At 70.3% G+C, this 56,068-nt stretch carries 52 protein-coding genes and 5 pseudogenes (2 of these 57 cut by a window edge); 30 read left to right on the top strand and 27 right to left on the bottom strand.

What is annotated here, in order from left to right; genetic code table 11:
• Positions 1-32, bottom strand: partial view of a collagenase gene (locus ACZ5PB_RS09170; RefSeq protein ID WP_468689228.1) — the start only. The gene continues 1,981 nt to the left of window position 1, outside the view; 32 of the gene's 2,013 nt are visible here — the first part of the coding sequence; it begins with the start codon at positions 30-32; its stop codon lies beyond the left edge, outside the window.
• A 260-nt stretch (positions 33-292) separates the two neighbouring features.
• A pseudogene (locus ACZ5PB_RS09175) lies at positions 293-580 on the bottom strand (SPFH domain-containing protein); the annotation flags it as partial.
• Between ACZ5PB_RS09175 and ACZ5PB_RS09180 the strand changes: the two are divergent.
• Positions 580-918: a hypothetical protein gene (locus ACZ5PB_RS09180; protein WP_468689230.1), complete on the top strand. Its 339-nt coding sequence runs from the start codon at positions 580-582 to the stop codon at positions 916-918. The pseudogene ACZ5PB_RS09175 and the gene ACZ5PB_RS09180 overlap by 1 nt on opposite strands.
• A gap of 203 nt (positions 919-1,121) precedes the next feature.
• On the opposite strand, the gene ACZ5PB_RS09185 is transcribed toward ACZ5PB_RS09180, so the two are convergent.
• The gene (locus tag ACZ5PB_RS09185; protein WP_468689231.1) at positions 1,122-1,604 is read right to left on the bottom strand and encodes a hypothetical protein; all 483 of its coding nucleotides are present in this window, start codon (positions 1,602-1,604) and stop codon (positions 1,122-1,124) included.
• Positions 1,605-1,739: 135 nt separating this feature from the next.
• Here ACZ5PB_RS09185 and ACZ5PB_RS09190 point away from each other — a divergent pair.
• Positions 1,740-2,249 (top strand): annotated as a pseudogene (locus ACZ5PB_RS09190) (transposase family protein); the annotation flags it as partial.
• 1,034 nt (positions 2,250-3,283) lie between these two features.
• Entirely contained in the window at positions 3,284-3,457 is a 174-nt protein-coding gene (locus ACZ5PB_RS09195; protein ID WP_468689233.1) for a hypothetical protein, read from the top strand.
• Positions 3,458-3,572: 115 nt separating this feature from the next.
• Here ACZ5PB_RS09195 and ACZ5PB_RS09200 read toward each other — a convergent pair whose 3' ends face one another.
• The gene (locus ACZ5PB_RS09200; protein ID WP_468689235.1) at positions 3,573-5,912 is read right to left on the bottom strand and encodes a M9 family metallopeptidase; all 2,340 of its coding nucleotides are present in this window, start codon (positions 5,910-5,912) and stop codon (positions 3,573-3,575) included.
• Positions 5,913-5,987: 75 nt separating this feature from the next.
• On the opposite strand from ACZ5PB_RS09200, the gene ACZ5PB_RS09205 reads away from it, so the two are divergent.
• From ACZ5PB_RS09205 to ACZ5PB_RS09220, 4 genes are all read left to right on the top strand, one after another.
• The gene (locus tag ACZ5PB_RS09205; RefSeq protein WP_468689237.1) at positions 5,988-6,341 is read left to right on the top strand and encodes a hypothetical protein; all 354 of its coding nucleotides are present in this window, start codon (positions 5,988-5,990) and stop codon (positions 6,339-6,341) included.
• A 203-nt stretch (positions 6,342-6,544) separates the two neighbouring features.
• The gene (locus ACZ5PB_RS09210; protein ID WP_468689239.1) at positions 6,545-8,236 is read left to right on the top strand and encodes a PHP domain-containing protein; all 1,692 of its coding nucleotides are present in this window, start codon (positions 6,545-6,547) and stop codon (positions 8,234-8,236) included.
• A gap of 310 nt (positions 8,237-8,546) precedes the next feature.
• Positions 8,547-8,795 carry a transposase gene (locus tag ACZ5PB_RS09215; protein ID WP_468689563.1) on the top strand — a complete coding sequence of 83 codons (249 nt, stop codon included), beginning with the start codon at positions 8,547-8,549 and terminating at the stop codon, positions 8,793-8,795.
• 452 nt (positions 8,796-9,247) lie between these two features.
• Positions 9,248-9,844 carry a DUF2165 domain-containing protein gene (locus ACZ5PB_RS09220; protein WP_468689241.1) on the top strand — a complete coding sequence of 199 codons (597 nt, stop codon included), beginning with the start codon at positions 9,248-9,250 and terminating at the stop codon, positions 9,842-9,844.
• A 176-nt stretch (positions 9,845-10,020) separates the two neighbouring features.
• Here ACZ5PB_RS09220 and ACZ5PB_RS09225 read toward each other — a convergent pair whose 3' ends face one another.
• Complete coding sequence (locus ACZ5PB_RS09225) at positions 10,021-10,545, bottom strand: CbrC family protein (RefSeq protein ID WP_468689564.1); 525 nt, start codon at positions 10,543-10,545, stop codon at positions 10,021-10,023.
• 109 nt (positions 10,546-10,654) lie between these two features.
• Between ACZ5PB_RS09225 and kstD the strand changes: the two genes are divergently transcribed.
• The 3 genes from kstD (at position 10,655) to ACZ5PB_RS09240 (ending at position 14,675) form a co-directional block, all read left to right on the top strand.
• Positions 10,655-12,421 carry a 3-oxosteroid 1-dehydrogenase gene (kstD, locus tag ACZ5PB_RS09230; RefSeq protein ID WP_468689243.1) on the top strand — a complete coding sequence of 589 codons (1,767 nt, stop codon included), beginning with the start codon at positions 10,655-10,657 and terminating at the stop codon, positions 12,419-12,421.
• Positions 12,422-12,726: 305 nt separating this feature from the next.
• Entirely contained in the window at positions 12,727-13,551 is an 825-nt protein-coding gene (locus ACZ5PB_RS09235) for a PP2C family protein-serine/threonine phosphatase (protein ID WP_468689244.1), read from the top strand.
• 44 nt (positions 13,552-13,595) lie between these two features.
• Entirely contained in the window at positions 13,596-14,675 is a 1,080-nt protein-coding gene (locus ACZ5PB_RS09240) for an MASE1 domain-containing protein (protein ID WP_468689246.1), read from the top strand.
• A gap of 173 nt (positions 14,676-14,848) precedes the next feature.
• Here ACZ5PB_RS09240 and ACZ5PB_RS09245 read toward each other — a convergent pair whose 3' ends face one another.
• A complete protein-coding gene (locus tag ACZ5PB_RS09245; RefSeq protein WP_468689248.1) occupies positions 14,849-16,441 on the bottom strand; it encodes a S8 family peptidase in 1,593 nt (530 codons plus the stop codon).
• Positions 16,442-16,768: 327 nt separating this feature from the next.
• On the opposite strand from ACZ5PB_RS09245, the gene ACZ5PB_RS09250 reads away from it, so the two are divergent.
• The 3 genes from ACZ5PB_RS09250 (at position 16,769) to ACZ5PB_RS09260 (ending at position 17,660) form a co-directional block, all read left to right on the top strand.
• Positions 16,769-17,026, top strand: a complete 258-nt coding sequence (locus ACZ5PB_RS09250; protein WP_468689250.1) for a DUF6411 family protein — start codon at positions 16,769-16,771, stop codon at positions 17,024-17,026.
• 159 nt (positions 17,027-17,185) lie between these two features.
• A complete protein-coding gene (locus tag ACZ5PB_RS09255) occupies positions 17,186-17,446 on the top strand; it encodes a hypothetical protein (protein WP_468689253.1) in 261 nt (86 codons plus the stop codon).
• Positions 17,436-17,660 (top strand): hypothetical protein, encoded by a 225-nt coding sequence (locus tag ACZ5PB_RS09260; protein ID WP_468689254.1) that lies wholly within the window; start codon positions 17,436-17,438, stop codon positions 17,658-17,660. Before ACZ5PB_RS09255 ends, ACZ5PB_RS09260 begins: the two co-directional genes overlap by 11 nt.
• 276 nt (positions 17,661-17,936) lie before the next feature.
• On the opposite strand, the gene ACZ5PB_RS09265 is transcribed toward ACZ5PB_RS09260, so the two are convergent.
• Together ACZ5PB_RS09265 and ACZ5PB_RS09270 are read right to left on the bottom strand one after the other, a co-directional pair.
• Positions 17,937-19,565, bottom strand: a complete 1,629-nt coding sequence (locus ACZ5PB_RS09265) for a class I adenylate-forming enzyme family protein (protein ID WP_468689256.1) — start codon at positions 19,563-19,565, stop codon at positions 17,937-17,939.
• A gap of 454 nt (positions 19,566-20,019) precedes the next feature.
• Positions 20,020-20,232: pseudogene (locus tag ACZ5PB_RS09270) on the bottom strand (amino acid ABC transporter ATP-binding protein); the annotation flags it as partial.
• A 273-nt stretch (positions 20,233-20,505) separates the two neighbouring features.
• Between ACZ5PB_RS09270 and ACZ5PB_RS09275 the strand changes: the two are divergent.
• Positions 20,506-20,739, top strand: a pseudogene (locus ACZ5PB_RS09275) (IS3 family transposase); the annotation flags it as partial.
• 514 nt (positions 20,740-21,253) lie between these two features.
• Here ACZ5PB_RS09275 and ACZ5PB_RS09280 read toward each other — a convergent pair.
• Positions 21,254-21,574 (bottom strand): transposase family protein, encoded by a 321-nt coding sequence (locus ACZ5PB_RS09280; protein ID WP_468689257.1) that lies wholly within the window; start codon positions 21,572-21,574, stop codon positions 21,254-21,256.
• A 385-nt stretch (positions 21,575-21,959) separates the two neighbouring features.
• Positions 21,960-22,160: a hypothetical protein gene (locus ACZ5PB_RS09285; protein ID WP_468689259.1), complete on the bottom strand. Its 201-nt coding sequence runs from the start codon at positions 22,158-22,160 to the stop codon at positions 21,960-21,962.
• A 127-nt stretch (positions 22,161-22,287) separates the two neighbouring features.
• On the opposite strand from ACZ5PB_RS09285, the gene ACZ5PB_RS09290 reads away from it, so the two are divergent.
• The 5 genes from ACZ5PB_RS09290 to ACZ5PB_RS09310 all read left to right on the top strand — a co-directional run bounded on the left by ACZ5PB_RS09290 (position 22,288) and on the right by ACZ5PB_RS09310 (position 30,660).
• Positions 22,288-23,034 carry a DUF6338 family protein gene (locus tag ACZ5PB_RS09290; protein WP_468689260.1) on the top strand — a complete coding sequence of 249 codons (747 nt, stop codon included), beginning with the start codon at positions 22,288-22,290 and terminating at the stop codon, positions 23,032-23,034.
• A complete protein-coding gene (locus tag ACZ5PB_RS09295) occupies positions 23,031-28,076 on the top strand; it encodes a CHAT domain-containing protein (protein WP_468689261.1) in 5,046 nt (1,681 codons plus the stop codon). Before ACZ5PB_RS09290 ends, ACZ5PB_RS09295 begins: the two co-directional genes overlap by 4 nt.
• Positions 28,077-28,250: 174 nt before the next feature.
• Positions 28,251-29,165, top strand: a complete 915-nt coding sequence (locus tag ACZ5PB_RS09300; protein ID WP_468689264.1) for a helix-turn-helix domain-containing protein — start codon at positions 28,251-28,253, stop codon at positions 29,163-29,165.
• A 127-nt stretch (positions 29,166-29,292) separates the two neighbouring features.
• Positions 29,293-29,880: a peptidase inhibitor family I36 protein gene (locus ACZ5PB_RS09305; protein WP_468689265.1), complete on the top strand. Its 588-nt coding sequence runs from the start codon at positions 29,293-29,295 to the stop codon at positions 29,878-29,880.
• Positions 29,881-30,195: 315 nt separating this feature from the next.
• Complete coding sequence (locus ACZ5PB_RS09310) at positions 30,196-30,660, top strand: transposase (RefSeq protein WP_468689267.1); 465 nt, start codon at positions 30,196-30,198, stop codon at positions 30,658-30,660.
• Between the two features lie 487 nt (positions 30,661-31,147).
• Here the strand turns inward: ACZ5PB_RS09310 and ACZ5PB_RS09315 are convergent, their stop codons facing one another.
• A complete protein-coding gene (locus ACZ5PB_RS09315) occupies positions 31,148-31,642 on the bottom strand; it encodes a DinB family protein (RefSeq protein WP_468689268.1) in 495 nt (164 codons plus the stop codon).
• Between the two features lie 32 nt (positions 31,643-31,674).
• Here ACZ5PB_RS09315 and ACZ5PB_RS09320 point away from each other — a divergent pair, with 32 nt between their 5' ends.
• The gene (locus ACZ5PB_RS09320; RefSeq protein ID WP_468689269.1) at positions 31,675-32,355 is read left to right on the top strand and encodes a hypothetical protein; all 681 of its coding nucleotides are present in this window, start codon (positions 31,675-31,677) and stop codon (positions 32,353-32,355) included.
• Here ACZ5PB_RS09320 and ACZ5PB_RS09325 read toward each other — a convergent pair.
• A complete protein-coding gene (locus ACZ5PB_RS09325) occupies positions 32,307-32,648 on the bottom strand; it encodes a DUF1330 domain-containing protein (protein WP_468689271.1) in 342 nt (113 codons plus the stop codon). The genes ACZ5PB_RS09320 and ACZ5PB_RS09325 overlap by 49 nt on opposite strands.
• A 214-nt stretch (positions 32,649-32,862) precedes the next feature.
• On the opposite strand from ACZ5PB_RS09325, the gene ACZ5PB_RS09330 reads away from it, so the two are divergent.
• Positions 32,863-33,411 carry a DUF5959 family protein gene (locus ACZ5PB_RS09330; protein WP_468689272.1) on the top strand — a complete coding sequence of 183 codons (549 nt, stop codon included), beginning with the start codon at positions 32,863-32,865 and terminating at the stop codon, positions 33,409-33,411.
• 300 nt (positions 33,412-33,711) lie between these two features.
• Here the strand turns inward: ACZ5PB_RS09330 and ACZ5PB_RS09335 are convergent, their stop codons facing one another.
• Both ACZ5PB_RS09335 and ACZ5PB_RS09340 read right to left on the bottom strand, forming a co-directional pair.
• Entirely contained in the window at positions 33,712-33,867 is a 156-nt protein-coding gene (locus ACZ5PB_RS09335; RefSeq protein ID WP_468689274.1) for a hypothetical protein, read from the bottom strand.
• Positions 33,868-34,345: 478 nt separating this feature from the next.
• Positions 34,346-35,626: a low temperature requirement protein A gene (locus ACZ5PB_RS09340; RefSeq protein ID WP_468689275.1), complete on the bottom strand. Its 1,281-nt coding sequence runs from the start codon at positions 35,624-35,626 to the stop codon at positions 34,346-34,348.
• 268 nt (positions 35,627-35,894) lie between these two features.
• On the opposite strand from ACZ5PB_RS09340, the gene ACZ5PB_RS09345 reads away from it, so the two are divergent.
• Positions 35,895-36,797 (top strand): polyprenyl synthetase family protein, encoded by a 903-nt coding sequence (locus ACZ5PB_RS09345; RefSeq protein ID WP_468689277.1) that lies wholly within the window; start codon positions 35,895-35,897, stop codon positions 36,795-36,797.
• On the opposite strand, the gene ACZ5PB_RS09350 is transcribed toward ACZ5PB_RS09345, so the two are convergent.
• From ACZ5PB_RS09350 to ACZ5PB_RS09375, 6 genes are all read right to left on the bottom strand, one after another.
• The gene (locus tag ACZ5PB_RS09350) at positions 36,781-38,454 is read right to left on the bottom strand and encodes a hydroxysqualene dehydroxylase (protein WP_468689280.1); all 1,674 of its coding nucleotides are present in this window, start codon (positions 38,452-38,454) and stop codon (positions 36,781-36,783) included. The genes ACZ5PB_RS09345 and ACZ5PB_RS09350 overlap by 17 nt on opposite strands.
• Positions 38,455-38,705: 251 nt before the next feature.
• Entirely contained in the window at positions 38,706-39,257 is a 552-nt protein-coding gene (locus tag ACZ5PB_RS09355; RefSeq protein WP_468689282.1) for an EF-hand domain-containing protein, read from the bottom strand.
• A 136-nt stretch (positions 39,258-39,393) separates the two neighbouring features.
• Positions 39,394-41,691, bottom strand: a complete 2,298-nt coding sequence (locus ACZ5PB_RS09360; RefSeq protein ID WP_468689284.1) for a molybdopterin-dependent oxidoreductase — start codon at positions 41,689-41,691, stop codon at positions 39,394-39,396.
• Positions 41,692-42,007: 316 nt separating this feature from the next.
• Positions 42,008-42,220, bottom strand: a complete 213-nt coding sequence (locus tag ACZ5PB_RS09365; RefSeq protein WP_468689285.1) for a hypothetical protein — start codon at positions 42,218-42,220, stop codon at positions 42,008-42,010.
• A gap of 587 nt (positions 42,221-42,807) precedes the next feature.
• The gene (locus ACZ5PB_RS09370) at positions 42,808-43,275 is read right to left on the bottom strand and encodes a tyrosine-type recombinase/integrase (protein WP_468689287.1); all 468 of its coding nucleotides are present in this window, start codon (positions 43,273-43,275) and stop codon (positions 42,808-42,810) included.
• Between the two features lie 211 nt (positions 43,276-43,486).
• Positions 43,487-43,693, bottom strand: a complete 207-nt coding sequence (locus ACZ5PB_RS09375) for a hypothetical protein (protein WP_468689290.1) — start codon at positions 43,691-43,693, stop codon at positions 43,487-43,489.
• 600 nt (positions 43,694-44,293) lie between these two features.
• Here ACZ5PB_RS09375 and ACZ5PB_RS09380 point away from each other — a divergent pair.
• The 3 genes from ACZ5PB_RS09380 (at position 44,294) to ACZ5PB_RS09390 (ending at position 46,047) form a co-directional block, all read left to right on the top strand.
• Positions 44,294-44,692 carry a DUF6415 family natural product biosynthesis protein gene (locus tag ACZ5PB_RS09380; protein ID WP_468689294.1) on the top strand — a complete coding sequence of 133 codons (399 nt, stop codon included), beginning with the start codon at positions 44,294-44,296 and terminating at the stop codon, positions 44,690-44,692.
• Between the two features lie 147 nt (positions 44,693-44,839).
• Positions 44,840-45,250 carry a hypothetical protein gene (locus tag ACZ5PB_RS09385; protein ID WP_468689566.1) on the top strand — a complete coding sequence of 137 codons (411 nt, stop codon included), beginning with the start codon at positions 44,840-44,842 and terminating at the stop codon, positions 45,248-45,250.
• 452 nt (positions 45,251-45,702) lie between these two features.
• Positions 45,703-46,047, top strand: coding sequence for an ANTAR domain-containing protein (locus ACZ5PB_RS09390; RefSeq protein ID WP_468689296.1), 345 nt, complete (start codon positions 45,703-45,705; stop codon positions 46,045-46,047).
• Between the two features lie 313 nt (positions 46,048-46,360).
• On the opposite strand, the gene ACZ5PB_RS09395 is transcribed toward ACZ5PB_RS09390, so the two are convergent.
• Together ACZ5PB_RS09395 and ACZ5PB_RS09400 are read right to left on the bottom strand one after the other, a co-directional pair.
• A complete protein-coding gene (locus ACZ5PB_RS09395) occupies positions 46,361-46,792 on the bottom strand; it encodes a hypothetical protein (protein ID WP_468689298.1) in 432 nt (143 codons plus the stop codon).
• Positions 46,793-46,991: 199 nt separating this feature from the next.
• On the bottom strand, positions 46,992-47,186 hold the full coding sequence (locus ACZ5PB_RS09400; protein WP_468689300.1) for a hypothetical protein: 195 nt from the start codon (positions 47,184-47,186) through the stop codon (positions 46,992-46,994).
• A gap of 602 nt (positions 47,187-47,788) precedes the next feature.
• Here ACZ5PB_RS09400 and ACZ5PB_RS09405 point away from each other — a divergent pair.
• Both ACZ5PB_RS09405 and ACZ5PB_RS09410 read left to right on the top strand, forming a co-directional pair.
• The gene (locus tag ACZ5PB_RS09405) at positions 47,789-48,139 is read left to right on the top strand and encodes a WhiB family transcriptional regulator (protein ID WP_468689302.1); all 351 of its coding nucleotides are present in this window, start codon (positions 47,789-47,791) and stop codon (positions 48,137-48,139) included.
• Positions 48,140-48,356: 217 nt separating this feature from the next.
• Positions 48,357-48,449, top strand: a pseudogene (locus tag ACZ5PB_RS09410) (cupin domain-containing protein); the annotation flags it as partial.
• Positions 48,450-48,558: 109 nt separating this feature from the next.
• On the opposite strand, the gene ACZ5PB_RS09415 reads toward ACZ5PB_RS09410, so the two are convergent.
• Positions 48,559-52,014 (bottom strand): protein kinase domain-containing protein, encoded by a 3,456-nt coding sequence (locus ACZ5PB_RS09415; RefSeq protein WP_468689304.1) that lies wholly within the window; start codon positions 52,012-52,014, stop codon positions 48,559-48,561.
• 71 nt (positions 52,015-52,085) lie between these two features.
• Positions 52,086-52,382, bottom strand: a complete 297-nt coding sequence (locus ACZ5PB_RS09420) for a dihydrofolate reductase family protein (RefSeq protein WP_468689305.1) — start codon at positions 52,380-52,382, stop codon at positions 52,086-52,088.
• Between the two features lie 261 nt (positions 52,383-52,643).
• Here ACZ5PB_RS09420 and ACZ5PB_RS09425 point away from each other — a divergent pair, with 261 nt between their 5' ends.
• The 3 genes from ACZ5PB_RS09425 (at position 52,644) to ACZ5PB_RS09435 (ending at position 54,488) form a co-directional block, all read left to right on the top strand.
• Positions 52,644-52,970 carry a DUF6221 family protein gene (locus tag ACZ5PB_RS09425; protein ID WP_468689307.1) on the top strand — a complete coding sequence of 109 codons (327 nt, stop codon included), beginning with the start codon at positions 52,644-52,646 and terminating at the stop codon, positions 52,968-52,970.
• A 202-nt stretch (positions 52,971-53,172) separates the two neighbouring features.
• Positions 53,173-53,520, top strand: a complete 348-nt coding sequence (locus tag ACZ5PB_RS09430; RefSeq protein WP_468689309.1) for an ANTAR domain-containing protein — start codon at positions 53,173-53,175, stop codon at positions 53,518-53,520.
• Positions 53,521-54,026: 506 nt separating this feature from the next.
• Entirely contained in the window at positions 54,027-54,488 is a 462-nt protein-coding gene (locus tag ACZ5PB_RS09435; protein ID WP_468689310.1) for a hypothetical protein, read from the top strand.
• A 163-nt stretch (positions 54,489-54,651) separates the two neighbouring features.
• Here ACZ5PB_RS09435 and ACZ5PB_RS09440 read toward each other — a convergent pair whose 3' ends face one another.
• The 3 genes in view from ACZ5PB_RS09440 to ACZ5PB_RS09450 are tightly spaced (at most 53 nt apart) and all read right to left on the bottom strand, a layout consistent with a single transcriptional unit that may run on beyond the window.
• Positions 54,652-55,110, bottom strand: coding sequence for a DUF4383 domain-containing protein (locus ACZ5PB_RS09440; protein ID WP_468689312.1), 459 nt, complete (start codon positions 55,108-55,110; stop codon positions 54,652-54,654).
• Between the two features lie 12 nt (positions 55,111-55,122).
• Positions 55,123-55,953 carry a cytochrome c oxidase assembly protein gene (locus ACZ5PB_RS09445; protein WP_468689314.1) on the bottom strand — a complete coding sequence of 277 codons (831 nt, stop codon included), beginning with the start codon at positions 55,951-55,953 and terminating at the stop codon, positions 55,123-55,125.
• Between the two features lie 53 nt (positions 55,954-56,006).
• Positions 56,007-56,068, bottom strand: partial view of a DUF2243 domain-containing protein gene (locus ACZ5PB_RS09450; RefSeq protein ID WP_468689315.1) — the end only. 409 nt of this gene lie beyond the right edge of the window; 62 of the gene's 471 nt are visible here — the last part of the coding sequence; its start codon lies off the right edge, out of view — the gene reads right to left on this strand; it ends in the stop codon at positions 56,007-56,009.

The following is a 56,068-nucleotide window of genomic DNA, read 5'->3' on the forward strand; positions in this document are numbered from 1 at the left end:
GCAAGCTTCTTCGCTGTGGGGGGTCTGCGCATGGGGATGGCCTCCAGGCCGGTCGACAGCCGTGCGTGGGGCACGGCAGTGGGGGGTGCGAACGGTGATGGCAACGGGAGTTGAGCACTCCCGCAGCTGTCATGCCCGCGGAAAGTGTGACCGTACAATTTCACAGTTCACATGCCAGTGAAAGAGGATTGCGGGCACCGAAAGAAACTGACTCGGCGTCAGGGATGGGCTGTGAGGGGGAGTTGCTGGGGGAACTTGGGGTTCCGGTCGCGCCCGGGAAGCGGGGCTCGGCTCAACTGCCGTCATCCGCGGGGCGGGCCCGCGGCGCGCCGGAGGTGAGGCCATCGGCTTCGGCGGCCATGCCGTCCGAGGAGGTCGCCTCGCGGGTGGCGGGCGACTGGGGAAGCACCTCGCCGAAGGCGCGGGAAACGCCCTGCAGGGCGGAGGTGACCTCGCTGGGGATCACCCAGAGCGTGGTGCCAGGTCCCTGTGGCTTGGGGTCGGGGTCGTTGCGGTGCACGGCCTGGAAGACCTCGTCAATGGCCCGTGACTGCCCCTCGGCCTTGAGGATCGCGGCGGTTGGAGGCGGCCGAGGTGGTGTTCGGGCAGTGGGCTGAGGCGACCGATGGCGGACACCGTCCGTCGGGCATCGTGGAGTCGGAGTCGGAGTCGGAGTCGGAGCGGCCGGTGGTGACGCCGGGTGCGGCAGGGATGCGGTTGGTTCCGGACCGTGCGCAGGGGGTGGGCCCCCAGGTGCTGACCGTGGAGTACCGGCAGATCATGGAGATCGTGACCGGGGCGGGCGGGCCGCTGCACCCCGACGGAACCCCACACCAGAACCCTGAACAGGCACTTCAGGAAGAAACGGCTTCCATGACGTGGGCAGGCTCGACTGCGCGACGCACCGCGGCGACGTGACGAGGACCAATGCTCCTGAAGGAAGCAGGGCAAGCCGAATGATGAGGTGGCTTGCCCTGCTCGGGCTGGGATGCAGCTTTCGGAAACAGCCCAGGGACTCCTGGAGTGGTCAGCTTGCGAGCCTGCCCACTCCCTGCGTGCTACGGCGTTGTGCAAACTGAGAGTGAGTAGACGGAGATGGTGCTTACCGCAGTTGGGTTGTTTCAGTTCACGTGTTCCCACCAACCGGGGGAAACGCTCAGGCGCCAGACTGTGCCGGTGTCCGCTCTGACGAGGACCCTTGCGCCGGTCTCGGGGACGCGGTACCGGTGGATGTCGATCGTCGTCTCGTCGTTGTCAGGCTCGACGGAGAATCCCAGGCGGACGATCCTGGATTTCACTTCGTCGAATTTGACCTGGTGCGAGAACTCTCCGTATGCGCTACGAAGGGGCGGTGGAACGACGGAGGGGTCATCCGGGTGCAGGCGATGAACTTGCACAGAGATGCCGAAGCACAGCCATACGTCACCTTCCTGTTGGAAGGTAAGCTCTACGAGCCCGTAGTCCCGGCGCATACTGCCCTCTGAACTGTCGTCCAGGTACTGGGCACCCAGCCTTGCTTCCCACTCGTCAGGCTGCGTGCCAATGCGTGCTCCCAGCAGGTCGCCTCGTGCGGCCACGTGGGCGTAGAAGTCCAGATCGGACATTTGCATCTTCTCCATGGCTGTGAGCTGTTTCCAGGCTGCCTGCTCTGTGAGCGAGTTGGGCTGCTGTACAAGATGAAGAAGCTCCTGGTAGACGGGTTCACGACCAAGATCGCCCGTACTGCCAGGAGCTTCGTGGTGCTTGTCTATCCTCGTCGATCGCTCTGTCCAGCCGCACCCTGCGATACCTGGGCGAGCAACTCCGGGCCCGGGAGCGGGAGATCGGGGCGCGGTGGCGGCATCTTCCCACCGGCCGCCGGGCCCTGCTCGTCCTTGCCCACCTGCGATGCGGCGACACCTACGCGCAGCTCGCCGCCGGGTTCGGCATCGGAATCGCCACCGTGTTCCGCTACGACCCTGGACGAGGCGATGACGACGATCCGCGAGAAGGCGATCGACCGCATCGGCGACGACACCCCGTACTACGCCGGGAAACACACACGCCACGGCATGAACGTCCAGGTCCTCACCGATCCGTTCGGCCGGCTGCTCCGGGCCTCGCCAGCCCTTCCGGGCTCGACCCACGACCTGACCGCGGCCCGGCAGCACGGAATCGTCGAAGTCCTCGCCCATACGGGGCTCAAATGCTGGGCGGACAAGGCGTACCAAGGAGCCGGCGGGGCCATCCGGGTACCGTTCCGGGGCCGCCCCCTCAAAGGCCGTCCTCGTCCTTCACCACGCCGCAAGATGAGGTTGGAAAACGCTCCGTGACCATGAAGAGCTACGGCCTGTTCGGTCCACACGTCGCCGATGCCCCGGGCGACGACGCCCGGGTGTCGAAGCAAGGACAGAGGCCGCGAGTCGCCGCCACCTCCGTCGGCGCCGTCCCCTCCGTCCGAACCCCAGCCGTCCGAGCCACCCGGTTCGTTGTCGTCGTCGCTGCCGCTGCCCAGATTGCTGAACCAGGAGCGGCCCCAGTCGGCGTCGATGGCGATCGGCTCGCCGTCGCGGGCGTGCGGGCGCCGGAGCCGGAAGCGGGCCGTGCCGGTGGTGTCACCCATGCCGAAGGCGACCGCGAAGGCCTGGGCCATGACGGCGTCCAACGGGTCCGGGCTCTCGTAACGCACGTCCGCCAGGGGCAACAGCACCGTGCCGGGTTCCAGGCGCCTGTGGCGCGGCGGCCGTTGCAGCAGGGCGACCCTCTGCGCGCCGCGCAGCAGCCAGGAGCTCGTGGAGTCGGCCCGCCGCAGCTCCCAGACACCCTGGGGGAGCCGCGCCTGTGCGTAACTCCTGGACTTGCGCAGTTTCTTCTTCAGGTCCAGGACGGCCGGTACGTCGCCGACGGTCATCCGCAACCCATGCGCCTGATCGGCGGTACCGGTCGTCAAGCCGTACGGTGCCCGGATCCGCACGGTGGGAGCTCCGGGCCCCCACACGTCCACGCGCACCAGACGGCGGTCGACGTGTACCTCACCCGGGACGAGGCCCGGGAAGAGTCCCACACCATCGAAGTGCCACGAACAGGCGACTACGAGATCGCTTGCCCGTCCGGTGGCCACCCGCTCGCCGAGGGCATGGTGGGGACGGCGACGTGGCCGGCCAGTCGGCCTTCCGCCCCCGTGGACCGGCGGGCCGTGGGGGCCGTCGTGCTCGGTCGGTGGGCCCATGTCCCTATTCCGTGGGTGATGTTCGCACGATAGGTTCACCTCCACCACGCCTTCACCACATACGGGAGGACCTCCATGAGAAAAGTCATCGCCGCGACCGCTATCGCCGCAGTGGCCTTCGCCGCCCTCGCCCTCACCGCCGTTTCCTTCGGCACCGGCGCCGCCACCGCGAGCGACAGGGAGACGGGCACGGTGAAGTGGGTGGTCGAGGCGACCGCCGGGGACAAGAAGGTCGAGGTCATCAAGTAGCGGGACCACGCTCCGTCGCGGGCACGTGAACCGGAGCTCGGGGCACAGCCGGTGGACCTTCAGGTGCGCCGGGGCCGGTACCGGGGCCGATCGGTACCGGCCCCGGCGCACGGGGTCACTTGGTCTGCGTGGAGAGGGTCACACCGCTGAAGTCCTGCGCGGCGGCGAGGCTGAAGTAGACCCAGCCGGACGGCGGGTTGTCGATCGTCAGGGTCTCACCGTTCCCGGTGTTCGTGGACTTCGCCTGGTGGCTGCCGGTGGTGGCCCAGTTGCTGCCGCCGTAGTACAGGTCGGCGTTGCCGGTGCCACCGCTGCTGGTGATCGTCAGCTGCTTGACCCCGGCCGGCAGGTTCACGAAGTGGTAGCTGTAATTGCCGGTGGCGGCGGCGAGGCCCTCCCGGCGGCAGTTCTCGTTGAACTGGCGCGGGTCGCTGAGGGTGCACAGCGGGGCGGTACCGGTGCCGGGGTTGGCCGAGGCATCGGGGAGCGGACCGCAGTCATCGGTCGCGCAGTCGGTCGTCAGCCAGGCGGCGAAGCCCGCGTCGTAACCGGTGCCGATGGTCTGCTTCAGGAAGGTACGGGCCCCGGCCCAGTCACCGGCGCGGTACTTGTTGAGGACGGTCCGTACGTCGGCCGGGTGCTTCTGGAGCATGTAGCGGACCGCGAGGAAGCCCCAGCGGTAGATGCGGTTCGAACTGACCTCGGGGTCCTCGTCCTGGCCGTAGACCGTGTCGAACAGTTCGCTGAGCTTGTACGTCCTCTTGCCGGCCTCGGCGATCGCGTCGGCGTTGCGCTGGTTCCGGTAGCCGAACGAAATGTTCTCGGCGATGCCCTCGACCCACCAGATGGTCGGCGTGGTCATACCGGCCTCGAAATCGCCGTACATGTTGAAACGGCCGTCGAGGTAGTGGGTGTACTCGTGGTTGAGGTTCCAGATCTCGAAGCTCGGACGCAGCCAGTGGGCCTCGTGGGCTATGAAGCGGGCCTGGTTGCCGGGTGCGGCCGGGTCGCCCTCCTCGTACATGCCGCCGTTGTCGACGTCGATGTTGTAGATGGCCCAGGCGTACAGCGCGTAGTGGGTGTAGTCGTCGAAGACGACGACCTCCAGGTCGGTGTTGACGTCGCCGGGGACCGCGCCCTTGGCACCGATGATCCGGTGGAAGTACGCGTCCTGGTTGGCCAGGCTCGTGCAGGTGCTCGCCAGCTGGCCGGGTGACATGTCCTGGGCGCGGATCTTCAGGCCAGGGGTGCAGGTGTGCTGGACCGGCAGCACCGCGGGGAGCACGCGCTCGCCCAGGTCGCAGATGGCGTACGTCGCGCAGTTGCCACGGTCGAACTGGCGCGTGGCCCAACCCAGGTTCATGGTGAGTGGCGCGGTCGGGCCGACGTTCGGGTACCGGTTGATGAGGTTCTTCAGCAGCGGCCTGACCCGGTCCTTGAGCTCGGGGACGTCCAGTACGTAGCCCAGCAGCCGGCCGACGTTGCTGACGACGTCCAGACGGTTCAGCTGCGCGTCGTTGCGCGTGATGAAACCGGCCCAGGTGTCGATGATGGCGGGGTCGGCCTTGAGGGCGGCCCGCCAGCCGCGGGTGTCGTTCTTGGCCTTGAAGCCGTTGTCGGCGACCCACTCGACGTGCTGCATCGAGAGGTTCATCTGCGCGGGCCACGTGCCGTCGAAGCTGCCGAGCATCCACTTGACGAACCCGGCGTACCGGCCGGCCGTGTGGGTGCTGTCGATCAGCGTGACGACCTCGTTGAGGATCTCGCCGTTGGCGTCGGTGACGTCTTTGCTGCGCGGGGAGGCGAAGAACGCGTCGAGCGCGCCGCGCGCCGCGCTGTCCAGCGTCGTGCCGTAGTCACCGACGACGGCCGCGTTGTTGTCCTGCACGTAGTAACCGGCGCGCAGGAACAGGACCAACTGTCCGATGTCGGCGTTGTTGTCGCCCGAGTACGTGGCGGAGGCGTCGCGCAGCGCGTTGGCGACGGTCACCATCTGGGCTTCGTTGAAGGCCTTGCGCGCGTTCTCCCCCGTGAGTTTGAACAGGGGGTACGTACAGTCGATCCGGGGCAGGGCTCTGAGCTGCTGGATCAGCGCGCTGCCGGTGGAGTTGATGACGCCGGAGAGGTCGCTGCACGCGTCCTGGGCGGCGGCCGACAGCCGCTCCTTCGCCTTGACGGCGCGTGCGGGTGCGGGCACCGTGCCCGACTCCTCGGTGCTTTCCTGCGAGGAGATCCTGAAACGGGTGTTGTTGCTCATCGCGTGCGGCGACCTGGGAACCGGGATCGCCCGCGGCGCCGGGGCCGCGGTGCTGCCTGCGTTCGCACCGTCGGGGGCCGGGGCGCCGACGGAGGCGGCCTGGCTCTGCGGGGTGAACAGACCGAGCGTGAGGAAGACAGCGGCGCCGAGCGCGGTAAGTCTTCGCGCGTTGGTCTTCGATATTTGGAAGGGATGCATCTGCGGGGGCCTCCGGGGCCGTTGTGGACACGTGCGAGGACACGAGCCGTTGAAATGTGATGTGTAAAATTTCACATGTCGCATCGCTCCGGAAGGGTTTTGGCCAAACTATCGGCCACCGAAGCTGAAAAGCCGGCGCGTGGGAGTGCGAGCCGGCTGGTCCACGAGCCCGGCCACGCGCTCGGCTTCTGCCGCGAGGCCCAGGCGTGGGAGGACACTGTGAAGGACGGTCAGGCGCTGCTCTTCCAGGGTGAGATGAAGCCCGCGGACGCGGCGCAGCCGGCCGCATGGCAGGGCTGCCGACCTCCCCGCAGCCATGCCTGCCCGGGCGATCGTGCCGGCCGCAGGGCCGCTGCGAAATCCGGTTCGGTACAGGTGCCGGCGAGGCGCGCCCGGAGGCTCGCCGCCGGTGTCGCCGCCACCTTCTGAGCGGCGGGGAGATCCTCAGCAAGTGCTGATGCCGCACCCCCGTGCCCGGCGAACCGGGAGCGCACGACGTGGCCGGTGCGCCGCAGGGGCGACGCCCCTCCTTCGCCCGTGGTTCACCCGGCCGTTCCGGAATGCGGAAATCCTCGTGGAGGCGCGTTCCTGATCATGGGTCGCTGCCGCCCGTACGAAGGAGAGCCGGTCCCATGTCCCACCCCGTGCCCGAATGGGCCGACCCCCAGGTGCCCGCGGAGTCGCTCGACCCGCAAGGGCTCAGCCGCCGAGGGCTGATCCGTCGCGCCGGTCTGTTCGGTGCGGCCTTCGCCGCCGCCTCGCTGCCGTCACCCGCGCTGGCCGACGGACGGGGGCACCTGCCCCAGGGGCACGGCCACGGAGGAGGCCACGACCACGGGCACGCCCCCGACCTGGTCTACCTTGTCGGGGACCACCACAACCACTCCGTCTACAGCCACGACGCCAAATACACGTTCTCCCAACTGGCCGCGGCAGGACAGAAGTTCGGGCTCGACTGGATGGTCCTCACCGAGCACAGCAACGTCGGCCACGCCGAGTTCGGCGCCGCGCGGGAGCACCGTGAGATCCTGCGGGCCCGCGCCGAGAACCGGCGCATGCTGATCTTCCAGGGCCTTGAGTGGTACATCCCCGGCGCCGAGCACTGCACCGTCTTCTCGCCGCCAGGACGGCACGAGGTCGACCTGCTCACCCGCTTCGAGCAGGCCTTCGACGGCAAGCTGCTCGGCTACACGGCCGGTGCCCCGAACCACCCCGACACCCCGCGCAACGAGGCGCACGCGATCAAGGCCCTCAAGTGGCTGGCCGAACAGCGTCGTACCCGTTACGTCGACGATGTCCTCGTCCTCGCCAACCACCCCATGCGGCTCGGTATCGACTCGCCGCACGAGCTGCGCGCCTGGCGCGACGCCGCACCCGAGATCATGATCGGCATGGAGGGCGCCCCCGGTGCCCAGGCCGGCGCGATCCCGGGCTGGCACCCGGACACCAACGTCCGCGGCGAGTACACGAATTCACCCTCAGCCGACTCCTGGCCGGGCTACCCCCGCGGGGCTTACGTCACCTACGGCGGCTTCGACTGGGCGACCGCGACCGTCGGCGGCCTGTGGGACGCGATGCTGGCGGAGGGCAAGCTCTTCACCATCACCTCCAACTCGGACGTTCACCGAGTCGCCCAGGACACCTGGGTCAACGGGGCCTGGCCCCCCGGAAAGGACTTCGACACCACCGGCCGCCTTCCCGACCCGTACAACACCACCGAACCGCAGCCCGGCGGCGACTTCTGGCCCGGCCAGTTCAGCCGTACGCACGTGGGGGTCACGCGGTACGGCTACCGCAACGTGATGGAAGGGCTGCGGGCCGGGCGGGTCTGGGTCGACCACGGCCACCTCATCGACGGCATCGACGTCAAGGTGCGCGGCGAGCGCGGCAACAGCGCCACCCTCGGCGGCCGGCTGCGCGCGCGGCGCGGCGAGCGGCTCACCCTCACCGTCACGGTGACCGCGGCGTCCCGCCGGAATCCGTCCGGCGTGCTGCCGCGCCTGCAACACGTCGACGTCATCCGCGGGGCGGTTCGCGGTCCGGCGGCCGACCGCGACGACTGGCGCGCTCCGGACACCAGGGTCGCCCACACCGCCGACGTGTCGAGCCGCCGCGGTACGTACACCCTGCGCGTCCCGCTCGGGCGCGTGGACGAGTCGTTCTACGTACGGCTGCGCGGCAGCGACGGCAAGCGGCACGGGGCGGGCTTCCTCGGCAGGGCGATCGACCCCCACGGCCCCCTGCCGCACGAGCCCGGCAAGGGCAACCCGTGGCTCGACACCTGGTTCTACACCAACCCGGTCTTCGTGGACGCCGTGCGCTGAGCCGTACGTCGGCCAGAGCGGCCAGAGCGGCCACGAGACCTGTTTATGCGGTGACTTCGGGGTTCTGGCACAGATTTTGATGCTGTTGGTGATGTTCATTGGGGCTGCGAAGTTGTGGCTCGGGTGCCCTGTTGATCGAGGTGTCGTGGTCTGCTGGTTCGGGTGCGGGGTGGACCGAGCGGTCGGGGGTGGCCGTGATGCCGATGGGCTCAGGCGCGGGCGGGTGGTTCCACCGCTGACGGTACGGATGGCACGGGCGAGCAACCCGCGGGGCACGGTGGCGATGTGAGTACGGGACCGGCTGGACGAGCTGTTCACGGACGAGGACTTCGCTGACTGGTATCCGCCCGACGGACGGCGGGGGCTGTCGCCGGCCCGGCTGGCGATGGTGTCGGTGCTGCAGTTCGCGGAGAACCTGAGCGACCGGCAGGCCGCCGATGCGGTCCGTTGCCGCCTGGACTGGAAGTACTGTTCCGGGCTCGAACTGGACGATGCGGGCTTCGATTTCTCCCACCGGACGTACACGCCGCGTTCGCCGAGAGCAGTACCCCGGCTGTGAGGGCCGCCGTGCAGGCCTTGGCAGCACCTTGGACCCGCGTACGGTGCGATCGGTGCATGGCCACACCCGTTCCGGCTGGGCGGCTCTCCTCAGCATGGCGCGTGGGGAGCCCGCCGGGGTAGGGGTTGAGCCCCAACGTATCTTCCATGTAAGGATGTTGGCGATCTCCGGCGTTCGGTGTCCGCCGTCCGGCTGCTCGGCCGGGGTCGTCGAAGCGCGCGTGCACTGCACACGCGGTGTACGACCGCACCGCGGCTGCCAGCATTCTGTCCGCAGCATCCTCCCGGACCTTTCTTGCCACCCGCTCTACCGGACCGCTCGCCTACCGATCCGTTGTGCCGAAGCGCGATAGTTGTCACCAAGCGGGACGGCTGGAAGGCCCGCGCACGTGAAAAGGGACAAGTGCGACCCGTGGTCCAACTGCCCGCGGGGCAACGAGGGAGGGCACATACATGGCACAGGCCCATCGACCGACCAGCGCCGGCTCCGGGTCCCAGTCCTCGGGAACGGCCCCGGCCGCCCCGCGGAACTGGTTCCTCCGGCTGGGCGCGCCGCCCGTCGCGGCGACCGCGCTGACGGCGGCCGTCGCGCTCTACATGTCCCTGGTCGTGTTCGGGAACATCACGGATTTCGGGACCAACCAGCAGTTCGTGCAGCACGTTCTGAGCATGGACACCACGTTCAAGGACCCTGACCTGATGTGGCGGGCAGTTGAATCCCCCGCCGTTCAGAACGCCGCCTACGTCGCCGTCATCGCCTGGGAGACGGTGACCGCGTCCGTCCTCCTCACCGCTACCTGGTTCTGGATCACGGGGTTGCGCCGCGATGCGTACGATCGCGCCCGCGCGGCCAGCACCGTGGGCCTGGTCATGATGCTGCTGCTCTTCGGGATGGGCTTCCTCGCCATCGGCGGCGAGTGGTTCGCCATGTGGCAGTCGTCCGACTGGAACGGCCTGGACGCTGCGGCCCGCAACGTCGCACTGGCTGCCTTCACCCTCCTCGTCGTGCATCTGCCCGGGATCTGCCGGGCAGGTGCGGCACGGACCTGAGGGTGACCACACACAGGCGCTGGGGTACGACGTCGGGCGCGCTGCCCTGAGGGCGGTCGGGAAGGGGCGCCGCTCGCCGTGCTCGCCCCGACGAGGGTGGCGCTGGCCTGCTCTACCAAACCTGATCGGGTGTGGATCCTTTGAAGGGGAAGGGCGCATGCTGAGCTGAACCGGGGCTATGAAGCGTCGGCGTACGCGAGACGGGTGCCGCAGACGGTGCAGCGGAAGAGCATGGCGCTTGCCCCCTGCCCGAGGTGGGTCAGGAAGTTCTCGAGCTGGGACGCGTCGTGCCAGCCACTCATCCGAAGGTCGAGCCGAAGCTGGTCGAGTGCCTCGGGGTGGGCTGCCAGTTCGGTGTATCCGACCTCGCCGCCGGCATCGCCCGGGGAGCCTTCCAGCCCGTCGCCGGGCCTCAACGGCCCGTTTCGCTGACCATCCTCGCGTCCTCGGCGGGGGCAGGCGCTGGGGCCCGCGCCCCCGAATGGCGGATCAGGCACTACCACGTTGCCGACCGCGTACAAGCGGACCCCACTCGCTGCACGACAAGGAGGCGACAGCATCCGCGTGGCAGGCGCGGTGTCCTTCGAGTCCCGCACGCTCACGGCGGCAGGCTCCCTGCGAACCTCAACGCAGTTGTTGCCGGTGGAATCGGAGTACGGCGACTTGCGCCATCCGTCCTTCCGGGCGTAGCCAGCCAGGATCGCAGTACGGCGGAACTACCCGGAAATGCAAGCGTCTTGACATCTCAGGCCGAAGCGACCAAATTCCTGACGCATCGTCAACTCTGTCCCCGCGTCCCCGGGAGTCGCCGTGCACCGTGTCCCCGCTCCGTCACGACGTACGGTGCTCGGCGCCACTGGAGCCGCGCTCGGTGTGGGTGTGCTGGGATCAGGCGCCCGTTCGTACGCGGCGGACTTTCCGGTCATCGGGGGGTACGACGTGGTCGTGGTGGGGTCCGGAGCGGCAGGGCTCACCGCCGCACTCGCCGCGGCCAAGCGCGGCCTGAGCTGTGTGGTGGTGGAGAAGGCCCCGACGTTCGGCGGCTCGGCGGCCCGTTCGGGGGCGGGGATCTGGATTCCGAACAACCCAGTGATCCTGGCTGCTGGAGTGCCGGACACCCCGGACAAGGCGGCCCGCTATCTGCAGTCGGTGACCGGTGACGAGGTGCCGGTGGAGCGCAGACGGGCCTTCCTCGACGGCGGCCCGCGGATGATCGACTTCGTCCAGCGGCACAGTCCGCTGCGCTTCCGCTGGATGGAGGGGTACAGCGACTACTATCCCGAACGCCCGGGCGGCCTGGCGGTGGGCCGCTCCATCGAACCGGACGTCTTCGACGGCAGACTCCTCGGCCCGGAACTGGCCCGTCTCAACCCGTCCTACCTCCCCGTCCCGGCCGGTCTGGTGATCTTCAGCCAGGACTACCGCTGGCTGAACCTGACCGCCGTCAGCGCCAAGGGCGCGGCCGTGGCAGCCGAAGCGCTCGCCCGCGGCACCGCCGCGGCCCTGCGCGGCGAGAAACCCCTGACGATGGGCCAGGCCCTCGCCGGAGCGCTGCGCAAGGGCCTGCTGGACGCGGGCGTCCCGGTGTGGCTCGACACGCCGCTGACGGACCTCCACACCGAGGGCGGCCGGATCGGCGGCGTACTGGTGGAGCGGGCGGGCGCACCAGGTCTGGTACGGGCCCGGTACGGCGTGATCGTGGGCTCGGGCGGCTTCGAGCACGACGCTGCGATGCGACGGCAGTACCAGCGTTCCCCGGTCGGCACCGAGTGGACAATGGGGGCGAAGGAGAACACCGGAGACGGCATCCGGGCGGGCCGGCGCGCGGGCGCGGCACTGGCGCTGATGGACGACGCCTGGTGGGGCCCGGCGGTCCCGCTGCCCGACGGCCCGTACTTCTGCCTCGCGGAACGCACCCTGCCCGGGGGCCTGTTCGTGGACGCGGCGGGCGGGAGGTTCGTCAACGAGGCCGCGCCGTACTCCGACGTCGTCCACCGCATGTACGACCGCAACCCCACGGACCCCTGCATCCCAGCCTGGCTCGTCGTGGACCAGAACTACCGCAACCGCTACCTCTTCCGTACCGTCGCGCCCACCCTGCCCTTCCCGTCCTCCTGGTATTCCTCCGGTGCGGTGCACTCGGCGCTGACCCTGGACGGCCTGTCGCGGGCGATCGGCGTGCCGGGGGCGGCACTGCGCGCCACCGTGAACCGGTTCAACGAGCATGCACGCAGGGGGAGGGACACCGATCAGCAGCGCGGGAACAGCGCGTACGACCACTACTTCGCCGACCCCTCGATCGCCCCCAACTCCACCCTGGCGCCGCTGTGGCTGCCGCCCTTCCACGCATTGAAGATCGTCCCGGGGGACCTGGGAACCAAGGGAGGCATGGTCACGGACGCAGCCGCGCGGGTGCTGCGGGAGGACGGCGAGGTCATTCCGGGTCTTTACGCCGCGGGCAATGCCAGCGCAGCAGTCATGGGCCACAGTTACGCGGGAGCGGGTTCGACCATCGGCCCCGCCATGACCTTCGGCTACCTGGCCGCCCAGGACATCGCCGACCGGGCTTCGCGCTGAACGGTTCCACCCGCGCGCCGACCGCGGGAGCCGGCAGGCGGGGGCGGCCCCGCAGACCGGGCCCTTCGTGGTGGGAGTGCTCGACCGTGCGCACATCGTGAGCAGGGGTGCCGGAGCGCATCCGCTCCCTGTACGGCGCACGGGATCCCGAGCTCCGTGCCCACCGATCTTCGGCCCCCCGAGGACGACCGGGTGCGATCACGGTCGTCCCCCGGCAGAGTGAGTCACAGGGCCGTGCCACCCGTGTGCCCGGCAGAAGGCGACTGGACTGATGTGAGGTGCTCATACGGAACCGGGGCGATCGCATGTTTCGTAAACGGGCTGCCGACGACGGGGACGCACTGCTTGCCCGGCTCGGGGCACTGACTGCTCGGGCCCGGGAACTCGCGAAGGCGCAGCGTTCCCGGGTCGAGCTGGCCGTGGCCCTGCAGCGCGGCATGCTGCCTCAGGACCTGCCCCACCTGCCTGGCTTCCGGCTCGCCGCCGGATACATGCCCGCCCATCACGGGCTGAACGTGGGGGGAGACTGGTACGACGCCTTCACGATGCCCGACGGACGTATCGGCCTGTCCATCGGAGACGTGCAAGGACACAACATCGAGGCCGCCGCCTTCATGGGGCAGGTCCGAGTGGGGCTGCGCGCACTGGCTCAGGTGACGAACCACCCCGGGGAGTTGCTTGCGCGTACCAACGATCTTTTGGTCTCACTGGGCGCGGACCTGTTCGCCACGTGCACCTTTCTCCGGCTCGATCCGGCTAGCGGTGTCCTGGAATGTGCCAGGGCCGGCCACATCCCGCACATCTGGGCCACGGCCGACGGGCGGTCCGGGGCCGACGAAGGAGAGTGCGGCCCCCCGCTCGGTGTGCTGGAAGGCGCCGAGTACCCCGTGGTCTGCCAGCGGCTCACCACGGGCGGGGTCGTCGTCCTGCTGACCGACGGAGTGGTGGAGGGGCCGTCGCTGAGCCTCGACGAGGGGCTGCACCGGGTGATGCGGCTTGCCGAGATCTACGCGGCCGCCGGTCTGGGGATCGACGCTCTCGTGAACGGCGTCATGAGGCTGGCGGACACCGTGGGGCACGAGGACGACGCCGCCGTCCTCATCGTCGGCCACGACGGCGGTGCCCGGTAGCGGCGGGAGCGTTCGCATGGCTGAAACGGCCGGCGCGGTGTCTGATGGCTACTGTGTTGGTGACCCGGCGGTTCCGCCTGCCCTCGGAGGCCGTACTCACGACGCTGGCCGTCGCCGTCCTGTACTACGTGGCCGGGCGTCTGGGACTGCTCGGCGGGCTCACCGTCGAAGGCGCGACGGTCACCCCCCTCTGGCCGCCCACCGGAGTGGCGGTCGCCGCACTGCTTGTGTACGGCATCAAGGTCTGGCCGGGGATCGCCGTCGGGTCGTTCCTCGTCATCGCCTCTCTCACCACGCCCGGGCCCACCGCACTCGTCACCGTGGCGGGCAACACCATCGCCCCGGTCTGCGCCTTTCTGATGCTGCGCGGGGCCGGATTCAGGACCGGTGTCTCGCGTGTGCGCGACGGACTCGCCCTGGTGTTCCTCGGTGGACTCGGCGCCATGCTCATCAGCGCGACGGTGGGAGTCGGACTCCAGGTGGTGACCGGTGCCCTGGGAACGGGGGAATTCTGGTCCGTGTGGCTGGCCTGGTGGGTGGGCGATGCGATGGGGGTCCTGCTCGTCACTCCGCTGCTGCTCGTGCTGGCGGGAGCGGCCGGGCCGGTGGAGCTGAGGCGCTGGAAGGAGATGCTGTGCCTGGGCCTCGCGACCGTGATCATCGTGCCCCTGGCAGTTCTGGGCGAACTGAGTGTGCTCTTCCTCGTCTTTCCGCTGCTGATCTGGGCGGCACTGCGATTCGAGCTGGCCGGGAGCATGGTGTGCGCGCTGTTCGCGTCCGTGCTCACCACCTTCGAGGCGAATACGCAGCAGGGCGCTTTTAGCGGCCTGTCCGCCATCGAGGTCATGGTCAAACTGCAGGCGTTCAACGGCGCGACCGCGCTGACGGCGCTCATGCTGTCCGCGATGGTCGCCGAGCAGCGTGCGACTCGGCGATCGGTGGAGGGCGCCTGCCGGGAACTCGCCGAGGTGCTGGAGCATCTTGCCGCGGGAGAGTCCCCGCCCGATCCCCCCGTCGGTCCGTCCGCCGAGTCCTCCGCCGACGCAGGGTTTTCCGCCGGGCGGGTCGTTGCCGACCGTGCCGACGACACCGCGCCGGGGAGGGACGGACGCCCGCGCGCATAGGCACGCCAGACGCCAGACGCCAGGCGGCACGAGACAGGGGGCGTCCGCCGCATGGCGTCCGCCCCCTGCTGTGCATCAGGTGCTCGTACGTCTCGTACATCTCGTACGTGACGTGCTGTACGTCAGTCCTGCGCGCGGCCGTCGACGGCCGGTACCGGACTTGGCCACCGGGATCAGAACTGCAGGGCCCAGAGGTCGATCTTGCCGACATCCGCGTTGGCGTTGTCGCTGACCCGCAGCTTCCAGGTGCCGTTGGCCACCTCGGAGGACGCGTTGACGGTGTAGGTCTGGGCGATGTTGTCGGCGCTGCCGCCCGTGCCGAACGCCTTGAGGTTGTAGACGCTCCCGTCGGGGGCCACCAGGTCGACCTTCAGGTCACCGATGTACGTGTGCTTGATGTCGACCGGCACGCTCAGGGCCGCCGGGGCATTGCCCGTGACACCGCTGACGGTGACCGGGGACTCCACGGTGGTGTTGTCGTTGATCGCCACATCGGTGGCGTTCTCGAAGCGCTTGCCGGGCGGCGGGGTGTCCGAACTCCCCACGTTCAGGAGCTTGTTGGGGGAGCCGGTGCCCGGGTTGCCGACCACGTTCGGGGTGGCGGCGGTGCTGAGCGCGGTGGAGACCTGCGCCGGGGTGGCACTCCTGTTGGTCGCCAGGTAGAGCGCGGCCGCACCCGCCACGTGCGGCGCGGCCATCGACGTACCGGAGATGGTGTTGGTGGCCGTGTCGCCGGTGTTCCACGACGAGGTGATGGAGGACCCGGGGGCGAACAGGTCCAGCACGCTGCCGTAGTTGGAGAAGCTGGAGCGGGCGTCGGTGTTCGTGGTCGAGCCGACGGTGATCGCTTCGGTGACGCGGGCCGGGGAGTAGTTCTGCGCGTTGGCACCGCTGTTGCCCGCGGCGACGGCGTACGTGATGCCGCTGGCGATGGAGTTGCGTACGGCGGTGTCGAGCGCGGTGTCCACGCCGCCGCCGAGGCTCATGTTGGCGACGGCGGGCTTCACGGCGTTCCGCGTCACCCAGTCGATGCCCGCGACGACCTGGGCGGTGGTGCCGGAGCCCTGGTTGTTGAGCACGCGGACGCCGACGATCTTCGCCTTCTTGGCGACGCCGTACGCGGTGCCGCCGACGGTGCCCGCGACGTGCGTGCCGTGGCCGTTGCCGTCCTGGGCGGTGTTGTCGTTGTCGATCGCGTCGTAGCCGTAGCTGGCGCGACCGCCGAAGTCGCTGTGGGTGATGCGTACACCGGTGTCGATGACGTACGCCGTCACGCCTTCGCCCGCGGTGTCGGGGTAGGTGTAGCTCCGGTCGAGCGGCAGGGCCCGCTGGTCGATGCGGTCCAGGCCCCAGGAGGGCGGGTTGGGCTGGGTGGCGTCGATGGTGAAGACGCGGTTCTGGGCGACCGAGGCGACCGCGGGGTCGGCGGCGAACTTCTTCGCCTGGGCCTCGGAGAGCTCGACCGCGTACCCGTTGAGGGCCCGCTCGTAGGTGTCCTTGACCTTGGCGCCGTACCGCTTGGCCAGGGCCTGGCCCTGCGGGGACTCGGCGTCGACGACGGAGTCCTTGAGCGTGACGATGTAGCTGCCGGGAACGGCCCCGGCGACGCCGGCGTTCTCGATCCGGCCTTCGGCGGCGGCCGGAGCGGCGGCGGCGGGCAGCACGGAGACGGCGCCGAGCGCGAGGGCTGCGACGGAGGTGGCACCGGCCACCGCCCATCTTCGGGCGACGGAACCGCTGCGGAAGGGTGCAGGACGCATCGACATCGGAGGGATCCTCCTCATGGGGGTGGTGCACCGAGGTGCGGTGGGGGAGTGCACGGCAGGGGCATGACAAGCCAATGGGCGGTGGGGCCCGGCTTGCAGCCGACCGGCCGACACCGAAAGATTGACTCATCTCCCTGCACCTCACAAGAGGCCCTTCACTCCCGCAACACAGCTGCCACACAATCGACATGACGCCCCGTCATATGCGTTGCGGCTGCCGAGGCGCCGGTCCCCTGGGGAACGGCCGACCGGTTGCGGGGCGTACGAGGAGTGATGCGGTGTACAGGCATCGCGTCCGTGCAGCCCTCATCCACAGCGGACCGAGGTATGCCCCCGGCGTTCCTCGGTACGCGTAGTCCTGCTGGTCCCGGCCTTCTGCCGCCGGCCTTCTCGCAGCATCCGGGGCGCGGCACGGAGGGCACGCTCGGCGCGGGCTCCCGGGCCTTGAGCAAGGCTCAGGGCCCGCTCGGTCACCGGCTGACGCAAGCCGTCCGGCAGCAGCCGCATCGGGGCCGTCGGCCGCACGGGTCCGGTGGTCGGCAATGGCCGAGAACAGCTGTCCTTGTGACCGGAACCGGCCGGTAATCGGCGCAGTGGTGCACCAGTTCTGCAGCGCCGCGTGCCGGTGGCGGATGAATCGTCAGGCATGGAGGCGTCGTATCGACAGGGCTACGGCCACTTCCATGCGGCGACCTGCTGCCCCTCAAGGACCAGCTGGCCCCGGCCAAACACCTGGACGCTTCGGTGTGCCCGGCCTTCGTCCGGGCCACCGCCCAGGACCCGCCGGGTCTGCCCCACGCCCTGGAGCGGACCCGGGCGCCGGCGGCCACCGAGGTGCCGGTGGAGTGGTACGTCCACCCGGGCGGCAGCCACGGCATTGGCCTGGCCGACGGTGTGGAACACGGCGGCGAGCCGCACAAGTTCATTGCGCACGAGCCGCACATCGCCTCCTGGACGACCGCGTGCGAGGCCTGGCTGCGCCGGGAGGGTTTCCTTGCCGACTGACCGTGTGACCGCCTGGGGGCAGGAACTGCAGCGCGTGCAAGGCAAGTTGCGCACCACGCTGACGCTGACGCTGACGCTGGCGCGGGCGGGACTGGACGGCGGCCACCCCGCCGACGCCACCACCGACCTGCTGTTGTTCTGCCACGGGACGGTTCGCTGTTCCCGGAACTGGTCCGGGCCCGACCCGACCTGGCACCGGTGGTCGCGAAGCTGACCCAGGACCACAACATGATCGAGCACCTCATCGGCGGCCTGCGGATGGACGCCGGCTTCGACCGCGCCGAGAGCTTCGGCCCGATCAGCTGAGCCGCGTCCCGGTCGCGCCGCGCGCCGGCGGCGCGACCGGGAATGCCGCCCGGGTTCGCGCGGAACCGCCGCAGCCTCGTCGCTCCGGAGTGACGAGTACGTCTGCGGCGATGGCTTCTGGTGTGTTCCCTCGTGCCGGGCCCCCGGCCAGGGGCTTACCGCGGCCGGGCCCTCGCCCAGGGGCTTACCGCGCGGCCAGGTTTCCGTTCGCCCATGCCGCGCGCAGTGCCTTCTTGTCCACCTTGCCGACCTTGGTCATCGGGAGGCGGTCGAGCAGTACCGTGCCGCGCGGCGCGTACAGCTCGCCCAGTTCGGCCGCCACCGCCGCGCCCACCGCCTCCGGGGCGACGTCCGCGCCCTCGGCGGTGGCCAGGAAGACCTGCACGGCCTCGCCGTACTCCTCGTCGGGGACGCCCAGCGCCGCCGCGTCGCGTATGCCGGGCAGGGTGAGGAGGAAGTCCTCCAGGACCCGCGAGTAGACGTTGTCGCTGGTGCTGCCGGTGACGATGATGTCCTTGGCCCGGTCCACCAGGTAGAGGTAGCCGTCGGCGTCGAGGTAGCCCAGGTCTCCCGTGCGCAGCCAGTCCTCGTGCAGTGCCTCCGCCGTGCGGGCGGGGTCCTGGTAGTAGCCGAGCATGACCGTACGGCCCGAGACGCACACCTCGCCGACCTGCCGAGGGGGCAGCGGCTGCGTGCCGCCCTCGGCCCGGATCTCGACCCGTACGTCCGGGATCGCGCGCCCGCAGCTGCGCCAGAGTTCCGGTCGTCCGGAGCCTTCGGAGGCGAGCTCGTCCGCGCCGAACACGGTGATGCCGAGCGCCTCGGACTGGCCGTACCCCTGGCTGACCACCGGGCCGAAGACCTCGAAGGCCTGTTGCAGCCTGCTGGGGGAGGTGGCCGCGCCGCCGACCGCGATCCTGCGCAGTGCGGGCAGGGCACCCGGCACGCACTCGGGGTGGTCGAGGAGCGCATAGAGCATCGGGGGTACGAACATGGTGGCCGTGATCCGCTCCTCGCGCAGCACGGTCAGTGCCGCGTCCGCGTCGAACTCCGGCAGTACGACCAGGGTCGCCCCCGTCACCAGCGCCTGGAGTGCGGTGAGATGGCCGCTGCCGTGCGTGAGCAGGGTGGCCGCGAGTACCCGCTCCGCACCTGGGTCGGCGGACCGCAGGAAGGTGGCGGCGGAGCCCTCCGTGGAGTCGTCCGTCACGAGATCCACCAGTGCGTCGTAGAGGCGACGGCTGTGCGCGGCGAGCTTGGGGCGGCCCAGGGTGCCACCGGTGTAAAGCACGGTGACGGGCTCGTCGGCGGTCAGCGGGGGCACGCCTTCGGGGCGGGACGTGGGCTGGCTGTCCGCGAGGGCGAGGAGGTCGGCGCAGGGCTGCGTGCAGGGGCCGAGGCTCAGCAGTACGGGGGAGTGGGCGCTGCGCGCGGCGGCGTCGGCGGCGCGCTCGGCGAACAGCGGGTCGGTGACGACGGCGCGCACCTCGGACTGCTCGACGAGCGCGGCCAGTTCACCGGGTCCCGGCTCCGGCGGGAGGAACACGACACGGCAGCCGACCAGGTGCACGGCGAGCTGTACGAGGACCGAGTCCACCCGGTTCGCCAGGAACAGCCCCACTCCGTCCCCGGGCGTGAGCCCCTGCGCCCGGAGCGCGTGCCCGAGCCCGAAGAGCCGTCGCCGCGCCTGGGCCCGGGTCAGCCGCTGCGCCCCCTGGACGAGGGCCTCGGTGTCCTCGTCCTCCTGCCAGCTTTCCAGTACGCGGTCCACGTATGTCTTCTGTCCGGTGGTTTCCTGCGGATAAACGATCATCACGCCATGCAAGCATCCGAGCCGAGGGGCATAAACATGTGGGGGCCATCTATCTCTGCGGGGTGACGGAGTATCATGCCCCGGATCTGATGGGTCGTCATGGCTGGCTGTGCTCGAAGCCGGATGCAACTCCCCGGGGGCGCGGGAGGCCGACGCGCACGCTTGTTCGGAGCGCATGGTGGTGCACGGCAGGTCCGTTCAGTCCGGCCCCAGTAGCGCTTTTGCGCGAGCAAGAGGACTTCGACGTGTCCTGCAGGACCGCGGACCCCGCCGCGGAGGTGTAGGTAGCGGAAGCTGACCGGGGAGTTGTCGGTGGTCGACGCGCCCCGTCATGGCCGACCTGGCGCGGCGGCAGGGGCGTGGCGGCCCCACCCGTATCGCACGGGCGGGGTCCGGGCCGAGGAAGCCCGCACGCCACCGGAGGCGCCCGGGAGACCAGGTGCACCACGGAGCGCTACGCCGGAGGGGCCGACGGGGCTCCCGGTGAGGCCGCTCCCGGTGCGGCACCTCCCGCTCCGTCGTCGCACAGACCCGCCGCCGCCGGGTCGAGTAGGCGGGCGAGGAAGGAGCAGATTCGAGCGTGCGTCGGAGAGCCGATCACCTGGTCCGGAGTGCCCTCCTCGACGATGACTCCGCCGTCCATGAAGACCACCCGGTCCGCGACCTGAAGCTTCCCAAGGGCAAGGTCCAGCTCGGAGTCCCTGCGCGGCTGGTGCCGCCAGGCCAAGGCCGACCGGGGCGAGGGCAGGCCCGGCGAGCTCACCACGGCCGAGCATGAGGAGCTCAAGTGGCTGCGGCGGGAAAACCGCGAACAGCAGCAGACGATCGAGATCCTGAAAAAAGCGACCGCCTTCTTCGTGAAGGAAAACGACCGGTGAGCGAGTTGCACCGGTTGATCGACGCGGAGAAGGCGAACCATCCCATCGTTCTGCTGTGCCGCGTGCTGCATGGGGCTCGCTCCTCCTCCTGCGCGTGGCATGAGGGCGAGGCTGCCCGCCAGGCTCGGCATGCCGCCGACGATCTACTCGCGCACGAGATCACCATGCTGCACATCGCTTCGCGCCGCACCTACGGGGTCCCGCGCATCCACGCCGAACTGCGGCGGCTGGGGCGGCGGGTGAACCGCAAACGCATCACCCGCATCATGCGCGAACGCGACTTCCAAGGCGTCACCCGACGCAAGCGCCGCTCGCTGACCCGGCCCGACAAGAAGGCGAGGCCGGCCCCGGCCCCGGACCTGATCGGCCGCAACTTCCACGCCGACCGCCCTGGCACCAAGCTGGTCGGTGACATCACCTACCTCCCGACGGCCGAGGGCTGGCTCTACCTCGCCTGCCGGCTGGACCTGGCCACCCGCGAGGTCGTCGGCTACGCCATGGCCGACCACCACGCGCTCCTCGCCCCGCACACCGCAACACGCCTCTGCGCGGAACTGCCGGTCCTCGACACCCCCGACGGACACACCGCCCTCCTGGTGGTCGCCGCCGACCTGCTCCAGTCCGCCAGCCGCGGCGACCACCCCGACCTGGTTCCCGCCCTCCGCGCCCTGGCGACCGCACTCGAACCGGCAGCACGCGGCTAGATGGTTGATGTGCTTTTGCGTGCTGGTCAGTGTGGTGGGGTGGTCGTGGTGGATCAGGGATGTTTCCTGTTGGCTGGGCTTCCAGTCCGAGCTGGCCCTTGAGCGTTCAGTTCACCGACTCGATGCGCCGGCGGAGCCAGTACGGGAAGAGTCCGGGGTCTGGTTCGTCCTTGCGGGCGGGCCGGACCACGGTGATCCCCAGCTCGGCCATGTCCGTCTCGAACCCGGCCCCGGCGAAGCCCTTGTCACACACGCCAGTGGTGCCCGGGCTGCGACGGTTCTTCTCCAGCGCGAACATCATCCGCAGCGCGGCGCGCTCCTTGATCACATTCGGATCGACCAGAACGCACCCGGTGACCAGTCCGTCCGGTGCGCACACGAGCATCAGCTCGGCGCCCCAGGAGAAGCGGTGGTGAGACTCGTCCAAGCCGTAGCCGGCCCACCCGGACAGGTCCGAGCGTTCCGCGGTCTGCCGCGAGGAGCCGCACGGCACGGGAGTACGGTCCCACCACCGCACCGGGCCGGCACTGGACGGAGTCCGCGCCGCGAGCCCAGCACAGGGCCGCCTCCAGCAGATCACCGGACCGGCGCAGACGCCGGTCGTACTCGCTCCGGGACAGCAGCCGCGGGAAGAGACGCCCGACCAGGACCCGCGCGGAACGAATCCAGTGCCGCTCGTCGCTGAACCGCAGCAGCACCTGCGCGACCGCCAGGCACACCAGCTCCGCGCCGGTCAGGCAACCAGTGCATTCCTGCGAAAAGTGGTGTGAAACCCGTTTGGGTGTCCGAGATCACCCGTTGAGCGCTGCGGATCAGGCCCGAGCGGGCGGCGGCGGTGGTGGCGGCGGGCTGTGTGTGGTCGGCGGGAGGGAGCCCTCGACGAGCGTGTGACCGCGGTAGCCCCCGCCGTCCGCCTCGTGGGACCCGTCGGGTTCGTCGGAGTCGTTGAACTCGACCTCACCCAGGTCGATCCCGTCGCCCCGGCCATCGTCGTCGCCGTCCTGAACCGCCACCGTCCCGCCCCTCTCCGCTTCTTGCCGCCGCTCCCCGCTTCCACCCGCCTCTTGGCCCCGATCTCCGCGACGAGGACCATGGAGGGAGCCGCGCCGCAGCACAGGAGACAGGGGACGGGGGTACGACGTGCCGACCAGTCTGATCGGACTCGTCATCTTTGTCACCCTGCTCGCGCCGGGCTTTGTGCACGCGCTGCGCGACGAACGACGCGGCCCCGAACGGCAGCCCTCGGTGTTCCGGGAGACCGTCACCATCGCCCTCGTCAGCGTTCTGTGCGACGCCCTCGCCCTCGCAGTGTTCGGGCTCGTCAGGACCGCGTTCCCCGACGCCACGCCCGATGTCGGTGCCCTGATCCGCGGGCCCTCGGCGTACGCCGGGCGGCACTACACGGAGCTGGCGCTGTGGGGCTGCGCCGTCCTGGCGTTCGCCTGCCTGCTCGCGAACGCCGCGGCCGCACCCCGGACGTTCCGGGTGCTGCGCCGCACACCCGGCCTGCGTGCCCTGCTCCCCGAACGGCGCCACGAGCCGTACCTCTCGGGCTGGGGCGTGCTCTTCACCCGGCATCCTGGCCGCCGGGTGCACGTGGGCTGCGTACTGGAGGACGGCGCGTACGTGGCCGGCTGGCTGCTGTCCTACAGCCGGGCCGCCGCCGACGGGCCCGACCGCGACCTGACCCTGGGCGCGCCCCTCCTCTACCGCTCCCCGGGGACCGCGGAGACCGCCGCGCTCCCACAGGTGGGAGCCGTGGCGATCAGCGCCCGCCGCGTCGTCGCACTCTTCGTCGCGTACGTGGAGGAGCCGCCGCCCCGCCCGCCCCGACCCCCGGCCACACCCCGCCCGTCCCGCCCGCCCCGACCCCCGGCCACGCCATGACCAGGCCTTCGGGCTGGTACTGGGCGGCCGACACCGGGGTGCGGGCCGTTCACCTCGCGGCGCTGGCCGGACGGCGGCTGTCCCAGACCGCCGTCGCCGTCTCGCCCCTGCTGGTGTGGCTGCTGCACACCGGTACGAGCGGCTGGGCGTGCGCGGTCCTCGTGTGGGCGTGCGCGCAGCGGGTGCGCCACCCCCGGCTGCGCAGACCGGGCGCCACCGCCCTCGCCATCGTCCTGGCGGCGGGCTCCGTACTGCTGGGCGCTCCCTGGTACGTCCTGCCCGCGCCCTTCCTCGCACCGCCTCTGGTCCGGGCGGTGCGCGCGGTCGCCGTCCTGCCAGCCCGCCCGGCGCGGCCCCGGCCCAGGATCCGCTGCGCGCACGCCCCCGACGCGGTACGACGGGGGGACCGCGAACTGCGCGACGGATACGGCGAGGACGCCCTGGCCGTCTACCGGGCGGCCCTCGCGGCACACGAGGGCGCACCCCCGGCCGACGGCGGACGACGGGGCGACTGCCGGGCCCGGCTGTCGCTGCGGGCCGCACACGCCGCCCTGGAGACCGAGCGCCTCCAGGAGAGCCTCGACCACCTGCGCGACGCACAGTCCGCCGACGGCGGCACGGACCCCCGGCTGCGCCACCACACCGCAGTGCTCCTGGCCCGGGTGTACGACGAACTCGGCGACGGGGAGGCGGCATCGGCCACGCTGGAACCCGTACGGGACCGGATTCCCGCACTCCTGTGGACACGGGTGGTGGGGCTGAGGAAGGACCCGGCGGCGGCCGAGCGGACCGCCGCACGGCGCGCCCTCGCCGCGGCGCTCAGGCTGTCGTGGTGCGTGTGCGCCGAGTGGCTCCTCGTGGTGGGGGAGGCCCTGGAGCGGAGGGGCGGCGAGCACCGGTACGTCGGGAACATCTACGCCCATGCCGCCCGGGTTTCGACCTGGCACCTGCACCGGGGCTGTGACACCCGCCCTCTCAGCGGCCGTTGGCGGCGGACCTGGCTGACCGCGGCCCGGGTCGCGCTGCGCTTCGACGAGGCCCACGTGCGCCTGCTCCGTGCCCAGGGCGACGACGGCGCGCACGTCAACGACCCCGACGATCCCCTCCTGGGCGCCGCCGAGACGCTGCGGTCCTTCGGCAAGCACCTGTCCGCCGCCCGCGCGTACCTGGCCTCCGCCGAGCTCGCGGAGCTGCGGGAACAGCGGACGGACGCCCTGCGACAGGGGCTGAAGGCACTGGCCGTGATCGAGGAACACCGCTATCGGCTGCACAGCCAGGTCGACCGGCTGCGCTGGCTGCGGCAGCACAGCCGGGCCCATCGGACGACCCTCGGACTCGCCGTGCGGGGAGGCCGGTTCGAACTCGCGCTGGAACTCATCGAGGCCGGACGCCTCCAGAGCCGCCCGGCAGCGCCTGCCGGGTGCGCCCCCGGCGACCCGGTCGCGGCGGAGACGCCCCTCGCACCGCCGCCCGGTGTCGAGGTCCGGGGCAGGTCCAGGCTCCGGGGCACCCGGGGCCGCCCCGACGGTACGGCCTGGGTCGATCTCGACCGGGCGCGCGTGACGGCGGGCGGCCCCGACGCCGTCTGGCTCAGCTGGTGGGCCAACGAGGACGGCCTGTACTGGGGCCTCCTCCAGCCGGCCGGCGCGGACGCCGGCCTGCTCAGCACCGCCCCCGGCAGCCCGGCCCGCACCGCGCTGGACGGACTGCGGGTTGCCCTGCCCGTCCCGCTCCCCGGCGAGAGCGCGCACGAGGCGCGGCAGCGCGCCACGGCCGGCCCCTTCGGCCGGGACCGGGAGGCCGGGGCCGCGCTCGCCGCACTGTGCGGCCGCGCCCTGCTCCCGGGCCTCCTCGTCGACGTCCTCACCCGCGCGGTGCGCCCGGTCCCCCTGGTGATCGCCCCGGACCCCGTGCTGGCAGGCGTTCCCTGGGCCCTGCTCCCCCTCCCCGGCACGGACACCCCGTTGATCGACCGGGCCACGCTCCGACTGGGCGTCACCGCCGCCCAGTTGGCGGAGCTGGCCGGACGGGAACCCCCGGCGCCGCGCGGCGACGAGGTGCTCGCCGTGCTCGACCCCTCGGGCACCGCCCGGACCCACCTCGCGAACGTACGGCGGCTGCTCACCCAACTGCCCCCGGACGCGCGCGTACTCGGCGGCCCCTGGCTCCCCGGACGGCCGACGGCCACCGCAGCCGAACTCTCTTGCCGACTGCGGGAACTGCCGCACCGGGGAACCCTCTTCCTCGCCTCGCACTGCCACCCGCCACCGCCCGGCACGGGCCCCTCGGCCACCTGGCTGCCCCTGGCCCCCGGACCGGGCCCCGACCGGCTCACCGCCGGGGACCTGCTGGCCGACGACCGCACGCGGCCCAGCTACCCGTTTCCGGCGACCGTGATCCTGGCGGCCTGCGACACGGCCGGGATCAGCCACGCCCACGCGGGGGAGTGGCTCACCCTGGTCCCCGCCGTCCTGTGGGCCGGGGCGGACCAGGTGGTGGCCAGCACCACCCCGGTCACCGACGACGGGCTGCTGGACATCAACCTGCTGCGCGCGCTGCGCCGCAATCCCGACGCCGAGGCCGCCGCCGTGCTGCGCGCACTCCAACGGCGCTACCTGATGCGCTGGCGCTCCGGCGGCCCCGGCGCCAAGCCCCTGTCCTGGGCCTTCTACCAGGTCTCCGGGCGCACCGGCACCCTCCCGCCGGACGGGCCCGCACCGGGGGAGGACCTGCCCGGCCACCTGCCCGTCCAGTGGACGCGCAACGCGATCGACCCGCTGCTGTGGGCCCGCGGCTCCGCCCGGCCCGACCAAGTCCGCCCGATCGGCACCTCGCCGCTGGCCCTCTGGCTGCTCTTCGAACCCCTCGTGAAGGACATCGGCCGGTCCCGGGCGCTACTCGCGGCGGCCCGTGACATCGGCGCCAATCTGTTCCGCGGCGGCGAGCCCCCGGCCCCGGGCCCGCCTCTCGCCGAGGGTCCGCAGCCGTCCGCGTACCTGCTGGCCGCCGCCGGGCGGGCGAGGGAACTGGCCCTCGCCGACGGCCGCACCCACGTGGCGGGCGAGGACCTGCTGCTCGGCATCCTGGCGGAACCGGACAGCGACGGGGCGCGGGCGCTGCGGCGGTTGCGCACCACGCGACGGGCCGACTTCGCCGACCGTATGCGGCGGGCGGCCAGGGGCCGCGAGCGCGAACTGCTCTCTGCGGAGGATGCCCCGAGGGCTCCCGACGAGGCCGCGGCCGACTTCCTGGCGCGCTGCCTGTCGGGCCCGGACCCGACGGCCGACGCACTCGTACGGATCGCCCACGAGCCGCCGACACTCCGGTCCATCGCCACCGGCACCTTCCTGGCGCCCTTCGGCCGCACCCGTACCGCCGTCCGCGCCCTCGACCGGATCGGTGACCCGCGCGGGCGCGACGCGCTCCACGTGATCGCCAACGACCCTTTCCGCAACGACCTGTTCGACGAACGCAACCAGGCCGCCGTGGCCCTCCACGAGGCCGGCGACCCGCGCGGTACCGCCTTGCTGGAGCGGACCGTGCTCGACCCGGCGCGCCCGGACATCACCGCGGCGAGGGCCGCGGACAGCCTCGCCGCACTCGGGCACCCGAGGGCCGCCGAGTACCTCGCCGCCGTCGCCGCCGAACCGGCACGTGCCGCCGACGCCCGGGTCAGGGCCGCCGCCTCACTGGCCCGGCTAGGCGATCCCCGGGGCGAGATCCTGCTGAGGCTGCTCCTCACGGCCCCGGAGACCGACGCGTACGCCCGGGGGCGCGCGGCGGCCGCGCTGCCCGAGGAGGAGCGCTCCGCGCTGGCCGCCGACCCCGCCACGGATCCCCGTGTGCGGATCGCCGCGGCCCGCGCACTCGGCGAGGACGGCGCGGACACGCTCACCCGGATCGCCGCCGACCCGACCGTCCCCGTCCACTGCCGGATCGCCGCGGCCCGCGCACTGCCGGACGGGGCCGGTGTCCGGGGCGAGGTCCGTGCGGACCTCCTCGCCGGCTTCCTGGCCGACCCCGGGACCCCCGCGGCGGACCGGGTGGAGCTCGCCCGCGCGGACCAGAACGGCGCAGCCCTCCGGGCGCTCGCCCTCGATCCCGCCCTGGCCCCCGAGGACCGCACCGCCGCCGCGCGCGCCATGGCCTGGCTGCTGATCCCGCACGGGCTGCCGGTGGTGGACGCCCACGCCACCGGCGCCACCCTGCACGACCTGACCCGCGTCGCCGCGGCCCGCGACAGAGGCCGCCGGGGCCTCCCCCGGCTCGTCGAACTCCTGGCGGAGACCGGGCTGGACGACGACGCACGGGCGCTGGCCCTCCAGAGCCTCCCCGACGACGACGGCGAGCACGACGGCAACGACGGCGGCGACAACGGCAGCGCCGAACGCCTCGTCCGGTTCGGGGCCGACCCCGCGTTCCGGCCCTCCGCGCGGATCAACGCCGGACACGCACTCCTCCTGCGCCAGGACCTGCGCGGCGCCGGCGTCCTGCTGAACCTGGCGGTCGACCCCGCCGTGCCCGCCGACCTGAGAGCCGTCGCCGGCACAGCTGTCAGCTTCGGGGCGGTCGGCTTCCTCGGCGGACTCTCCGATCTCCCCGACGCCGCACCGCCCCTGCGTGACCTCCTCGCCCGCTGCGCCACGACTCCCGGCCTCGTCGCCACGACGCGCCTGCACGCCGCCCGTGTTCTCGCCCGACGTGAGGACCCCCGGGCAGGGGCGGCCCTGTCCGACCTCGTCGAGGACGAGGGGCTCGACGCGATGGTGCGCGTGCAGGCCGCAGCGGCGCTCGCGCTCACCCGTACGCCTCGGGCCCTCGCCGTCCTGTACGAGCTGAGCACCGACGCCGGACTGGACGGTACGGGCCGGGTGCAGGCCGCCCACGCCCTGATGTGCCACGGGGACGCGCGCGGTGCGGCCCTGCTGCGGGAGCTCGCGGTGGACCCGGGCCTCGCCCCGCACTCCCGGGCCAGGGCCGCCGCACTGGCACAAGTCCGGATAGCACTGGGCCCGCCCGGCCGGGACGCGACGCCGAGTTGACGGAATTCCTCGGGTGAACGGGCTTCACGGGCCGGGATAATGACGGGCCGAATCCGCGCCCCGTACATCCCCGTACCACCGGATCTCACACGTACACCCGGATCTCATCGGCAGCCCGTTTCGCCACCGTGGCGAATTCTCGACAGCTGCGCCATCGCTCCCGAGGGGGAACGCATGCGTCACGCGACATGTCCGGAAGGCAGTTGGGAGACGGCCTCGGCGGTTCCCGACGTACGGCTCAGGGGAGGCGTACAGAGCTACCGGGGCTTTCGGCTCGCTCTCGGAGCTCCACGGGCCAGGCTCGAAGTGCCGGACGGCGTCGTCACGTTGCTGCTGCTCTTCGACCACGCCCTGGAACTGGCCGACACCCCGGACTTCGGCGGCCGGGCGACCGCCCACCGCTCGCTGGTCTCGGGGCTCAGCACCCACGCGACGTTCGGCCGCCCCGGCGGAAATCTGTACGGCGTGGAAGTCATCCTCGCCCCGTGGGCGGCCTTCTCCCTGTTCCGGACGCCCATGTGCGAACTCGCCGAACGCTTCACGCATCCCGAGGAACTCCTCGGCAGGCGCTTCCAGTTCCTCGCCGAGGCGCTCGCGGCAAGCCCGACCTGGGCCGACCGCTTCGCCCTGCTGGACAGCGTGCTCCTGCGGTGGAGCGCGGAGGGGCCGCCGTCCTCTCCCCGGGTGCGCCACGCCTGGCGGGAACTCGTCCGGTCGTCGGGGGCGGTTCCCATCCGGCGGCTCGCCGAGCAGACCGGCTGGAGCTGGCGGCAGTTCGAGTACCGCTTCGGCGAGCAGATCGGGCTGACGCCGAAGGGCGCGGCACGGGTGCTCAGACTGCGCAGCGCCCTGCGGCTGCTCATCGAATCCGGTTCGCCCTCGCAGGCAGCTGCGGCCTGCCGGTTCAGCGACCAGGCCCACTTCTCCCGGGAGTGCAAGGCCATGACCGGATGCACGCCACGGAAATTTCTGGCCATCCGCAGTGGATTCTTCGAAGGGCCCGCGACCGACGACAGGGTGCCGGGAGAAATCACCAGTGCCGTTCTGGACATCGGCGGAATTCGGTCAACCGGCCCCGGGGGGAATTGAGTTCATGGCGAGTGCGAATTTCTTCAAGACCGGGGAGGCCGCCGGCCCCAGGGTGAGGACGTCGTCATTCCGTGCCCGAGCGGCCCGCAGGGGCCGCCCAAGGGCTCTGCCGAAAGGAAGTCGTCCCATGCAACTGCGTACCCAGGTCGCCATGGTCGGGGGAGCGGTTCTCCTCGGTGTCGCGGCAGTGGCCACCCCCGCGGGTGCCTCAGTGGCCCCCGACGGATCGAACGCCGCGTCGTTCCGCGCCGAGGCGGTCCGCGACGGCCTGAGCACCCAGCAGATCCGCGGTCTCCAGCAGCAGGTCGACGCGTTCCTCGCGTCGTCCGGTGGCAGGCAGGTCGCCGCCAACGAGGTAGCCGTGGACGGCGGGTCCGTGGTGCTCGCCGTGCCGGGCGAGAAGTACGCCAGGCCCCTGAACAGCGGCCTCAACGGCAATGACCCCGCCACCGCCCTCGCGGGCTGCCCGTACCTCTACTTCTGCGGCTACAAGGGTGCGAACTTCACCGGCGCCCAGTGGAACCGTTCGGCGTGCACGATGGCCGAGATCCCGGACGGCTGGAACAGCGGCGGCTCGTGGATCAACAACCAGTCCAAGGACACCAAGGCGCGCATGTACGACAAGAACAAGAACCGCATCTACACGACCCCGGGCGCGTACTCCTCCGACGCCGACGCCAACTGGGGTCCGGTCTGGTACGTGAAGCCCTGCTAGTTGGTCGATGTGCTTGGGCTCTGTCTGGAATGACGGAGAGTGCCCAGAATCGGTGGTGCAGAACACTGGCCCGACCCGGGGGACGCGCTGTGAACACCGATCTGGACACTCTCCCGACCGCACTGTACGTCGAGCTTGATGACGGCATCATCCCCTCGTGCAAGGCGCGTTCGGGGCCGGGGCATCCGCAGGAGGTGACCGACGCGGAGCTGCTGTCCCAGTGCGAGTACGACCGGCGTCTGCGCCGGTCCGGTGATCTGCTGGAGGCGGCCCTGTGCTGGGCTCGTGGCGCGGACTCCGTCCAGTGCCGGCCCGGTGCGGTGGTGGGACGGTACTCCCGTGCCGTGCGGCTCTTCGCGGCATACCGCGGAACGCTCGGACCTGTCCGGGTGGGCCGGCTACGGCTTGGACGAGTCTCACCACCGCTTCTCCTGGGGCGCCGAGCTGATGCTCGTGTGCGCACCGGACGGACTGGTCACCGGGTGCGTTCTGGTCGATCCGAATGTGATCAAGGAGCGCGCCGCGCTGCGGATGATGTTCGCGCTGGAGAAGAACCGTCGCAGCCCGGGCACCACTGGCGTGTGTGACAAGGGCTTCGCCGGGGCCGGGTTCGAGACGGACATGGCCGAGCGGGGGATCACCGTGGTCCGGCCCGCCCGCAAGGACGAACCAGACCCCGGAGTCTTCCCGTACTGGCTCCGCCAGAGCATCGAGTCGGTGAACTGGACGCTCAAGGGGCCAGCTCGGACTGGAAGCCCAGCCAACAGGAAACATCCCTGATCCACTACGACCACCCCCCACACTGACCAGCACGCAAAAGCACATCAACCATCTAGCCGCTACCGTGGTCCTGTTTCCCCCAGGCGTCGAGCGTTTTGCGTGGCCGAGGCACTGGCCAAGCAGGACGGCGTGACCGTGGACAACCCGGTCGCGTATGCCCGCCAGCAGCACGCGCTGCTCTGCTGGACGGAACACGAGGCAGAGCCGACTACTCCGTAGGCTCCGGGTGGCGTACGACCCGCTTCAGCTCCCGTTCGACGTCGTACCGGCGCTGCCGCGTCGCCTCCGCGTGCGCCACGGTCGCCTCGTGGACCGGTGAAGCGCAGGCGGTTCAGCGGGACGGGTCCGTCCTTGTCCTTCCACTGGGCTTCCGCGTAGGCAACTCCGGCCCGGAAGCGGACCTCAACTGAGTCGACCTGGGGCGAGCGGACTGACGCCGCCAGCCCACTCCAAGCAGCCTGAGCACCCCTCCATGAACTTTCGCGGACTAGGCGGTTTGGATCTGCTCGCGCAGGATGTCCGCGTGGCCGCAGTGCTGGGCCAGTTCGCGCAGCACGTGGAGGTAGATCCAGCGCATCGGCAGCGGGCCGCGCCGGTTTCCCCGTACGACATCGTCCAGCGACAGCTCCGCGGTGGCCTTCCGCGACTCCTTGCAGGCTTCCCTGTAGGCGAGCTGGACCGAGGCGACGGTATCGCCGTCGTCCAGGTCGAAGGACTCGTCTGGCGTGTCCGGAATACCGATCTCGGCACGCGGCCGGCAGGTGATCGCCTCGTCGAACCAGACCTTCTCCACGAACGTGACGTGCTTGACGAGTCCCAGCAGGGTGGTCTTCGACGCCACCAGCGACCGCCGGGCCTGCTCCTCGGTCAGCCCGTCCAGACTGGCATGGAGAGCGGCCCGGTGCTCATCAAGGAACGTCTCGAACTGCTCCCGCAGCGGGGCAGGGAAGGTAGCGGGGGCGGTGGTCGCTCGGAAGTCCATGACTGCAGACCCTAGTGCTGCACCGTGAGTTCGTGGAGGGGAACTCGGTCACTGCGGGAGCGTCCGGAAGCACCCCCGACGGACAGCAACTTCCCCCCACCCAGCACCACCTCGTCACCGACGCCCTGCTCGCCGGCTCCAAAACTCCCATCCGCGTCCAGGGCAAGGAACTGAAACCGCAGTTCTTCCCCGACCAGCTCGCCGACTGGCTCGGCCTGACCCTGGCCACCGAAGTCCACGCCGCACACCTGCTCTTCCCCACCGTCACCACGGACACCACCCCCACCCCACTCGACACCGAACAGACCCTCGGCGACGCCGACTTCTTCCACACCGCGACCGAGGACCGCTACCCCGACGTCTTCGGCCTGCTGCCCACCCCCGCCCCCGGCCAGCTACAACGGGTCCGCACCCTGCTGGGGACACTGCCCCGCCACGCCCTGCACCTGGGACACGACGCCGACGTCAACACCGCCCTGCTGACCAAGACGACCGGTTGCCTTCTTGCCGTACGACGAAGCCGCCCGCCGCGTACGGTGACGGGCGTGGCTTTGACGGTGGATGTCGGGCTCTGGCACACATTCCGTGAGGGCGATCAACGGGGTTCAGCTTCTGTGACATCGCATGGTCTGCGACCGCCGGAGCACGTGGTCGACTGGCTTGCTCAGCTGGCTTCTGTTTGCAGCTTGCGAGCTCGTTCGGCCGGGAGGTAGTTCGGTCCGACACCTTCGATCAGCAGTAGGTCGCCTTCGATGTGGTCGGTACGCAAGTGCAGGATGGCCCGGTAGGCCGGAGAGTCGTACCAGGCGCGGGCTTCGGCCAGGCTGGGGAACTCGATCAGCACCATGCTGCCGGGCCACGTGCCCTCTACGACTTCGGCTGGCGGACCATGGATGACGAAGCGGCCCGCGAAGGGGTCGAGGGTTGCCTGGATGCGCTCCAGGTACGTGATGACGTCGGAGTGATTCCGGCGGCTGCGGAGATGAGCGAAGCCGTAAGCGGGCACCACGGTGCTCCTTCGTTCTGGGTGAGCGATGACCGCGAACGTAGCTGAGGGCGGTTGGGCGGTGCGATTACGCCGGAGGTAATTGCCACGGGGGCCGAGGAAACACTCCGAGGGTCTGCACGCCCCACCGGTCTGCCCCTCACGGAATGTGTGCCAAAACCCAGTTATTGTCCGCACAGCCACGGGCGGCTGCGTCGGCTCTTCTACTGGAAAGATGCACAGCCGACTCAGCGAAGCCCAGCCAGTGATGCGAGAGGATGCGTATCCGACCATCACGAGAGAGGGGCTGGCGGTGCCCGAACCGAAGGCGGTGGACCTGATCCACCTGAATGATGCAGACGGCAACCGCTGCATCGTCCGAGTGACCGGCCGCTACCAGCCCGGAGTGCTGACCGGCCACGACATCCTGCGGGCCGATGTCCTGGCGTCCGCCGACTTCGTTGATGCCCGGCTTGAACTCGTTCTTTTCCAACAGGACCTCGACGCCTGGCAGCGCGACCTGACCCGACTCGCACCGGGCACGGACGCGAGCATCGGTAGCGACCGCGGACTGAGCCTCGCCTTCCACATGCACGAGGACTGCTCCTTGTCCGTGACCGTCGACGACCCCGACCGCCTCACCGCAATGCTCTGGCTCCAGCCGCAGAAGACCTGGATCCAGGAGCATCACCAGCGACTTGAGCAGGTTCGAGAGACCTGGCCGAGTGAAGTCGTAGAAACGGCTCCCCTGGCCTACGAGTGGAGTCCCAGCCGCAAGCGTTGAATCTCCTCGCCCCCGCGAACGCCCTTACTTCTCAAACGGCCCTGGCTGGATAGAACGCTCCTTATGTCGCATCAAGCTGCTTGAGGGAGATTCTCTGAGGTCGCGCTGCTGTCTTGGGCGGGGTCTTCGACCCCCACGAGGTCTCCTGATCGGTGATACTCCCGCCGACATCGCGGCGGGCCTGGCCAACGGCGTCCGGGTGCTGGCCGCGTGGCCACCGGCGGTACCTCCAGCACCGACCTCTCCCGCGCCGGAGCCCAACACGTCCTCGAAGACCCCACCGACCCCCGGCTGATGGACCTACTGGGAGTAGCCAGCCGCCTTCATCATGGCGGCCGTCTCCCCCAGGTCGAGGCCGAACCGCAGCGGACCCACCCGCTCGAACGGCACGTACGCCCACTGCGCACGCTCCGCTTCCTCGAACACCGGCCAGAACTCAGGCCATGGCTCAGCCATCTCTCACCACTCCTCAGAACAGCCGAAACCTATCCTCCCTTGAGGATTCAGGCAGATGCTCGTAGACGACACCACGCCCGAAAGCTCAGTAACAGTTGGAGTGTCCCGTCCCTCGGACCGAGCCCCACCCGACCGACTTGAACTCCCTTGCGACCGCGCTGTATGGGAAGACCGACGACCTGCTGCTGGAATCCTCGGAGCCGGCGCCGTGGCGTCCCGTGGTGGGGATCGCCCCGCAGCTGAACGATGCGGAGCTGCCCAAGCCGCCACTGTCATTGGTGCTTCAGTCCTTGCCGAGCTTGTCCCTCCGCCCTGCTGGCCGAAGGAACGATGCAGGGCGAGCCGGACTTCTCTCTGCATGCCTCGGTGCGGAGCGGGGCAGGCCGGGTCTCTCGATGGTGCCGTGCGGGACGGGGGCCGTTCCGCCCCTGTTGTGCGCTTTGGTGGTCTGCTGTGCCCGGTGCAGTTGGCACCTCGTCTATTGCTGACCGAGTTCTTGCAGCATCTCTTGTTGGTGGCGGTGGCCGACCGTCTCATAGCCGATCACCGTGACGAACGGCGCGAGCATGACTACCAGAAGGCAGACCGCGATGGCCACGCCGGCGGCGGCCAGGAGGACGGCCGTGAGCAGGACGGCGATGGTGAGGGCGATCAGGAGGATGTGGAAGCGGTCGGCGGTGGAGAGCAGCAGGGTGTGCAGGAGGTAGATCATCAGCATGTAGAGGCCGACCGGGAGGGCGAGGGCGAGGACGACGGCGGTGCCGGAGATCTTGGCGTGGTGTTCCATGTACAGGCCCGCCACGTGCAGCCCGGCGCCGGCTCCGGCGACGCCGATGAACAGGGGGATGTGGCCGTAGCCGAAGAGGTATCCGCGGCTGCGGCGGTGTACCAGGATGTCGCCGAACGGTGTCAGGAAGTACATCCACCACATGCCGAAGGTCAGTCCCACGCCGGCGATGACCACGGCGATGGCGTTCCAGGTCCAGTGCGTGCCGTCTCCGCCGCCCAGGAGGTCGCCGGAGGAGGCGACGGTACCGACGACGCCCTCACCGAGGACGATGATCGCGAAGAGTCCGTACCGTTCGGCGACGTGGTGCGGGTGCCACGGTGTACCGCCGGCGGAGCCCTGGGTGAGCACCGGCAGGACGAGTTCGAGGGCGCCCAGGACGCCGAACGCGACGAAGACGACGGCGATCGGCATGTGGACGAAGGCCACGACGATCCAGCCTGCCTGGACGATCAGCGTCCAGCGGATGTTGGCCATGCCGACGTCGTGGAACGACCGGGACTGCCGGGCGGCACGCCACCATTGCAGCACCATCGCGATGCGCATCACGACGTAGCCGACGACCATGGCGCGCAGTTCGAGGTGGCCGCCCTCCTCGACGGAGTGGAACATCGCGGGCAGGCCGAGCGAGAAGACGACGACGCCGATCATCTGCAGCATCGTCAGGGCCCGGTAGAGCCAGTCGTCGGTGGCGAAGGCGGAGGCGAACCAGCTGAAGCTGATCCAGGCGATGCTGATCGCGAACATCGCCAGGACGAACGCGATGACCGCCTGGCCGACGTGCCCTTCGGCGACCATTTCGGCGAACTGGAACGCCGCTGTGCCGACGGCGACCACGAAGGTCAGGTCGAACAAGAGCTCCAGCGGCGAGGCGGTCCGGCCGTGTTCTTCTGGGTCACGGCCGGTCATGGGGACCAGCCGTCGCGTCAGCCCGTGCTTGCCGGACGTGCTGGTGGGTCGGGGTTCAGTCATGTGCAGCAGTATTTCTGACGCTTCTCGTACCCGCCCGGCCGCACGGCCGAGGCAGTGGCGAAGCGATGTGCCGGCCGCGCCTACGATCATGGAACCTGGGGGATCCGTGCGCGCCGGCTGCCGGGCAGGGAGGCGCATGGGTTCGTGTGATGCTGACGGTGGGGGTTGACGGGTGGGTGCGGTCGATGAGGTGCTGCGGAGCGCGGGCGAGGCTTGCGAGGGTCAGCTGCGGCGGTGGGTGGGATCGCTTCAGGGGTCCGCTGCTGAGGTGGCTGCCTATCAGTTCGGCTGGTCGGGGGAGGGGGCGCGGCACGGTGGTAAGTACGTTCGTGCTGCCCTGACTCTGGCGTGTGCGCGTGCGGTGGGAGGTGTGGATCGGCGGGCGGTGCCGGCGGCCGCGGCGGTGGAGATGGTGCACAACCTGTCGCTTCTCTACGACGATGTTCTGGACGGTGACACGGTGCGGCGCCACCGCGCGGCCGCGTGGCAGGTTTTCGGCCCGTCGTCAGCGGCCCGGTCCGCGGACGCGATGATGCTGACCGCGTTCGACGTCCTGTCGGAAGCCGACGGGCCGGACGGGCCGGTGGTCCGTGAGGCGTCGGCCGCCCTGGTGGATGTGCTGATCCAACTGGCGGTCGGCGAGAGCCTGGACCTGGTCTTCGAAGGCCGGAGCGAGGTGACCCTGGCGGAGTGTCTGGAGATGGTCTCGGGCAAGACCGCCTCGCTGTTCGCCTGCGCGTGCCGGCTGGGTGCCCTCTACGGAGGCGCCGACCCGGCCGTCTGCGCCCAGTGGGCAGAGTTCGGGCACGACCTCGGCATGGCCTTCCAGCTCGTGGACGACCTGCTCGGTATCTGGGGCGACCCCGCGGTGACCGGAAAGCCCGTTTTCAACGACCTGAAGAACCGCAAGATGTCGGTGCCCGTGGTGGCCGCGCTGACCTCCAAGACCCAGGCCGGCGACGAACTCGCCCGCCTCTACTCGCAGCCCGCCGGCGATACCGCCCGCCTCGCCCGCCTGGTCGAGGAGGCGGGCGGACGCCGCTGGACCAGCGACCGCGCCACCCAGCACGCGACAGCCGCACGCGACCGGCTGCATCGCCTCACCACCGTGCCCTCAGCTCTCGAAGACCTCGAAGCGCTGTGCACGGTCGTGATCAGACGCGTGCATTGACCTTCCATGGCGGCGGCCCATCCATGAGGTGCGCGCGGCCCTGCGCGAACAGCTCGGCGTCCACTTCCTTGAGCCTGCGTAGTTCCCTGGGTTGGTGCAGGGCGTGCACGGCCGCGGGAACCCAGGTGCCGCCGGCCGCCTCCAGCAGGGCGTTCGCGGCGAGGCGGGCGGCCTGGTTCGCGCCTTCCATCGTCGCCAGGTTCACCGGCGAGCGCACGTAGTCCCCGGCCATGAACAGATTCGCTGCGGCCGTCACCGCACGCGGGCGCGCTTTCCATGAACCGGTGGTGTTGATCAGCAGAGGCTCGTCGTTGACGGCAGGTCCCGGCCCGTTGAGGTTCCGCACCGCCGAATCCAGCTCCCAGGAGTGCAGCAGTCCCTTGTGCAAGCGGGTTCGACCCGTTCCGTTGAGCCCGTCGCACAGCTGTGCCCAGACCTCGGCCGCGATCTGCGCCCGGCTGCACTCACGGGCCGGTTTGCCGTACAGGATGCCCGGGGTGTCCCAGGAGGAGATGTCCACCGACAGGCAGTCGGCCACCGTCCCGTCGCCGTAGGTGACCGCGAAGTCGCCGTCCCAGAACTGTGCCTGGCTGATCGAAGTGAGCGCCCAGGGCGAGTCCAGGAACAGGACATGGCCATGGGCGACCGGCACCGGCTGTGTCAGGTAGAACTGCATGCCGACCATCCAGTCCGTGTGCAACCCCGTCACGCTCTTGAGCTCGGCGTCGGCCTCCGCCAGTCCGCGGTCCAGCAGCGCCCCGATGCGATGGACCGGCAGCGCGCACATGTACCAGTCGGCCTCCAGCTCCCGCCGCCGGCCGGCCGGACCGCGCAGGTGGGCCCCGGTGACACGGCGACCGCTCACGGCCAGGCGCTCGACCCCCCACCCGAGTTCCAGCCGCACCCCCAGGGACGCAAGATGACGGATCCACGGGTCGATCCAGGCTGTGCTGGTGGGTCCGTTGAGCACCCGGTCCGCCGGCTGCAGGTCCTCGCCCCGGCCCAGGAACCCGAAACTGAAAGCCTCCAGGAACCCGCCGACCGTATGCGCACTGCAGACCTCGGCCCGTGCCGCGACCACCGTACGGGTCGCGCCCACCACGCACGCCTTGACGTACTCCTCGGAGGCACCGGCGGCCGCGGCGAAGTCCCACCACGAGGTCGACTCCCACTGGCCCAGCCGCCGCTCGTCACTGCTCGTCATGTAGACGAGCATCCGGTTCGCGAAGTACAGCAGCTCCTCGCTCGTCAGGCCCCTGCCACCCGCCTCCAGCCCGACAGCACGCAGGAACTCCATCGGAGTGCGCGTACTCGCAGTCGCGGACACATCCGTGACCCGCTCACCCACCCGGCCCGAGCGCGCGGACAGCATCTGTGTCGCCTCCCGCAGATTCCCCGCCACCCCCGCAGTGCTGCCGTCGACAGGGATACGGCGCAAGGTGTCCGGCAGACTCCGGTAGAACCCGGGGAAGAACCTGAACCCGTGCTCACTAGGCAGATCCAGCCGCCCGCCGCGGCCGGTCCCCGCCACCCACGCGCTACGGGCCTTGCCACCCCATCCGGCGGGCTCCACCACCGTCACCTCGAAGCCGCGCTCCGCCAGCTCCATCGCCGCCGTCAACCCCGCCACGCCGCCACCCAGCACCGCGACTCGCAAGCCCCGCCCCACGGAAACCACCACCTCCTTTACCAGGGGCCACCAGCCAGGCCCCCTCCACCCAGTCACGACGAGTAGATCATCAATCTGCTGAGCGTCCTGGAGGAGGCCTCATTCCCGGCCAGTGCACGAAGCCTTGGAGCAGTCCTCCCCGCCGTCGGCCGGGAGGTGCGCACGGCCAGGTCTTCACGCCGCGGGCCCACACCAGCGGTGGTGTGGGCCCGCGGGTCCCGCGGTCGTGTGTGGGGCCGTCAGCCGGTGACCCTGCCGAAGAGGTGGTTGGCAGGAGCGTCCGGGTCGTTGCCGTAGAAGAACTCCGTGACCGCCTGGTGGAATTCGGCCCGGTCCAGCGCACCGGAGCCGTCCCGGTCCAGGGCGGCGAAGACGGCGGCGCAGTCGTCGCCGGGGACGCCGGCGACCGAGTTGAACATCTGCTGGAACTCCGCCTGGTCGATCTTGCCGTCTCCGTTGAGGTCGACGAGGTCGAAGAAGCAGTTGGTGACCGGTTCGATCTGTTCCGGGTAGAGGGCGGGGTCGGTCAGGACCCGCCTGAACCCTTCGGTCATCTCCCGCAGGTCGACCTTGCCGTCACCGTCCTGGTCCATGGGGGCGATCACGTTCGTCCAGAAGGCGTCCATCCCCTCGGCGAGCAGGCGGGCGGTCTCGGAGTCCGGCGAGGCGCCGCGGGCTGCGACGTAACGCTCGTTCATCATCTGGACGTCCCGCTGGGTGATGAATCCGTCGCCGTCGACGTCGGCGCCCCTGAACCACTGGCCGTACTTGAGGTTTTGAAGTGCAGTCATGAATGCGCACAGTATTCATGCCGTTACGCAGGCGCAAACGGCAAGTAGGGATGCTTTCGCATGGTCTGACCGGCCTGCTGGGCGCTTGTCGAGGGCGTACACGGAATCACGCCCAACAAGGCAGGAGGTTTTCGTATCAATGTTCGAGGTTTGGTGGTGTAAAGGCGAGCACACCAGGGAGGGGATCCTCGTACGGCTCGATTTCGACCAGCGCGCTGAGAGCGCTCGGCCCCTGGGACAGGCGCGAGCACGGCCGATCCGCCGTGAGGACGTTCGGATTGCCGTGGCGGTCCAAGGTTCCGTTCAGGCCCGGCCGGACCGGATCCCACCACGCTCCCGTGGACAGCTGTACAACGCCTGGCATGAGGTCGTCCGACAGGACTGCGCCCGCCAGGCAGCTGCCCCGGTCGTTGTGGACCCGTACGACCATGCCGTCCTCGATGCCGCGAGACGCCGCGTCCGACGGGTTGAGCGTCACGGGCTCACGGCCACGGATCTTCGAACCGAGGCTGCAACCGCCGTTGTCGTACTGGCTGTGCAGCCGCGAGGCAGGCTGATTCGAGATCAGATGCAGCGGAAACCGGTCCGCCAGGTCAGCGTGGAGCCACTCCACCGGCTCGAACCACGTCGGATGCCCGGCGCAGTCGTCGTAGCCGAACGAGTTGATCTTCTCGGAGAAGATCTCGATCCGGCCCGACGGTGTCGGCAGGGGGAAGTGCCGCGGGTCCAAGCGGAGCGCCTCGAAGCTGCCAGGAAACGGTCCGGTCAGCGCCGGCAGCTCAGCGGTGGAGCTGCGCCAGAAGTCGTCGAAACTCGGCAAGGTTGCCTCGTCGCCGAGCTGGGCCCTTGTCTGCTCGTAGAGGTGCCGGACCCATTCGATCTCGGAGCGCGACTGGGTGAACTCCTTCTCGTATCCGAGCCGGGCGGCGAGGGCGGCGAAGATCTGGTGGTCGGTGCGCGACTCGCCCTCCGGCTCGCGGACCTTCGGCATCGCGACGAGGTGGGGGTCGGAGAATCCGGCGGCGAAGTCGTCTCGCTCCAGGCCGGTGGCGACGGGCAGGACGATGTCCGCGAACTTGGCCGTGGTGTTCCACCAGGCTTCGTGAACCACCACCGTGTCGGGCCTCTGCCAGGCACGGGCCAACCGATGGAGGTCCTGGTGGTGGTGGAACGGGTTCCCTCCGCACCAGTACACGAGGCGAAGCTCGGGCAGCGTGAGGCGCTGGCCGTCGTAGTCGATGGTCCTGCCCGGATGCAGCAGGGTGTCGGCGATCCTTGCGACCGGAATGAAGTCCGAGACGGGGTTGGAAACCGCGGGAATCGTCGCCACGGAGGGGCGTCCCGGGGCGACGCCGGTCGCGTCCATCGTTGCGTAACCAGCGCCCCAGCCGCAGCCCGGCCGGCCCATCGAGCCCGCCATGGCGGCCAGCACGACCGACATCCAGATCGGCTGTTCGCCGTGGTCCGCACGCTGCACCGCGTAGTTGACCATGATGAGCGAACGCTGCGTCGTGAGGCGGCGGGCGAGGTCGGTGAGGGTGTCGCGGCTGATCCCCGTGATCCTCGCCGCCCAGGCAGCGTCCTTGGGGACGCCGTCGAGCTCGCCGAGCAGATAGGAGGCGAAGCGTTCGAAGCCGACGCAGCACCGGCGGAGGAAGTCCTCGTCGTGCCAGCCGTTGACCAGCATCGTGTGGGCGATGCCGAGCATCGCGGCGGTGTCGGTGTTGGGGACGACGGGCAGCCACTCGGCGTCGAGGAACCCGGCGACGTCACTGCGGATGGGACTGACGTTCACGAACCGCACCCCGGCCGCACGGCACCGGCGCTGCAGGTCCTGCGTCTGGTGCCTGGCCAGCCCACCAGGGTTGATCTGGCTGTTCTTGAGGGCCAGCCCTCCGAAAGCCACCACGAGCTCACAGTTCTCGGCTATCTCGTCCCACATCGGCATCCGGGACTGGTAGCTCCACGGATGCCCGCCGATCACATGGGGGAGGATCACCTCCAACGCCGCGGTGCTGTACGTGTTGCGCGAGTCGGTGTATCCCCCGCCCAGCGCCAGGAACCGGTGTAGCTGCCCCTGCGCGTTGTGGAACGCGCCTGCACTCGCCCATCCGTAGGATCCGCCGAACACCGCGCTGTTTCCGTGCTGTGAACGCACCCGACGCAGTTCATCGCCCACCAGCGTGAGCGCATCGTCCCAGCTCACCTCCACGAAGGCATCCCCGCCTCTGGTCGTGTCGCGGGCGCGCGGCAGGCCGTTCAACCAGCCCTTGCGCACCGCTGGGCGCAACACGCGAGCGCGGTCGTCGGCGGCTGTCACCATTCCGGGGCCGATAGGCGACGGTGAAGGGTCATCGCTCGTCGGCTCAATGCGTACCAACCGGCCGGAATCGACCACTGCGATATAGCTGCCCCAATGCGTCGCGACCGACATGCGCCGTTCCACCATGCATCAACCCCACCCTGGAAGTTTCCCTGCTCTCGCACGGCGGATGCCTACGTCAAAGGGCCCCGTCCAGCCGACGGACCGCAGGAAAGAGGATTCCCCCGCCGTCCACTGATCAACCTCACCTGTCAGCGTGTCGGCGCCAGAGCAGGGTTCGCGGACAGTGGTGCTGGAACCGGCAGGCTTAACCATCCCAACCGGTAGACCACGCGCGGGTTCCTGGCGTTCGAGCTCCAGGATTCTGCGAACCCGGGCGCTTCGCCTCTGGTCGAGCTGCTGGCCCAGACTGCGGCGCACGGCGCCCTTAGCGCGGCCGGGCGTTCTCGACGCAGTCGGCGACCGCCTCGGCCGCCCAGCCCATCACCGGCAGCACGTTCCGCCGCCGCGGCGGATAGCCCTTCTTCGCCTTGCCGTAGCGGACGTTGAGCGTGCCGTACCGGCCGAACTGCCGGGCCTGCGGGTCGCGGCCGAAGTCGACCACGTCCACTTGGACGTCTCGGTCCGGCGAAGCCCCCACCCGTAGATGATCTTGAAAAGAGTGGCGTCCCGGTAAGCGGCGAAGGCCCCCTTGTGCTTGGCCTTCACGGCGCGTGCGACTTGGTCGTCGGCGTAGCAGGTGAGGGAGGGTATTCCACTCAAGGCAGATCGCCGCAGGGAATGCGCCGAAGGCTTCATCGCATGCCGTGCCCCAGCCGTAGCGGGCGTCGATAAGGAGCTCGGTGAACAGCCGAACGGTGCCCTGGTAGCTGCGGATAGTGGAGGGCGCCAAGTGCCTCTCGCTCGTCAACGATGCCGACCACTCGTCCAGTTGGGCAGGCGTCCACCGCCACGGGTACTTGTTCGCACACTCAAGGAACTGGCGTATCAGCCGTTCTCTCGGGTCGATCGTCTTGTCTCTCAGCCCTCGCGACCTCTGCTGAGCCCGTCAGCCCCGCAGCATCGCATCGAACATCGCGTCCTGCGGGCGTAGTTGGGCCACGCGGGAGACGAGCTCCATACGCGCGGACCCTGCCAGGGCCACCTTCTGCCGATGCACCCCTCCAGACCATCCCTTCTGGAGAGCAGATCAAGCATCAGAAGGGATCTCTCAGGCAACACCCCTGTTCAGGAAGGCAGTTCGTAGGGGCCTCGAAGCCCTTCTGGTTCCCGCTGCGACCAGGCGGCCCGCGATTTCCCGCCCGTCAGATGCAATTCCCGAGGGTTGACGTACGGGGCCATGGACGACTCGGACACGGGCCCGAGGAGGTCGGAGACCACCGATCGGTCCGTGCCCTGGCGAATCCACTCGGTTGTGGCGCTGTGCCGGATCATGTGCGGCCGGGCGATCAGGTCAGTTTGCCGCGCGAGTCGGTCGAACTGTCCCTTGACGCCGGAGTAGGTCATCGCCTGCCCCAGCGGCTCCCGGAAGAGGTTGACTAGGACCTGGTCGGTGAAGTCGGCCTGCGGGAGCGCCGAGCGCTCATGAAGGTAATCGGCGTAGCAGACGCCGATCTCGCTGGTGACCGGGATGGCCCGCGGCCGTCGCGACTTCGCCCAGGCGCCGTTGCTGTTCAGCTGTCGGCGCACGTGCACGTGAGGGCCCTTGGCAGCCGAACGCCTGGGAGCCGGCCAGGGGGTGCATGTCCTCCAGGTCCTCGTTCCTGCTAGCCGAATACGACGAGACGTGCTGGGGAAGTGGAGCCGCCGCCTCAGGGCCCAGGCACGTCGGTGAGGTGAGCCCTGCAGCGCCGCCGCTCGTCTGGTGGGTGCTGATGCTAGTGCTGGGGCCGGTGGGAGCGTCTGGTCACATGACGGCCAGGCCCAGGACGGTCACGATGAGGGCGCATACTGCGCCGATCATGACGGGCTGCCAGGTGGGTGGGGGTGGCGCGGGTGGTTGGCCGTCGCCGGGGGAGCAGCCGCACAGGCCGTGCTGTTCGAGGACGGGGGAGTCGAGCCAGTAGGCCGAGGACAGCTCTGCCCGTGGTGGTGTTCTGTGCTCGTCGTTCATGCCGTGACAACGACCTGTGGTCCGGCCGCGCATGACTTCTGGCCGGATTTCACATCCCCCACACAACGCCATGGCATCCGGGCTGGTGCGGCCCCTCCGAGGGCACGGAGTGAAGGACTGGCACGTCAACTCCCATTGCGGTTGCGGAATGCGCAGGGGTGCTTGCCGGGGCGGCCCGTTCTGGCCGGCGGGTGAAGTCACGGTGCGGGGGACATGTGCCCGGCGCCGCTCCTGCCGGCCAGGACTGAAAGGCTGCCAGGGCGGCGGGAGGTGTCCCGGCCACGGAGGTGCCGTGCCGGCCTGGTGCGGATGCGGCCTGCGGACCGGCGACCGGACCGTGCGCGTCGCGGGGTGACGATTGCAATGCCACGCCGCTGGGCGAGAGCACCGTGGTGGGGCGGTCTGCTGGTGGTGGGCAGGGCGCCGTCCACGATCTTCTGACGCAGATTCGACGCAAGTTGCGGGTAGGGGGTGCCGTGTGGCCTTGATGGGTGTCCACCGGGGTGTCGGTCATCGCAGTGGCCGGTGGCCCGGGACAGTTCAAGTGCACGCAGCCACCGGGGGATTCACTCCCGGCGTGACCCAGTCGGGAGACATCCCATGCCCAACCACCCCCGCTACACCGTAGAACCTGCAGCCAGCTCCACCACCTACCCCCTCGACACCACCCTCATGGCATCCACCGTCGTACGTGCCCACCGTGCGCTCCGCTCCCACCCGCTGCCCCGCCCCGACGACACCGAACTGCTCACCGCCCTCCTCCACTCGCACCTGGCCCTCCTCGTCCATGAAACCCAACCCCTCCTCACCGCGACGGACCACAGCACCCGCGAACGGGCCCGCCGGCAAGCCGTCCACGACACCGCCCGCCGCACCCTGGACGCCGCACCCACAGGTGGCCTGGCCGCCGCCGCGTACCGGCTGCGCGCGTTGGCCACGAGCGTGGAACGCCTCCTGGCACTGCTTGCCCAAGGCCACCACGGTGCCGACCGCACCTGAGGCCGGCTTTCGGCCCGGCCGATGCCCAGGAGCGTTCTGTCCAGGGGCGCCGCACACACCGATCGAACTCAGCGCCGCAGCATCGGCTCGGCGCCGCAGCATGGGGGGCGGACTTGCTGAGGCGGGACGTAGGGTGCGGGCGTGGACATGCGAACGGCTGTGGAGGAGTTGGCGCAGGAGGCCGAGCGGCAGCTCCGCGATCAGGTGTGGGTGGTGGACCCCGATGACCGTGACGTCGCGGCGAGGGCCGCCGCCGACCTGGAGGCCGCCGTCGGCGCGCCGGGGTTCCGGGAGGGGATGCCCGTGATCGAGCGGCTGGCGCACCTGCGGGAAGCACTCGCCGCCCTGGCCATCGCCCTCGCCCACGTCCACGGACACCTGGCCTGGTTCCTCGGCGCAGCCACCACCGCCCTCACACCGATCCTGCACTGGCGGGCCCTTCCCGCCAAGGGCGGCCCCACCTTCGGCGCCACCACACCGACCCCCCAGCAGTACACGGAAGCCGAACAAGCCGTCCACCGGCTCCAGCGCACCCTCGCCCGAATCGCGGCCGCCTGACATCCACTGGCTTGGCTCTGTACATCAGCACCACCCCAGGGTGAGGAGGCGGCGCGGGTCCAACGCGGCGATGAGCGGCATGGTCAGCCTGCCTCGATTCGTGCGGCCCGGGCGTCGGTCTGCCGGAGGCGGCAGGAGCCGGTGCCCATCTCGATGCTCGCCGGTATACGCATCCAGGCCCCCTATGGGAGAAGCACCCCCAGCGTCCCACCGCAAGGAGGTGTTCGGCCTCTGCGGCCAGGGCGCTCGTGTGTGGGCGGCGGTCAGGGCGACGTTGTGGCACGCCGACGGTCGGCTCACCAGGTGTGATCACCGCCCGGAGGGCGCGCGTACCCCCTGCGGGCCGGGTGTAGATCTTCGGCCTGCGGGGGTAGACGCGGACTGCACTGCTTGCAAGGTCGGTATTGGCGAGTGGCCGGGGCGGGAGGCCCGCGGTCGGGGAGGTAACCACGATGAACAAGCCGCTGCCCGCCCTTCCGTCACAGGCCGCAGATCCTTCGGTTGTCGGGCGGGAGGATCTCCTGGCGAGAATCAGCGGTCTGCGGGAGGAGATCGGCCAGCTGCAGGAAGCCGTTGTCTCCCATGCGGTGGTCGATCAGGCGATCGGTGTGGTCATCACAATGGGTGGTCTGCGCCCGGATCAGGGTTTCGCGGTCCTGCGCGAGATCTCCCAGACCACCAACATCAAACTGCGGCACGTTGCCGAGTACCTCGTGGGCTGGATGAGCAGCGAGCACCTGCCCGCGGAGATCCGGACGGCCCTGGACAAGGCCCTCGCAGCCACGCGCCCGATGTGAACCGGGCACCACAGGCTCACTGCCGAACCCGCGCTCGGCGTGGCCTCCGCCCGTCGGGGTTCCCGACAGGCAGCAGCGGAAACACCCGGGCCCGGGTAGAACGTGCACCGGCAGGAACACCACACGGGTACGCCCTGCCCAACGCCCGTGCCAGTGGGGGTACGCCCGGCCGCCGGCTCTTGTACCCGGCATGCGCCGTGTCCTCACGTCCGGGTGTGGTCCTGCGGGCAGGTGCCGGAGTTTCGCCCCACAGTTGCTCCGCCGAGCGGCCTCGGTGCTGCGCCTTTGGCGCAGTCGGACGGCGAACGGCAGCTCATACCTGTACTTGCGGTGGTCTGATCTCGGCAAGGGCGCGCAGGATGAGCAGCCAGTCCTTTTCGGGTACGTGCTGAACGGTCTGTCCGAGCTGGACACCGCACCGGGTGGTGAGCGACGCCGCGATCTCCAGCACGGCGACATCGGCGGGTGTACCACCGAGCGCTGCGGGGCGGGCGAGCAGCAGCAGGCCGATCGCGTCGAAGTCCAGGCAGGTTGTGCCACCCTCGCGGTGGAGAACGGGAAGGTCGGCCTCACGGGAGAGCACCGCCTCGTCCTGGTGAAACCGCCGCAGCCAGTATCCGTCGGCATAGGAGCCGAGCAGGCGTGTTGCCGTCCGTTTGCGGGGGTCGGTCACGCTCTGCGCGAGGGTCTCGGCGAGCCGCGTGCCCGGGGTGTCGTTGACGGTCGTTGTCACTGAAATCTCCATGTTCCGTATGGAAGTTGCTGGCGGGGCGCTCGACCGTCCGTGCCGGCTGTGCCCGTCTCGGTCGGCTGCCCATGTGGCTGCGGCCGCGGCCCCTGAGCGGTGCGATGATTGCTGCGGCGTTCGTGACAAACGTTCGTGACAAAGGTGGGGCCCGTCACGAGACGCGGCCCCACCTCTGTTCACCCAAAGGCGCTGTGGGTCAGCGCTCGGAGTGGCCCTCGACATCCTCGCGGGCCTGCTGGGCGCGCTGCTGCCCCTGCTCGGCGCCCTTCTCGGCACGCTCCTGCGCCTGCTGGCCTCGCTCCTGGGCGTTGTCCTTGGCGTCGCCCATGGCCTGCTTGGCCCGGTCCTGGAGCTCCTGCGCCTTGTCCTTGAACTGGTCCGAAATACCCATGCGGAACCACTCCTGCGGAGAGTTGGGGAAGGGCCGCGGCGGAGTGCCTGCGGCCTCCAAAAGCCTCACATGCAGCAGAGGAATCCGCACGACGGACAGTCACACTCGGTGACATGGTAGGCCAAGGATCGCGGGGAACCGGTGCCCCAGGGGAGGCTGCAGGGAGCCAGTTGTCCGGCACGTTCCGGCGTCCGGCGTCCGGCGTCCGGTGTCCAGGGCCTGCCGGCGCATGTGGTGATCCCGCGTCCAGTACTGGCTCCTCGCCGCCCGACGGCTGGTGGCAGGCCGTCCGTCCGGAGCGCTACCCAACTGGCACCGGGTGCGAGTGGTGGGCGGAGCGCACGGCTGATGCCCCCGCAACGGTGGCCGGCGACAGCGGGCCAGGGGAGGTGGCACTGCCGTGCGCGCCGCGCCTGCGGGCCCGAGTGCGCGACGGCGAACCGGGGCATGTCTGCAACTCTTTGTGTGCAACTTCGGTCAGTTGTAAAGAGGTTGGGAGTGTGCGAGTCGTGGAGTGGGGTCACCGGTACGGGTGTCACTGCTGTTACGGGGCTACGGGGGGTCCGTAGCGTCCGGCTGGAGCGGAGCACACGGCGCCGCCAGTGAATGGGCGGGAGTGGGCTGCGGCGCGGGAGAGGCAGGGCTGGGCGGCGCGGGCAAAGTGCCGGGCCGTGGATGCGGAGGAACTGTTCGCCGAGGGCGCCGCGCAGACGCGGGCGGCCCAGGTGTGCACCAGCTGCCCAGTGCACACCGAGTGCCTGGCCCACGCCCTGGACGGGCGGATCGAGCACGGCATCCGGGGCGGCATGACGGAGCGCGAACGCCGCGCCCTGCTGCGCCGCCGCCCCCCGGTGGTCTCCTGGCGGCTGCTGCTGGAGACCGCCCGCCAAGCGCATGACGCCCGTACTCTCCGGGCCCGACCGCACTTCCCAGCGGTGAGTGCCGCTGGCTGACGGCAACCTGGCCGCCGGAACGTCCGTCTGAAAACGTGCGGCGGGGTCCTGTCTGCCTGATCCTCCGCCAGGAACGGGAACGGGAACGGTCCCGCAGCCCACAGCCCCCTGACAGCCCCGCACGTGCTGTCAGGGGGTGGGCGGGAGGCATCGGCGGGCCTTCCGCCACGGCCCAGTACCCCTACACGATCTGGTCATGCCCGGTCGCTGCCCTTCCGCCAACCTGACCGATCAACCGGCCGTCATGCTCCGCACCTTCACTCCCGACCTGTACGTGCAGTACCTCCGCGACCTCCAGAAGGCGCTTGCCCACAGCTCGCCGTATCCCGCCTCCGCTGACGGGCAGCGCACCCTCGCCGCCGCTGGTCGCGGCCCGCGGCGGCAGCGATCGACGGGCTGCTCTTGTGCCTGCGGTGTGGTCACCCCGGCAGGGCCAGTTCCCAGTCGAACTCGCGGAGTTGCACCGCATCGATACTCCACGAGACCCCGAACCGGCTGTCCGGAGTGAAACCGACTCCGATGACCCGCTGCCCGTGTCCCCGCAGCACCCGCAGAGACCGTCCGGTCTCCACGTCCCACAGGCGTGCCGTCGCGTCCTCACCCGCCGAGAGGGCGAACCGGCCGTCCGGGCTGAGGCGGACGGCGTTGGCGTGACTCGGCTGCGGGTCGAGGGCGCGCAGGAGTTCGCCGGTCGAGGTGTCCCAGAGGCGCAGGGCCGGTTCCTGGTCGGCGCTGGAGAGGATGTGGCGGCCGTCGGGGCTGAGGCAGGCCGCCATGACGGTGCGCGAGTGACCGTGGAAGGTACGCAGGCACTTCCCCGAGCCAAGGTCCCAGAGCCGTACCGTGGCGTCTGCTCCTCCGGTGACGGCGGTGGTGCCACGGTCGTTGATCCGGGCCGCGTACACCTGCTTTCCGTGTCCTGCCAGCTCCGCCGTGACGCGGCCCGCGTCAAGATCCCAGAGACGTACGACGTGATCCATCCCGATGACCAGGGCGTGCGTGCCGTCGGCGCTGAAGGTCGCCGGGAGGGAGCCGAGGGTCTCCCCGCGGTCGAGGTGCGCGAGGCGCTCGCCGGTCGCGGCGGACCAGACGGTGAGCTCGCCCCCGGTGGTGGAGTGGAGCAGACGCGTGCTGTCCGAGCTCATCGCGGCTCTGCCGATGTCGGCAGTCCTCAGAACGTGCAGGCAGGCTCCGCTGCCGACGTCCCAGAGCCGTACCGTACGGTCGCTGCCACTGGTGACGGCGGTGCGCGCGTCGGGCGAAAGAGCGGCCGAGAGCACGTTGGAGGGGTGATCGCCGAGGATCTTCCGCGACCACACGGCCTTGACGCCGGTTCGTACGGTGAAGGGCGCGAGCCGTCTCCAGGCCTCCAGGACGGCCGGGGTGCGTTCGTGGCCGGTGGTCGCCCGCGCGTCGCCGAGCAGGGTGAGGGCCGAGGCGTGGTCACCGGCCGACACGGCCTGCTCCGCCTCGCGGACGAGTGCGTCGACCCTGTCGGCCAGGACGTCGAGTTCCGTGTTCTGCCGTGGACGGCTGACCTGGAAGGGGCTCGTATAGCGGCCGGGGAGGTCCCAGCGGCGGAGCGTGTTGTCGGAGCTGCCCGTGAGGACCGTCCCCGTCCCGGTGTCCAACTGGAGCAGTTCCACGTCCCGTTGGTGCCCCCGGTACGTACGCAGGCACCTGCCGGTGGCGACGTCCCACAGGCGCGCGGTGTGGTCCAGGCTGCCGGAGAGCACGTGACGGCCGTCCGGGCTCAGGTAAAGGCCGGTGATCCCGTGCGCGTGTCCGTTGAGGACGCGCAGGCAGGTGCCGGAGTCCAGGTCCCAGACGCGCAGGGCGCCACCGGCGCGGGAGAAGTGCTCCCCGGTGACCGCGAACCGGCCGTCGGCGCTGAACCGCACCCTGGCGACCTGCGAGCCCCCCGCCGGCAGGACTCTCCGGCACGAGCCGGTCTCCAGATCCCACAACCGGACGGTGTGATCGTGGTACCCGGTGGTGAGTGCCCGTCGTCCGTCCGGACTGATCTCGCCCGCGGCCTCCCAGCCGAGCCCGTCGGCGATCGTGAAACGGAGCTGCTCCTCGTGCAGGTCCCAGACCTCGATACGACCGGTCGTGGAGGGGAAGGAGGCGCGCTCGGTGAGCGGGATCAAGGCGACGCCCGTCTCGTGCAGTCGCGGCTCGCGAAGGTCGAACCGGCTCTCCGGCCCGCCCGGCCGCAGCGCCTTGACACAGCGGCCGTCGTTCAGATCCCACAGCCGGACGGTGCCGTCGCGGCCCCCGGACAGGGCGTAGCGGCCGTCGGAACTCAGGCCGGCGCTCGGTAGACCGCGCTCCTGGAGGTCGATGGTGCGCAGGATGCGCCCGCTCGGCAGGGACCACAGGCTCAGGAGCCCGTCGGCGACGCCGGTCAGCGCCAGGCGGCCGTCCGTGGTCGTGCTGACGGGGAAACTGGTGGGGAAGCGGTCCGCCGGGTTGCTGTACCAGTTCAGCGAGCGCGTGCTGTCCGCCGGACGGCCGAGCTCGGACACCGCCCGGAGCGCCGCCCGCGTCTCCGGGTCGTGCGGTGCCTGTCCTGCCGCCTCCTCCAGCAGGGTGTTGCCCTGGCGGACGTCACCGCGCTCCAGGTGTACCTGGGCGGTCAGGCGGCGCACTTCCCCGATGTCGTTGCTGGTGGCGCTGATCGTGTCCAGTTCGGCGAGGAGGTCCTCGTCCGTCGCCCTGCCGCGTCGCCAGTCCAGGAGGCCTGAGTTGTACCGGGCGACCAGGTGCTGGGGGTCGGCGTCGAGCGCCTCGGCGAAGGAGCGGGCGGCGCCGTCCTCGTCGCCGAGGTCGAGCAGGGACAGGGCACGGTTGTTGTGCTCGGCGGCCAGGAGATCGGTGGCGCGGGGTTCACGCCTGGGGTACGGACGTCCCAGCAGTCGGCGATACACAGCGGCGAGTTCGACGGCCACCGCCGTGATGGACGCCGGGCGTTCGGCGGGTTCCTGGCGCAGGCAGCGCGCGAGCAGCCGGGCCACCTCGGGCGGGAGCGGCGGCAGCCACTCCTCGGCCGGCCCTTCGGCGAGGCAGTTGTCGAGCACCTCGCCCGCCACGGGCCCGAGCATCCACCGCACTTCGCCGGTGAACATCTCCAGGACGGACACGGCGAAGCTGTAGATGTCGCTCCGCACGCTGACCCGCTCGTTCGACGCCTGCTCGGGCGAGGCGTAGGCCGGGGTCATCCCACCGCTGCCGGTGAGCAGCAGACTCGCCCCGGGCAACGGCCCCGCAGCGCCTGCCTTCCAGGCAGTCGCCGCCACCCGCCCTGTTCCGGCGGCGCCGCCCAGGGCGACGGTACGGGCGCGGGCCAGACCGAAGTCGGTGATCTTGGCTCTGCCCGAGCCGTCGATCAGGATGTTGCCGGGCTTCACGTCCTGGTGGACCACGCCCCGTCGGTGCGCGTGCTCCAGGCCCCATGCCGCCTGTACGGCCACGTCGAGGACCCGGGCGAGCACCTCGCGGGCCTCTCCCGCGTAGAGCCGTCTGTCGCGAATCCGGTCGGCGAGGCTGCCTCCGGGCACGTACTCGGCGAACACGCGGGGAACGCCGCCGAGCGTACGGACGTAATGGCATCCGCAGACGTGCGGATGCAGACCGAGCGACACCCAGGTCTGGGCCTCGGTGGTGAACAGCTCCTGGCGGCGCGCCGTGTCGGCCCCGTCCAGCAGGGGACTCTTCACCGCGAGGTCGGTGTCCCAGCCGAGGTGCCGCACGCGGAAGACCTCACCCATGCCGCCCCTGCCGAGGACGGCCGTCACTGCGTAGCGGCCGTCCACGACGTCGCCGACCCGCCAGCGTGCGGTCACGTCGGAGCCACGCTCTCCTGATCCAGTCATCACCCCTCCAAGAAGGAGTGGACGAGGAGACACCGGAAGCGGTTCCCGGCTGAATGCGGTGATCGGGCAGCTCAGCGGACTCGGTCGTAGACCAGGGCGATCTCACCCGGTTCGCCGGTCTCCTGGTGGGCGAGCTTCCACTGCGACGGCGGGAGGTCGTCGTCGAACAGCCGCTGCCCGTCACCGGCGATCTCGGGGAAGATCATGAGATGCAGCCGGTCGAGCAGGTCTGCCGCGAGGAGCGGCTCGATGACGCTCGGGGAGCTGTTGACGAGGATGTCGCCTTCGCCCGTGGCCTTGAGTTCTGCGACGGCGTCGGCGGCCGGGGCGTTCACCACGCGGGTGTGCTCCCACGGTGCTTCGGTCAAGGTGGTCCAGAGGACCACTTACTCCGTGCCCACCACCACGACCGCCCGGGAGCGGGCTGCGGAGCCAAGGAGCGGGCCGCCCCGTGGAACCCCTCCGTGGGCCGGAAGCGGCGCCGCACCCTGTGCAGGCAGGGAGGCACCGCCTCATGGCGCAGGCCCGGACGCGCTGAGCGACCCAGGTTTCTGCCGCCGCCACCAGACCCGGGCCGCCACCAGACCCGGGCCGGGACCGGGGTCGCGCGGGCCGGGGCGGGCTGACTCATGCCCGTCATCGCGGCGCTGGACGCCTTCCTGCACGACCGGTTCGACGACGAGCGCGAGGCGGCCTATTTCCACGAGCTGTCCTGCCCCCTCCACGACCTGCCGGGCAGCATTGCTTTCGTGCGCTGCCGCTGCCCCTGCCCGCGACGCCTCCTCGAAGGGATCACGGTCAACCGGCGCCTCCCGCACGGCCTGGAGAGCCGTATCGAGCGCGGCCGGCGGGCGGCCGTCTGGCCGCGGGACGCCGCCCTCGCGTTCACCTCAATGAAGGCCCTGGCCCTGCCCTACGAACCGCACCCCGACTGGCAGGACACCTGGTACCCCTGAACCGGCCACCGCGCGCCCGCTGGCCTTCCGCGTGCAGCCGCTGCGCGTACCGGGCCGTCAACTCCTCTCCTCCAGCCGCCCTTCTCGGGCCGGGCCGGGTGCACATCGTGGGTTTCCTGGGGTAGGTGCGGAGTGTCTTGCTTGCACGGCCGTTGGCGCGAGTGACCCGGGCGGGAGGCCTGCGGTCGGGGAGATGATCACGATGAACAAGCCACTGCCCGTTCCTCCGGCACAGGCCGATGAACACCCGGCTCCTTGGGGGCGGGAGGATCTCCTGGCGAGGATCGGCGGTCTGCGGGAGGAGATCGGCCAGTTGCAGGAAGCCGTGGTCTCCCACACGGTCGTCGACCAGGCGATCGGCGTGGTCATCACCCTCGGCGGCCTGCGTCCGGACCAGGGTTTCGCCGTTCTGCGGGAAGTCTCCCAGCGCACCAACATCAGACTGCGGCGGGTCGCTGAACACCTTGTGGACTGGGTGAGCAGCCAGGACCTGCCCGCAGAGATCCACACCGCTCTGAACAGGGCGCTGGCAGCCGCCCGGTCGACATGAACACCCACCCCTCTGCCCGTACACGGCTCTGCCGTCCGCTGGTGCAGGTGGACGGCAGAGCGGGCAGGCACGGGGCACCACCGGCTTTCTGCCGAACCGGTCTGCGCCGCGGCCTCCGCCCGACGGGTTTCACAGAGGATCCGGCGGAAACACCCCACCCGGGACAACGTGCACCGGCAGGCCCCCGTGAGCATGCCGACGTCCGGGACCCTGCCGCTGGAGGGGTACCCACACAGGCACGCCCCCTACCGGCCGAGCACGCCCGGCCGCACCCAGCTCGTGGTACACAACAGCTGAACGGTCATTCCACCCAGCAGTACGTGCAGAGCACGGCGTTGCTCGTCGGTCAGCGCGACTCGAAGGGTGTTCGGCATGGCATCACTCCCCAGGAACGCCTGTCAGACGCAAACAACTTCACCAGCTCCGCTTGGTGCTGTGACCGGATAGGTTCGCCGGGTCTGACGAGGAGACGAGGAGCGGGACCGTGGCGGGCGTGGGGGCGGGCGATGAGTGACAACTACCTGACGGTGATTCCGACCGATCCGTACTGGCAGCCCAGTACGGATGCGGCGGACCGTGCTGCAGTTGTGTTGTCAGGGATGCTGTCTGACGACGATGCCCGACGTGGTCTGGAAGCCAAGTGGCACGACAGCGTCGAGGTGGTCCACTGCTTCGCCAACCTGGAGCAGATCTCCTGCCCGCGGTGCGGCGTGGAGCTCGCACCTGGCTGGTGGGGTGATGCCGTCTCGCAGTGCTACGCCGAGGGCTTTTCGACGCTCGTGGTGACGGTTCCCTGCTGCGACGTTGAGACGTCGCTTAACGAGCTGGTGTACGACTGGCCGATGGGGTTCGCGCGGTTCAGGATCGAGGTTCTGTATCCGAACCGGGCTTGGCTGACCGATGCGGAGTTGGCCTCTCTCGCGGGTGTGCTCGGACATTCCCTGCGACAGATTCTCATCCATATCTAGGGCTGTGACCAGGCACGCTCGGTGGCGTGGTCAGACAAGACTGCGGTTTGAGGGGGCGCCCGCCCCTGCTGATCTCGACGGGGACCGCTCCGGCCGGCGTGTCCGGGGCGGTCTCGGAGCGCCTGGGGCCCCGCGCGGCCTGAACGGGCGGGAACGGCGCCCCTCAGCGGGTGCTGGCCGTCCCGGCACGGCGGCCGAGCAGCGCGCCGAGGACGATCATGCCGAGGCCGAGGATGAGGTGCAGCCGGTTGTCGGCCGTATTCACGGGGACGAAGTTGGCCCCGCTGTCGTGGTCGATCAGCAGCCCGTACAGCCACAGCACCAGGTAGACGACGCCGCCGCCGATCAGGTAGGCGCGGCTTTGGCCGGCGGTGCGGGACAGGGCGATGCCCAGCACGCCGAAGAGCAGATGGACCAGGTTGTGCAGGATCGACACCTGGAAGACGCCGAGCAGCTTGGCGTCGGAGTGGTGGGCGGCGAACTCCATGGTGGCGTAGTCCGTGGTGATCCCGGGGACGAACCCGAGCACTCCGACGAGCAGGAACACCGCGCCGACGGCGAGGGCCGCCAGCTGGACCGGGGTCCGGGAGCGGCGGGAAGTCGTGCCGTGATGAGTGGTCATGTCACGTGTCCCTTAGGGAAGTTGGTGCGATCCGGTGGGCCGGGAGCCCTCATGTGGGCCCCGGTCAAGTACCCCTGGCTGCGGTTGTATGCAGGAGATGAAGGGATCGCTTCCCGGCCGACGGCCCCGCGTCCTCGCGCGCCGGCCGGCGGCCGCGTACCAGGTGGCGGCCACCACGATCGCCAGCGCGGCCTCCGCCGCGTCGCCTCCGTAATACATGACCTGGGCGCCCGTGTGCAGGTCGGCCGCGGCGAACGCGGTGCCGGGCGGCGGCGCGGCGTACAGGGTCTTGGCCAGCACGGCGTGCGCGGTGCCCGCCGCCAGCAGGGTCACCGCGCGCAGGGTCAGGGGCCATCGGCGGCGTACCGGATCGAGCTGGCAGACGGCTGCCGTGAACAGCACCCCGGCGGCCAGGACATGGGCGTACAGGACGGTATGCAGCCACGGCCGGTGCATCGCAACGGACAACAGCCCCGTGCGGTACAGCAGCCACAGGCCGCCCAGGTCGAGCAGGGCCGCCACCGGTGGAAAGGCCACCGCGCCCGTGAAGCGGGAACGCAGCACCGCGAGCAGACCCCGGCGCCCACCCCCGGGAGGCAGGGCGCGCAGGGCCAGCGTCAGCGGACGGGCAAGGACCAGGAGCACCGGGGCCACCATGCCGGCAGCCAGGTGCTGGACCATATGCGCGGTGAAAGGCCCGCCGCCCGGCAGCCTTCCGGCCGCTGCCCAGGCAACCATGGCGCTTCCGGCGGTGAACGACGCCTCCCGCACCCGCGGCCAGGCATCTCCGCGCCGCCGCAGTCGGGCCGCCGCCAGCAGATACGCGAATGCCGTCGGCAACACGAGCAGCAGGGCGGCCGGAAGCGGAAGCTGCCCGGCATGCGCGTGCCCCGGGTTCACGACGTCGGCCCGCGCCGGGCCGCTCGCAGTGCCAGTACGGCACCGGTCAGCAGCAGTA

Source organism: Streptomyces sp. NPDC032721, assembly GCF_055579625.1.

Bases quoted from the DNA above. Each gene is read 5' to 3' on its own strand.
- ACZ5PB_RS09195 (WP_468689233.1), top strand. From the start codon at position 3,284: ATGAGAAAAGTCATCGCCGCGACCGCTATCGCCGCAGTGGCCTTCGCC.
- ACZ5PB_RS09340 (WP_468689275.1), bottom strand. From the start codon at position 35,626: ATGACTGAACCCCGACCCACCAGCACGTCCGGCAAGCACGGGCTGACG.
- ACZ5PB_RS09385 (WP_468689566.1), top strand. From the start codon at position 44,840: ATGCGAACGGCTGTGGAGGAGTTGGCGCAGGAGGCCGAGCGGCAGCTC.
- ACZ5PB_RS09415 (WP_468689304.1), bottom strand. From the start codon at position 52,014: ATGACTGGATCAGGAGAGCGTGGCTCCGACGTGACCGCACGCTGGCGG.
- ACZ5PB_RS09355 (WP_468689282.1), bottom strand. From the start codon at position 39,257: ATGACTGCACTTCAAAACCTCAAGTACGGCCAGTGGTTCAGGGGCGCC.
- ACZ5PB_RS09425 (WP_468689307.1), top strand. From the start codon at position 52,644: ATGCCCGTCATCGCGGCGCTGGACGCCTTCCTGCACGACCGGTTCGAC.
- ACZ5PB_RS09440 (WP_468689312.1), bottom strand. From the start codon at position 55,110: ATGACCACTCATCACGGCACGACTTCCCGCCGCTCCCGGACCCCGGTC.
- ACZ5PB_RS09295 (WP_468689261.1), top strand. From the start codon at position 23,031: ATGACCAGGCCTTCGGGCTGGTACTGGGCGGCCGACACCGGGGTGCGG.
- ACZ5PB_RS09210 (WP_468689239.1), top strand. From the start codon at position 6,545: ATGTCCCACCCCGTGCCCGAATGGGCCGACCCCCAGGTGCCCGCGGAG.
- ACZ5PB_RS09185 (WP_468689231.1), bottom strand. From the start codon at position 1,604: ATGTCCGATCTGGACTTCTACGCCCACGTGGCCGCACGAGGCGACCTG.
- ACZ5PB_RS09395 (WP_468689298.1), bottom strand. From the start codon at position 46,792: ATGGAGATTTCAGTGACAACGACCGTCAACGACACCCCGGGCACGCGG.
- ACZ5PB_RS09240 (WP_468689246.1), top strand. From the start codon at position 13,596: ATGGCTACTGTGTTGGTGACCCGGCGGTTCCGCCTGCCCTCGGAGGCC.
- ACZ5PB_RS09300 (WP_468689264.1), top strand. From the start codon at position 28,251: ATGCGTCACGCGACATGTCCGGAAGGCAGTTGGGAGACGGCCTCGGCG.
- ACZ5PB_RS09435 (WP_468689310.1), top strand. From the start codon at position 54,027: ATGAGTGACAACTACCTGACGGTGATTCCGACCGATCCGTACTGGCAG.
- ACZ5PB_RS09335 (WP_468689274.1), bottom strand. From the start codon at position 33,867: ATGGCTGAGCCATGGCCTGAGTTCTGGCCGGTGTTCGAGGAAGCGGAG.
- ACZ5PB_RS09375 (WP_468689290.1), bottom strand. From the start codon at position 43,693: ATGAACGACGAGCACAGAACACCACCACGGGCAGAGCTGTCCTCGGCC.
- ACZ5PB_RS09205 (WP_468689237.1), top strand. From the start codon at position 5,988: ATGTCGCATCGCTCCGGAAGGGTTTTGGCCAAACTATCGGCCACCGAA.
- ACZ5PB_RS09400 (WP_468689300.1), bottom strand. From the start codon at position 47,186: ATGGGTATTTCGGACCAGTTCAAGGACAAGGCGCAGGAGCTCCAGGAC.
- ACZ5PB_RS09390 (WP_468689296.1), top strand. From the start codon at position 45,703: ATGAACAAGCCGCTGCCCGCCCTTCCGTCACAGGCCGCAGATCCTTCG.
- ACZ5PB_RS09200 (WP_468689235.1), bottom strand. From the start codon at position 5,912: ATGCATCCCTTCCAAATATCGAAGACCAACGCGCGAAGACTTACCGCG.
- ACZ5PB_RS09305 (WP_468689265.1), top strand. From the start codon at position 29,293: ATGCAACTGCGTACCCAGGTCGCCATGGTCGGGGGAGCGGTTCTCCTC.
- ACZ5PB_RS09250 (WP_468689250.1), top strand. From the start codon at position 16,769: ATGCCCCCGGCGTTCCTCGGTACGCGTAGTCCTGCTGGTCCCGGCCTT.
- ACZ5PB_RS09245 (WP_468689248.1), bottom strand. From the start codon at position 16,441: ATGTCGATGCGTCCTGCACCCTTCCGCAGCGGTTCCGTCGCCCGAAGA.
- ACZ5PB_RS09315 (WP_468689268.1), bottom strand. From the start codon at position 31,642: ATGGACTTCCGAGCGACCACCGCCCCCGCTACCTTCCCTGCCCCGCTG.
- ACZ5PB_RS09265 (WP_468689256.1), bottom strand. From the start codon at position 19,565: ATGATCGTTTATCCGCAGGAAACCACCGGACAGAAGACATACGTGGAC.
- ACZ5PB_RS09220 (WP_468689241.1), top strand. From the start codon at position 9,248: ATGGCACAGGCCCATCGACCGACCAGCGCCGGCTCCGGGTCCCAGTCC.
- ACZ5PB_RS09235 (WP_468689244.1), top strand. From the start codon at position 12,727: ATGTTTCGTAAACGGGCTGCCGACGACGGGGACGCACTGCTTGCCCGG.
- ACZ5PB_RS09380 (WP_468689294.1), top strand. From the start codon at position 44,294: ATGCCCAACCACCCCCGCTACACCGTAGAACCTGCAGCCAGCTCCACC.
- ACZ5PB_RS09330 (WP_468689272.1), top strand. From the start codon at position 32,863: ATGCACAGCCGACTCAGCGAAGCCCAGCCAGTGATGCGAGAGGATGCG.
- ACZ5PB_RS09430 (WP_468689309.1), top strand. From the start codon at position 53,173: ATGAACAAGCCACTGCCCGTTCCTCCGGCACAGGCCGATGAACACCCG.
- ACZ5PB_RS09360 (WP_468689284.1), bottom strand. From the start codon at position 41,691: ATGTCGGTCGCGACGCATTGGGGCAGCTATATCGCAGTGGTCGATTCC.